Genomic DNA, 57,671 nt, shown 5'->3' with positions numbered 1-57,671 from the left:
CGCCCGACGAGCTGGGGACGGACGCCGAGCAGCCGCGACGCAAGCCGCGCGCGGCGGTCGAACGCGACTTCCCGACGGCGCTCGCCGAGGCCGTCGACGAGCTCATCGCCGAGGGGCCGGGCGACATCCTGGTCTTCTTCTCCGGCGAGCGGGAGATCCGGGACGCGGAGGACACGCTGCGCGGCTCGCTCGGCCCGCGCGTCACCGACTCCAGGCACCCCCAGCACGTCGAGCTGCTGCCGTTGTACAGCCGGCTGTCGGCGGCCGAGCAGCATCGCGTGTTCGAGAACCACCAGCACCGGCGCATCGTGCTGTCCACCAACGTCGCCGAGACGTCGCTGACCGTGCCGGGCATCCGCTACGTCATCGACCCCGGCACGGCGCGCATCAGCCGCTGGTCGAAGGCGACGAAGGTGCAGCGGCTGCCCATCGAGCCCATCAGCCAGGCGTCGGCGAACCAGCGTTCCGGCCGGTGTGGACGTGTCGCGGACGGCATCGCGATCCGGCTGTACTCGGAGGACGACTTCGAGTCCCGGCCCATGTACACCGAGCCGGAGATCCTTCGTACATCACTCGCGTCGGTGATCCTGCAGATGATCGCCGTGGGCGTCGCGACGACCCCGGAGGACGTCAACGACTTCCCCTTCGTCGACCCGCCCGACGTCCGCGCGGTCCGCGACGGCGTCCAGCTGCTCACCGAGCTGGGGGCGCTGGAGAATCGCGACGGCGCCACGCGCCTGACCGACACCGGCCGCGCCCTGGCCCAGCTCCCCATGGACCCGCGCCTGGCGCGCATGATCGTCGAGGGCGGCCGCCGCGGCGTTGCGCGCGAGGTCATGATCATCGCCGCCGCGCTGTCCATCCAGGACCCCCGCGAGCGCCCGGCCGACGAGCGCGAGAAGGCCGACCAGCTGCACGCGCGCTTCGCGGATCCGACCTCCGACCTGCTGTCCTACCTCAACCTGTGGCACTACCTGCGCGACCAGCAGCGCGACCTGTCGGGCTCGGCGTTCCGACGCACGGTCCGCGGCGAGTACCTCAACTACCTGCGCATCCGCGAGTGGCAGGACGTGGTCACGCAGCTCAAGGAGCTGGCCAAGCCGCTGGGCATCGAGGTCGGCGCGACGAAGCCGGTGGCGAAGCCGGACGCCGACGACGACACCCTGCGCGCCGGGCAGCACGCCCTCACCTGGGACGGCGACCGCATCCACGTCGCGATCCTGGCCGGCCTCCTGTCCCACATCGGGATGCAGGAGGCGACGGAGGTCGCAGCCCCCCGCAAGGGCCAGCGCCCCGACCGGCGCGCCCGCAACGAGTACCTGGGGGCCCGCGGCGCCCGCTTCGCGCTGTTCCCCGGCTCGGGCCTGTCCCGCAAGCCCCCGGCGTGGGTGATGGCGGCGGAGCTCGTCGAGACCTCCCGCCTGTGGGGCCGCGACGCCGCGCGCATCCAGCCCGAGTGGGCCGAGGAGGTGGGCGCGCACCTGGTGAAGCGCACCTACTCCGAGCCCGCGTGGTCCAAGCGGCAGGGCGCGGCGACGGCGTTCGAGAAGGTGCTGCTGTACGGCGTGCCGATCGTCGCGCAGCGCCGCGTGCTGTTCTCCAAGGTCGACCCGGCGCAGGCGCGCGAGCTCTTCATCCGGCACGCGCTCGTCGAGGGCGACTGGACCACTCCGCACCAGTTCTTCCACGAGAACCGCCGCCTGCTGGCAGAGGCAGAGGCCCTCGAGGCCCGCGCGCGACGCCGTGACCTGCTGGTCGACGACGACGTCCTGTACGACTTCTACGACGAGCGCATCCCCGAGGACGTCGTCAGCGCCCGCCACTTCGACCAGTGGTGGAAGACGGCCCGACGTCGCACGCCCGACCTCCTCTCGTTCAGCCGCGAGCTGCTGGTCGCCGAGGGCGCGGCCGCGATCGACGAGGCCGCGTTCCCGTCGCGCTGGCCCCAGGGCGACGTCTCGCTGCCGCTGACCTACCAGTTCCAGCCCGGCACCGAGGCGGACGGCGTCACCGTCCACGTCCCGCTCGGCCAGCTCGCACGCGTCCAGCCGGACGGCTTCGGGTGGATGGTGCCAGGCCTGGTCGACGAGCTCTGCACGGCCACGATCCGCGCGCTGCCCAAGCCCGTGCGCGTGCAGCTGGTGCCCGCACCGGACGTCGCCCGTGACGTCGCGGCGTGGATCCGCGAGAACATGGCGGGCTGGGAGGACACGGTGCGAGCAGGCGACGCGGCGCCGTCGTTCCACGACGCCTTCGCGTCCGCGGTGCGAGCCTGGCGCGACGTCGCGGTGGCCGACGACGACTTCGACGACGACCGCCTGCCGCCGCACCTCCGCATGACGTTCCGCGTCGTCGGCGACCGCGGCGGCGTGCTCGATGAGGGCAAGGACCTGGTCGTGCTCCAGCGCCGGCTCGCCGGACGTGCGCAGCAAGCCGTCGACGACGCCGTTCGCACCGCCGTCCAGGCGGCGATGGCCGAGGCCCGTGCCGCGGCCGGGTCGCCACCCGCCGAGAGCGCACCGAGCCCGCGCCCCCGTCCTGCCGTGGCCCCGGCCGAACCGGTCGTCGCGCCCGTCGACCTGCTGCGCAGCAACCTGACGACCTGGCCGGCCGACCTGCCGCCGCTGCCGGAGGTCATCGAGGCGACCGGCCCGCGAGGCATCGTCGTCCGTGCGTTCCCCACGCTCGTCGAGGAGCCGGACCTGACCGTCGCGGTGCGTGCGCTGGCCGACGCGTCGGCGGTCCCGTCCGCCGGCCGCGCGGGCCTGCGCCGGCTGCTGCTTCTCGACGTCGGTCTCGCAAGCGCCCGCATCACCAGCCGGTGGTCCGGCACGCAGGCCCTGACACTCGCCGCCAGCCCCTACCCGAGCACGAACGCGCTGGTCACCGACGTGCAGCTGGCGGCGATCGACGCACTGACCGGCCGCGCGACGGTCCGCGACGCCGACGAGTACGCGCGCCTGCGCGCCCGAGTCCGCGACGGCCTCGAGGACACCGTGCACGGCATCGTCGGGCACCTCGTCTCGGTGCTCACCGCGTGGCGCGAGCTGGACGTCGACCTGCGCGGCGCGACGAGCCTGTCCCTGCTCGCCACCGCTCAGGACGTGCGAGCCCAGTCCACCGCGCTGGTCCACGACGGCTTCGTCGGGCAGACCGGCGCCACGCGCCTGCCGCAGCTCACCCGCTACCTGCGCGCCGCCCAGCACCGCCTGGCCAAGGCCGCGGACAACCCGACCCGCGACGCGGACCTCGCCTGGCAGGTACGGGACGCGTCCGAGGCCCTGGCAGCCGCCCGCGACGCCGACCCGGCCAAGGTCGACGAGATCCGCTGGCTGATCGAGGAGCTGCGCGTGAGCCTGTTCGCCCAGCAGCTCGGCACCCCGGTCCCGGTCTCCCCGACCCGCATCCGCAAGGCCATCGCCGCGCTGTAGCTACCGGTCGGAGCGCGCAGGGCGCGCCGGTCGCGACCAGACGAGGCTCCCGAACGCCACGACGAGCGCGACGTTCACGGGGACCGCCACCGCCTGCGAGCCTGAGTCGCGTCCGCTACTGCTTCTCGACCGGGCCGTCCTTGCCCGCGACCAGCTCGCCGCAGCTGACCTCCTGGGCTGTCGTGACGACGGCGTTGCCCTTCGGCGCGCCCGTGGCGACCGTCGACTCGTCGCCGTTCGTCGCGTGCCGCCCGTCGGCGTCGAGGTCGACGAAGGTGCGCGTGACGTCGAAGGTCTTGGCGTCGTCCTTCGACACCGCGTTCAGTCCCGCGAGACGCAGGACGTCGCCGTCCTGCGAGCAGCCGACGCCCGTGCCCGCGCCCGCGAAACCGCGGTCGAACGTGTACGGGTCGCCCTGCGCGTTCTGCACCGGCGTCACCGCGCAGTCGGTGAGCGAGTAGAGGAGCGCCTCGCGGCCCAGGTCGACGAGCGCGATCGGGATCGCCTCCTGCTGGACCACGTTCACCACGGCCGCAGCGGGCTGCGGGCTGGCGCTGTCGATGGCGGCGGAGAACGTCGCGCCGGATGCCGTGGTGATGCCGAACCGGCGGTCGGAGCCCGACGAGATCCATGCCTTGTCCTTGCGCCCGTCACCGTCGACGTCGATCACGTCGACCGGGTCGGCCGACGACGGCGCACGCTCGTCGTTCGGGGCGCAGCCCGCGGCCGTCGTGGCCGTCGCGCTCGATGTCGGACTCGGCTCCGCAGCGGGAGGCGTCGCGGACGTCGTCGGGCTGGGCGTCGCGGTCGAGGGGACCGTCGACGGCGAGGCCGTCGACGTGTCGTCGTCGGGCCGTGTCAGCAGGATGACGGCGACGACGACGGCGACCACCAGGACGATCGCGGCGACCACCCACCCCCACGTGCGACGCGATCCGGACGGGGCTGCAGACGGGGTGCTCACCCATCCGTCCTATCAAGCCCCGCCCGGATCTGCCGCTCGGGAGGTCAGCGGCGGCGACGGAACAGCAGGCCCGAGGCCACGCGTGCGACCACCAGCAGCCCGACGCACCAAGCGAGGGCCGCCGCCACCGTCGAGCCGTCCACCGACGTGCCCAGCAGCAGCGCGCGCAGGGTGTCCGCGACCGGAGTCACGGGGTTCCACGCCGCGATCGCGCCCAGCACGGACGGCATCGTGTCGACCGGCACGAACGCGCTGGACACGTACGGGATGAACAGGATCGCGAAGCTGAACCCGCTGGCGGCCTCCGGCCCCGACGCGACGATGCCGATGGCGACCGCGATCCACGTCATCGCGGCGACGTACAGCGCGATCAGTCCGATCGCGCCCAGCCACTCGAGCGCGGAGGCGTGCGCGTCGAACCCGATGAGCAGGCCGACGCCGATGACGAGCGCCGTCGAGACCGCGTTGCGGGCCATGCTCGCCACGACGTGGCCCGTGACGACACCCGTCGCACGGATCGGCATGGACCGGAACCGGTCCATGAGACCGCCCTCGACGTCGGTCGCCACGTCGACGGCCGTCGTCGCGGCGCCGTAGCCGGCGGTCAGCAGGATGATGCCCGGCACGACGAAGTCCACGTAGTCCATGCCGGCGTCCAGCGCGCCGCCGAACACGTAGACGAACATCAGCAGCAGCATCACGGGAAGCATCACGGCCAGCAGCAGCGTGTCGAGCTGGCGGGTCGAGCGGCGCAGGCAGCGCCCGATGAGGGCGACGGTGTCGCCGGCGCGGCCGCGCGGGCTCGCGTCGATGCGCGGCGTGAGGTCGAGGGTGGTCATCGTGTCTCCTGGAGGGTCCGGGTGGGGGCTGCGTCGGGGACTGCGTCCGCCGGCTGGCCGGTCAGCGTGAGGAAGACGTCGTCGAGCGTGGGCGTGCGGACCTGCCAGCGCTCGACGACGAGTCCGCGGCGCTCGACGTCGGCGAGGATGCGCCGCACGTCGGGCACGGAACCGTCGGTCTCGACACGTTCGACGCCCGTCGGCGTGGTCAGCTCCACCTGTGCAGCGCCCACCTGCCTCTTGAGCTCGTCGGCCGTCCCGCTCGCGATGACACGGCCGTGGTCGACGACGGCCACGCGGTCGGCCAGGCGGTCGGCCTCCTCGAGGTACTGCGTGGTCAGGAGCACGGTGGTGCCGGCGGCGACCGCGTCCTCGATCACGGCCCACAGCGCGTTGCGGCTGCGCGGGTCGAGGCCGGTCGTCGGCTCGTCGAGCACCAGGACCTGCGGTCGCGACAGCAGGCTCACCGCCAGGTCGAGCCTGCGGCGCATGCCACCCGAGTACGTCTTGACCGGTCGTCGGGCGGCGTCCGTGAGGTCGAACAGCTCCAGCAGCGCCGCGGGGCGGGTGCGTCGCTCGGCCCGGCTCAGGTGCGCCAGACGAGCCATGAGGTGCAGGTTCTCCTCACCGGTCAGCAGGCTGTCCACGGCGGCGAACTGGCCGGTGAGGCTGATGGCCGCCCGCACGCGCGCCGGCTCGCGGACCACGTCGTGCCCGGCGACGGTCACCGTCCCCTCGTCGGGCGCCAGGAGCGTGGACAGGATGCGGACGGTCGTCGTCTTGCCCGCGCCGTTGGGCCCCAGCAGCGCGACGACCTCGCCCTGAGCGACGTCGAGGTCCAAACCGTCCAGCACGGCGTGGTCCCCGTAGGCCTTCCGCAGGCCTCGGATGGTGATCATGAGCGCTCCCCTTTTGTGTACGGCGTAAACTGTGTGTGTATGTCATACACACTTGTAGGATGGCGCGTCAAGGGATGGGAGGCGACGTGTCCGACGACGACGTGACCGACGAGCAGCAGGACCCGACCGCGCAGCGGGAGGCCGACGACGCTCGTCGGGAGGCCGAGGCCCTGCGCCGCGACCGGGAGAAGGCCGACCGTCAGGTGGCCAAGGAGACCGAGCGCGCCCGCCGGGACCAGGAGCGTGCCGACCGCGAGGCCGCCAAGGAGGTCGAACGCCTGCAGAAGGAGGCGCGCAACGCCGCGCGCGAGGCCGGGAAGGCTCTGCGCGAGGCGGAGCAGGCCGAGCGCCAGGCCGCGCTGGCCCGTCAGCGCGCCGCACGCGAGGCCGAGAAGGCCCGCCGCCAGGCCCAGCGGGCGGACCCCGACGGGGCCGCGAGCGCGCCCGCCGACCTGCCCGCCGACGTCGCCGTGCTGTGGCGCACCCCCGCGCCCGCACGCCGAGGACCCCGCCCAGGACTCTCGCTCGACCAGATCGCCGACGCCGCCATCACGCTCGCCGACGCCGAGGGCATCGACGCGGTGTCCATGGCCCGCCTCGCCGAGTCGCTCGGCTTCACCACCATGTCCCTCTACCGGTACGTCGCCTCCAAGGATGAGGTGCTGATGCTGATGTCGGACCGGGCGGCGGGTCGACCGCCCGTCGTCGGCCCCGAGGTGGGGGACTGGCGCGCGCGGCTCGAGGTGCTGCTGGGGCTCTCCGCGCCGGTGCTGCGCCAGCACCCGTGGATGAGCCGGACCAGCACGTTGCTGTTCGCGGTGGGGCCCAACCGCCTGGCGTGGATGGAGCAGATGCTGGCCGCGCTCGAGGGGACGGCGTTGTCCGAGGGGGCGAAGCTCGCCGCGGTCGGGGCGCTGAGCAGCCACCAGCTCGAGTGGGCGCGGCAGGTCGACGCACGGGCGTCGCGTGCGGCCTCGTCCGGCGGGACGGACGCCGTCATCGGGCGTCTCGTCGACCCGGTGGCGCACCCCGCGATGGCCCGCGTGGTCGCGGCCGGCGTGCTCGACGAGAGCGACGACGTGGGCGACGACGGGCTCGACTTCGGCACGCGCCTCATCCTCGACGGCATCGGGGCGCTGGTCGACGGCGCCCGCTGAGCCGACCACAGCCCACGGCCTCGGGCGGTCCGTCCACAGATCGAGCCGCTGCGCAGGCGTCGTGTCGGGGGTCGGGGGCAGACTCGCGGGCATGGATCTCGCCATCGACGCACCCGCGCTTCACGCCGTCCGCTGCTTCGGCGAGGGCAACGCGCTCTATGAGGAGTACCACGACCACGAGTGGGGCGTGCCGGTGCACGACGAGCACGCGCTGCTCGAGCGCGTCGCGCTCGAGGGGTTCCAGTCCGGGCTCGCGTGGATCACGGTGCTGCGCAAGCGACCGGCCTTCCGCACGGCGTTCGACGACTTCGACGCCGAGGTCGTGGCTGAGTACGGCGACGACGACGTCGAGCGACTCATGTCGGACGCCTCGATCGTCCGCAACCGGGCCAAGATCGAGGCCACCATCGCCAACGCCCGCGCGCTGCGCGCCCTGCACGCCGCCGGCGGGTCCCTGGACCAGGTGATGTGGTCGTTCGCGCCGGCGCGCGCCGAGCACGTCCGGCCCGCCACGTGGGCCGACGTCCCCGCGACGACCGCCGAGTCCAAGGCGCTCGCCAAGGAGCTCAAGGGGCTCGGCTTCCGGTTCATCGGGCCGACCACCGCCTACGCCGCGATGCAGGCCTGCGGGATCGTCGACGACCACCTCGCCACCTGCCCCGTGGTGACCGGCCACTGGTGACGGGCCCGTGGTGACCGGCTCGTGGGCGACGGCCTCGTGGGCGACGGGCCGACTACCTGCGGGTTCGCCGGCGATGGGCCGATCGGGTGTCCGCGGGAGCGATCAGGCCGGGCGGTGAGCGTGGACGAAGCATCCATTAGTCCGCTCGGGTGATGTTGCCCGTACGGGTTCTTTCCTCGCAGGTGCCGGGGTTAGCCTGCCGCGCATGACCGATCTGCCCCGCAACGACGCCGGCGACGACGCCGCGCGCGTACGCGAGGTGCTCGGCGGCGCGTCGGCCCCCGACGCCTCGATCCTCGCCGCCGTCCAGGACGGGCTGATGTCCGTTCCCGCCGGTTCGCCCAGCTCCTGGTTCGACGTCCCGTCGCAGCGCCAGCGCCCCCAGACGATCACCGCGCCCCGCCGCCAGATCTGACCAGCCGAGCGCGGCATCCGCGCCACGTGTGCTGCCTTCCTGCCGCTGTTCGAACGAAAAGCAGCACACGAGCGGGCTGCCGCGGCCCGGTCCGGCCCGACGCTTCGCCCCGGGACGCGCGGCGCCGCGGTGCGGACTCGTTCATCTCACGTACCGAGAAGTCTTGCCCAGCATGCGAGAGCGTGGTTACCCTTCACGCAACCATCCAGAGCGGCCGAGAGACCTGGCTCATTGACGCCGCAGCAACCCCCTTCGCGACGAGGGTGTGGGTGCTTCCGCCAGGACCGATGGAGTGATCATGTCGCAGACCTCGTGTCTGAGCGCCACCCGGCAGGCGTCGTGAGCGCCGCCACCGTGGAGACCCGCACGCCCGCCGCCCATGCCGCGACCGCGCGGTCGACGGCCTCGGTGGACCGCCCGACGGTGTCGTTCGAGCTGTTCCCCCCGCGCAACCCGGCTGCCGCACCCAAGCTCTGGGAGACGGTGCGCGCGCTGGAGCAGGCGCGGCCCGACTTCGTGTCCGTGACCTACGGGGCGTCCGGCAAGACGCGGGAGACGAGCCGCGCGATGGTGCGGCGCCTCCTGCAGGAGACGACGCTCAACCCGATCGCGCACCTGACCTGCGTGGGTACCAGCCGCGACGAGATCACGCAGATCGTGGGCGAGTTCCTGGACGAGGGCGTGCGCTCGTTCCTGGCCCTGCGCGGGGACCCGCCGTCGGACCAGGTGGACTGGCAGCCGCACGCGGACGGCGTCGACACCGCCGGCGCGCTGGTCGAGCTGCTGCGCGACATCGAGTCGCAGCGCTGCACCGCGAGCCCGTCGCAGGCGGTGCGCGCCCGGGTGCGCCCGCTGTCGATCGCCGTCGCCGCCTTCCCGCGCGGGAACGCGGCCACCGGTGGGACGCGTGCGCAGGACGTCGCGTCGCTGCTGGCCAAGCAGGAGGCCGGTGCCGACTTCGCGATCACGCAGGTCTTCTACGAGGCCGAGGCGTACCTGGGCCTGGTCGCCGAGGCGCGCGAGGCCGGCGTGGTCATCCCGATCATCCCGGGGATCATCCCGACGACGGACCCGGCGCGGCTCTCGCGCGTCGCCGAGCTCACCGGTGTCCCGGTCCCGCGCGACCTGCTGGACCTGCTGGGCAGCGCCGACGACGAGCTCGAGCAGCACCGGCGCGGCACGCGCGCGGGCGTCGACCTGATCAACGGCGTCCTGGACGGCGGGGCACCCGGCGTCCACCTCTACACGTTCAACAAGCACCACGCCGCCATCGACCTGCTCGAGGGCGCACAGCTGCTGGGCACGGCCCGCGGCACCGATGACACAGCACCGCACGCAACGACAACTCCCGAAGGCTGAACCCATGAGCAACGTCCCCCAGTTCCCGGCCGGCTCCGTCCTGGGCTACCCCCGCATCGGCCCCCGCCGCGAGCTCAAGAAGGCCATCGAGGCATTCTGGGCCGGCAGGTCGTCGGCCGACGAGGTCGAGGTGACCGCCGCCGAGCTGCGGCGCCACACCCGCACGCGCCTGGCCGAGCTGGGCCTGCCCACCGACGTCCCGGCGATCCCGAGCGCGTTCTCGTTCTACGACCACGTGCTCGACGCGACTGCCGTCGTCGGCGCGGTGCCGGCCCGCTTCGCGGACCTCGTCGGTGCCGACGGCGCGCTCGACCTGGCCGGCTACTCGACCGTGGCCCGCGGCCGCGGCGACGACCTGCCGCTCGAGATGACCAAGTGGTTCGACACCAACTACCACTACCTGGTCCCCGAGATCGGCCCGGAGACGACGTTCCGCTACTCGTCGGACCGCCCGGTCCGCGAGTTCGCCGAGGCGCTGGCCGACGGCGTGGTCACGCGTCCCGTCATCGTCGGCCCGGTCACGTACCTGGCGCTGGCGAAGGCGACCGAGGGCTCGCCCGAGGACTTCTCGCCGATCGACCGCCTGGCCGACCTGGTCCCCGTCTACGCGCAGCTCCTGTCCGAGCTCGCCGCCGCCGGGGCCACCTGGGTGCAGCTCGAGGAGCCGGCGCTCGTGTCCGACACGATCGACGTCCCGACCGAGCGTCTGCTCGCCGCCGTCGTCGAGGCGTACAACGCCCTGACTGCCGTGGAGAACCGCCCCGCGATCTTCATCGCCGCTCCCTACGGCGACCTGGGCGCCGCGCTGCCGGTGCTCGCGGCCACCGACGTCGAGGCCATCGGCATCGACCTGGTCCGCGGCGGCGTCCCCACCGAGGCGGTCCCCGGCCTGGGGAGCAAGACGCTCGTCGCCGGTGTCATCGACGGCCACAACATCTGGCGCGCGGACCTGGACGCCAAGCTCGCGATCCTCGAGAGCCTGGAGAACCTGGGCGCCGCGGCCGTCACCGTCGGCACGTCGACGTCGCTGTTCCACGTCCCGCACACCACGGCCGACGAGCCGAACCTCGACGCGACGCTGAAGACCTGGCTCGCCTTCGCCGACGAGAAGGTCCGCGAGGTCGTCGTGCTGGCCGAGGGTCTGACCGAGGGCCGCGAGGCCATCCACGAGCAGCTCCTCGAGGCGTCCGACGCCGTGAACAGCCGCAAGACGGCACCCGGCGTGGTCCGCCCCGAGGTGCGCGAGCGCGCCGCCGCGCTGACGTCGGACGCGTTCACGCGCGGCGACTTCGACGCCCGCAAGAAGGCTCAGGCTGCCCGCCTCGAGCTGCCCCCGCTGCCGACGACGACGATCGGCTCGTTCCCGCAGACCCCCGAGATCCGCAAGGCGCGCGCCGCGCACGGCAAGGGCGAGCTGACGGACGAGCAGTACACCGACGAGATGAAGGCGGAGGTGCGCCGCGTCGTCGAGCTGCAGGAGGGCATCGGCCTGGACGTGCTGGTGCACGGCGAGCCCGAGCGCAACGACATGGTGCAGTACTTCGCGGAGAACCTGGACGGGTTCGCCGTGACGACCAACGGCTGGGTGCAGTCGTACGGCTCGCGCTGCACGCGTCCGTCGATCCTGTGGGGCGATGTGTCGCGGCCCGCGCCGATCACGGTCGAGTGGGCGCAGTACGCGCAGTCGCTCACCGAGAAGTGGATGAAGGGCATGCTCACCGGCCCGGTGACGATCCTGGCCTGGTCGTTCGTGCGCGACGACCAGCCGCTGGGCGACACCGCCAACCAGGTGGCCCTGGCCCTGCGCGACGAGATCGCCGACCTGGAGGCCGCGGGCATCGCGATCATCCAGGTCGACGAGCCCGCCATCCGCGAGCTGCTCCCGCTGCGCCGTGAGGACCACAAGGCGTACCTGGACTGGTCGGTCGCGTCGTTCCGCCTGGCCACGGCCGGCGTGCGCGAGGACACCCAGATCCACACGCACCTGTGCTACTCCGAGTTCGGCCAGATCATGGACGCGATCGACGGCCTCGACGCCGACGTGACGTCGATCGAGGCGGCCCGCTCGAAGATGGAGATCCTGGCGGACATCGTCAAGGCCGGCTACCCGCGCGCCGTGGGCCCGGGTGTCTACGACATCCACTCGCCGCGCGTCCCGTCCGAGGCCGAGGTCACCGAGCTGCTCTCCGAGGCGGTCAACGTGATCGACGTCGACCAGCTCTGGGTCAACCCGGACTGCGGCCTCAAGACCCGCCGCTACGAGGAGGTCACCCCCTCGCTCGAGCGCATCCTGGCCGCGACGCGCACGGTCCGCGCCACGCTCTGACGTCGGCACCGGCCTGACCCGACGGCCCCGGCCCGCCCCACGGCGGACCGGGGCCGTCGGCGTTCCGCCCCGCCGCCCGGGACGCCCGGGTGTGCCACCGGGCGAGTGGGAGATAGCGTCGCAGGGTGACGATCTTCGACCAGGTCAGCCTCGACGACCTCCGCGCCCGGACCAGCATCAAGTGGCGCGCGTACCCCGACGACGTGCTGCCGTGCTTCGTGGCCGAGATGGACGTGCCGCAGGCCGAACCCGTGATCCGCGCCGTGACGGACGCGATACGGGTCGGCGACACGGGCTACGACACCCCCACGGCCTATGCGGAGGCGCTGGCACCCTTCGCGGAGCAGCGGTGGGGCTGGCAGATCGACGTCGCCGCGTGCCGCACGGTGCCCGACGTGATGAACGGGATCGTCGAGGTGCTGCGGCTGTGCACCGACCCCGGCGACGCCGTGGTCATCAACCCGCCGGTCTACCCGCCGTTCACGTCGTTCCCCGAGCACGCCGGACGCCGCCTCGTGCACGCGCCGCTGGCGGGCGGTCGGCTGGACCTGGGTGCGCTGGAGCGCGCGTTCGCGCTGGCCACGGCTGGTGGCCGCCGGGCGGCGTACGTCCTGTGCCACCCGCACAACCCGACCGGGACGGTGCACACGGCCGACGAGCTGCGCGCGGTCGGCGAGCTCGCCCGTTCCGCGGGCGTCACCGTGATCGCCGACGAGATCCACGCCCCGGTGGTACTGGACGGGACGTTCACCCCGACCACCACCGTGATCCCCGAGGCGATCGCCTTCCACTCCGCGTCGAAGGCGTTCAACCTGGCAGGCCTGCGTGCCGCGGTCGCCGTGCCCGGCGCGGCGACGGACCTGGAGCGGCTGCCGGAGGTCGTCGGGCACGGGGTCATGCACCTCGGCACGGTCGCGCACGCGGCCGCCTACCGCGAGGGCGGTGCGTGGCTCGACGACCTGCTCGACGACCTGCGCGCCAACCGCGACCTGCTGCAGGGCCTGCTGGCGGAGCAGGTCCCCGCGGCACGCTGGCAGCAGCGCGAGGGCACCTACTTCGCGTGGATCGACCTGAGCGGCGCCGCGACCGCGGAGGAGCCGGCCACGACTCTGCTGCACCGTGGCCGCCTCGCGGTGAACCCCGGACTGACGTTCGGCGCGGAGGGGACCGGGTTCGTGCGCCTCAACTTCGCGGCGTCGACGGCGACGCTCACCGAGGCCGTCCGGCGGATGGCGCACGCCCTGGCGGAGGGCTAGCGCGCGATCGCTTCGACGATGCGGACGTCGGCGTCCAGCCACGGCACGGTGAGCCACTCGCCGGGCGCGAGCCAGCGCAGCTCGTCGTGCTCCACCAACGGCTGCGGCTGCCCAGCCGCGAGCACGGCGAACCACAACCGCATCACGTAGGTGTCGGTGAGCCGCCAGAGCCCCTCGTCGGGCCCGACGACCTCGTCACCCAGCCTGACGCGCACCCCCAGCTCCTCGCGGAGCTCGCGGTGCAGCGCGTCGACCGGCGCCTCGCCTGCGTCGACCTTGCCGCCCGGGAACTCCCACCGCCCCGCCAGGGAGGCGGGGACGGTGCGCCGGGCGGCCAGCAGCTGCTGCGGTTCGTCGAGGTCGTCCACGATGGCGGCCGCGACGACGAGAACAGGTGCTGTCATGCAGGTGGTGATGGTCAGCGGATGCCGTGCTCGATCGCCCAGGCCACTGCCTCCGAGCGGGTCGACACGCCGATCTTGCGGTACACGCTGCGGACCTGCGACTTCACGGTGTTGCGGGTGACGAACAGCCGGGTCGCGATCTCCTCGAGGGTGACGTCCTCGCCGAGCTCGGCCAGCACGACACGCTCACGGCGGGTCAGCGATCCTGTGGCGGCCGACAGGTCGGCGCGAGTCTCCAGGATGGTCATCTTGTCCTCCGGTTCTGACGTGTTCCCGGCGGGCTGTGCCGGGACCACGGTGGGGCTGAGTACCGGATGAGAGCTGCTGCTCGAGCGGCTATGACGCCACTTTCCGCATCAATCTCGATCTGCCTCGTGCCCCCACCGCGGCGTGTGTTCTGCCGTCAACAATGAACCGCTGTCGCCCGCAGAGATACAGCCTGCGGAGGATTCACCCGATCGGACGGGCCCAATTACCCCGTACGAGGAGGCTTCGTGCTATGCGGTCTCAGCCCGCGGACTGATCCCGGTACTCGTCGGCCGTCAGGGTCGGACCCGTCTCCGTGACGTCGACACGCAGCAGCCAACCGGCACCGAACGGGTCCGTGTTCACCAGTGAAGGGTCGTCGATCGCCGCCTGGTTGACCTCGACAACCGTACCGCTCACGGGCGAGAAAAGCTCCGAGACGGACTTGGTGGACTCGATCTCCCCGATGACCGCTCCCGCGGCCAGGCTCTCGCCGGCGGCGGGCAGCTCGAGGTAGACGATGTCGCCGAGCGCGTCGGCGGCCACGGACGTGATGCCGACGGTGGCCGGCGTCGCGTCGTCGAGCCACTCGTGCTCGGCGGTGTAGTGGAGGTTGGCGGGCAGCTCGACGCTCATGGGTGCTTCTCTCTGGGCGAGTGGACTATCGAGGACGACGGTAGAAGGGAAGGGGCACGACGCGCACCTGTTCTCCCCGGCCGCGGACGTCGACGAGCAGCTCGGTGCCCTCGTCGGCCTGGTCCGGCGACACGTACGCCATGGCGACGGGGTGACCGAGCGTGGGAGACGGCGCCCCGGACGTGACCTCGCCGACGACCTCGCCGGCCGGGGTCGTGACCGGGTAGCCGTGCCGTGCCGCACGTCGGCCCAGGCCCTGCAGGCCGACGAGACGCCGCGTGGGCGTCACGTCCGTGAGGGCCTCGCGCCCGACGAAGGGCAGCGGATTGCCCTCGTCGTCGACCTTGTCGAGCTTGACGACCCGTCCCAGACCGGCGTCGTGCGGCGTGGTGGTGCGGTCCAGCTCGTTGCCGTACAGCGGCATGCCGGCCTCGAGACGCAGGCTGTCGCGGGCGGACAGCCCGGCGGGAACGAGGCCGAGCGGCGTGCCCGCCTCGAGGAGCGAGCGCCACAGCGCGGGGGCGGCGTCGGCCGCGACGAAGAGCTCGAACCCGTCCTCGCCCGTGTAGCCGGTCCGCGCGACGAGCGCCGGGATGCCGGCCACCGTCGCCTCCACCGCGGCGTAGTACTTGAGCGCTGCCACGGCCTCGGCGTCGGGGGTGAGCCCGGTGACGATCTCCTGCGCGCGCGGGCCCTGGACCGCGATCAGTGCGGTGGTGAGCGAACCGTCCGCCAGCAGCGCGTCGCCGTGCAGACGCTCGGCCAGCGCATCACGGACGGTGGCGACGTTGGAGGCGTTCGCGACGACGAGGTAGCGGTCGTCGGTCAGGCGGTAGACGACGAGGTCGTCGAGCACCCCGCCGTCCTCGGCGCAGATCATGGTGTAGCGCGCGCGGCCCGGGGCCAGCGCCGACAGGTTCCCGACGAGCGCGCGGTCGAGGGCCCGCCCGGCGTCCGCCCCCGCGACCTCCAGCTCGCCCATGTGCGACAGGTCGAACAGGCCTGCCGCCGTGCGCACGGCCTGGTGCTCGGCGATGTCGGACGAGTACCGCAGCGGCATCTGCCAGCCCGCGAAGCTCGTCAGCGCGGCGCCGAGCGCGACGTGCTCGTCGTGCAGGGGGGACAGAATGTCGGCGGCCGGGCTGTCGACGGGCTGGTCCTCGGTCACTTCGCTCTCCTTGGTGGCGTCCGGCGTGGTCATTCCGCGAACGCCTCGACCGGCGGGCACGAGCAGACGAGGTTGCGGTCGCCGCGCGCGCCGTCGATGCGACGCACGGGCGGCCAGTACTTCCCGGCCCGCAGGCTGGCCAGCGGGAACGCGGCCTTCTCGCGGCCGTACGCGTGCTCCCAGGAGTCCGACGATACCGACGCGGCCGTGTGCGGGGCACCCCTCAGCGGGGAATCCTCGACCGTCCACGTGCCGTCGCTGATCTGGTCGATCTCGCCACGGATGGCGATCAACGCGTCGACGAACCGGTCCAGCTCGCCCAGGTCCTCGGACTCGGTGGGCTCGACCATGAGCGTCCCGGCCACCGGGAAGCTGAGCGTCGGCGCGTGGAACCCGTAGTCCATGAGGCGCTTGGCGACGTCCTCGGCCGTGACGCCGGTCGCCTTGGTGATCTCGCGCAGGTCCAGGATGCACTCGTGCGCGACGAGCCCGCCGGGTCCGGTGTAGAGCACGGGGAAGTGCTCGTGCAGGCGCGTGGCCAGGTAGTTCGCGGCCAGCACGGCGGTCTCGGTGGCAGCCTTGAGCCCGTCGGGACCCATGAGCGCGACGTACGCCCAGGAGATCGGCAGGATCCCCGCGGACCCCCACGGCGCAGCGCTGACCGGCACAACCCGAGCGTCCGAGGAAGTGGCCGTTATGGCAACCACTTCCTCGGACGCTGCGTGAGCCGGGGTCGGGTCGCCCGGGAGGAAGGGCGCCAGGTGGGCCGCCACCGCGACCGGGCCCACACCGGGACCGCCGCCGCCGTGCGGGATGCAGAACGTCTTGTGCAGGTTGAGGTGGCTGACGTCGCCGCCGAACTGGCCGGGCTTGGCCAGCCCGACGAGCGCGTTGAGGTTGGCGCCGTCGATGTACACCTGGCCACCGGCATTGTGTACGAGGTCGCACACCTCGCGCACGTGCTCCTCGTAGACGCCGTGCGTAGACGGGTAGGTGATCATGATCGCCGCGACGCTCGGGCCGTGCTGGTCGAGCTTGGCGCGCAGGTCGTCGAGCAGGATCTCACCGTCGTCGGCCGTGGCGACCACCACGACGCGCATCCCCGCGAGCGCCGCCGACGCCGCGTTGGTGCCGTGCGCGCTGGCCGGGATGAGGCAGACGTCGCGGTGCTCGCCGTGGCTCTCGTGGTACGCCTTGATCGCCAGCAGACCGGCGAACTCGCCCTGCGAACCGCCGTTGGGCTGCACCGACACCGCGGCGTAGCCCGTGATCTCCGCGAGCCAGTCCTGCAGCTGCGTGACGAGCTCGGCGTAGCCCTGCGTCTGGTCGGCGGGGGCGTACGGGTGGATGCCCGCGAACTCCGGCCACGAGATGGGCTCCATCTCGACCGTCGCGTTGAGCTTCATGGTGCACGAGCCCAGCGGGATCATCGTGCGGTCGAGCGCCAGGTCCTTGTCGGAGAGCGTGCGCAGGTAGCGCAGCATCGCCGTCTCGCTGCGGTGCAGGTGGAAGACGGGGTGCGTCATGTACGCGTCGGTGCGCAGGGCCCACTCGGGCAGGTCGACGGCCTGGATGGCGCGCTGGACGAACGCGTAGTCGGTCGGGCCGTCGGGGGCGACCTCGACGCTCGTCACGCCCGCGTGGATGAACGCGCGCAGGACCGCGGTGATCGTCGCCTCGGTGGTCACCTCGTCGCACGCGATCTGCACGTGGTCGTCGTCGGGCGCCCAGACGTTGACGCCCTCGGCGACGGCTGCCGCCACGACCGCGCGCGCACGGCCGGGGACCGCGGTGCGGACGGTGTCGAAGTGGACGTCGTGCTCGACGACGACACCCAGGCTTTCCAGGGTGCTGGCGAGCGATCGCGCGAGGCCGTGGACGCGCTCGGCGATCTGACGCAGGCCGTCGGGGCCGTGGTAGACGGCGTACATCGACGCGACGATGGCAAGCAGCGCCTGCGCGGTGCAGATGTTGCTGGTCGCCTTCTCGCGGCGGATGTGCTGCTCACGGGTCTGCAGCGCGAGGCGGTAGGCGGGGGCGCCGTCGGCGTCGACGGACACGCCGACGAGCCGGCCGGGCAGCATCCGCTCGAGGCCGGAGCGAACCGCCATGAACGCGGCGTGCGGGCCGCCGCCGAACAGCGGGACGCCGAATCGCTGGGCGGAGCCGACGGAGACGTCGGCCCCCAGCGTTCCGGGGCTCGTCAGGAGCGTGAGGGCGAGCAGGTCGGCGGCGACGGTGACGAGCGCGCCGCGCTCCTTCGCGGCGGCGATCACCGGCGCGAGGTCGCGCACCTCGCCGGACGCGGCGACCTGCTGCACGACGACGCCGATCAGGTCGCCGTCCACGTCGGGCAGCCCCTTGCTCAGGTCCGCCACCACGACCGGCAGCCCGATGGCCTGCGCGCGGCCCAGCGTCACGGCGAGCGACTGGCCGAAGAGCTGGTCGTCGAGCACGACCGTGCCGGCCTTGTTGCGCTGGCCGCGCCACATGAGCGCGACGGCCTCGGCCACGGCGGTCGCCTCGTCGAGCAGGGAGGCGTTGGCGATGTCCAGGCCGGTCAGGTCCGTGACCATGGTCTGGAAGTTGAGCAGCGCCTCGAGCCGACCCTGGCTGATCTCCGGCTGGTAGGGCGTGTACGCGGTGTACCAGGCCGGGCTCTCGAGCACGTTGCGGCGGATGACGGCCGGCGTGATCGTGTCGGAGTAGCCCTGGCCGATCATCGGGCGCAGCACCTGGTTCCTGGCGGCGATCGCCCGCAGCGCGGCCAGGACCTCGACCTCGGAGCGGGCGGCGGGCAGGTCCAGCGGGGCGTCTGTGCGGATGCTCGCGGGGACGGCGGCATCGACGAGCGCATCGAGGGACTCGTACCCGACCGTGGCCAGCATGCGCGCCGTCTCCGTGCCACGCGGGCCGATGTGGCGGTCGGCGAACTCGGGAGCGGCGGGGGTGTGCTCGACCGCCGTGAGGGCGACGGACTCGGCGCTGATCGGCGGGATGAACTGGGGATTCGTCACGTGCTGCTCCGCTGGGGTCGTCCGGCAGACGCCGGGACGGACGATGGGGCTCCCCGCTCTGTCATCCGTGCGCGGGCGCACGACCTGAGAGTTTTGCCGGTCCGCCATTGCCGTGTCAGGGGCTCGGGGCGCGCCGGCTTGCACCGTCGGTGGGCCCGTCGCCGGGCCGCTTTCCAGAGTTGCCTCGCCGCGGCGGTACAGGGGCCTGAGAGATTCCCGGGGAGGGTTGCTCCTTCGGCGTCCCGCCACACGTGCGGGAGCTCTCCCGCCGCGGTTCGAGCAGCGTGTTCAGTTGTCGGGCTAGCGTACCCGCCGCCTGCCGACGGCGGACCGTCGGACCGTTGCGCGAGATGCTTGCCGGTCGCCGCGCGGTTCGACGACCCGTCGGTGAAACGTTTCGCGGCATCCCCGCGAGGGGGGATTGCGCTTACCGTGACGCCGGGCTCTCGGCGACGACGGCGTCGCCGCCCTCGACGGAAGAGGCACCTGATGCGCGCCCGGAGAACTGTTCCCTGCTTGCTCGCCGCCGCCCTGGCACTGGGCGGCGCAGCGGTCGCGACGTCCGCGTCGGCGGCGACCGGCTGCCGCGTCGACTACACCGTCACCAACCAGTGGGGCGGGGGTTTCGGAGCCGACGTGAAGATCACCAACCTCGGCGACGCACTGAGCTCCTGGGCGCTGACCTGGTCGTTCGGCGCCGGGCAGACCGTCACCCAGGCCTGGAACACGACCGCGACGCAGAGCGGTGCGGTGGTCACCGCCCGCAACGTGTCCTACAACGGCTCGATCGCGACCGGGGCGAGCACCTCGTTCGGCTTCAACGGCTCGTGGACGTCCAGCAACCCCGCGCCCACGTCGTTCTCGCTGAACGGCGTCACCTGCACGGGCGGGACGACGACGCCGACGTCGAGCCCCACGCCCACCAAGACCCCGACCACCACGCCGACGCCCACCCAGACCCCGACGCCCACGGCCTCGCCGACCACTCCGACGACGCCCGTCGCGGGTGCGTGGCAGGCGGAGAAGCTCGACCGCGGACTGATCAGCGTGCGGTCGGGCAGCGGCAACCTGGTCCAGTGGCGGCTGCTGGGGACCGAGGCTGCGAGCACGGGCTTCACCGTGTACCGCGACGGCACCAAGATCGCCGGGCCGATCACCACCGGCACCGACTACCTCGACCCCGGCGCGTCGGCGAGCGCGTCGTACACCGTGCGGGCCGTCGTCAGCGGTGCCGAGCAGGCCTCGTCCGCACCGTCGCTGACGTTCGCCAACGGGTATCTGGACGTGCCGATCTCCAAGCCCGGCACCGACTACACCGCCAACGACGCGAGCGTCGGCGACCTGGACGGCGACGGGCAGCTCGAGATCGTCCTCAAGTGGGACCCCACGAACTCCAAGGACAACTCGCAGTCCGGCGTGACCGGCAACGTGTTCGTCGACGCCTACGAGCTGAACGGCACGCGGTTGTGGCGCATCGACCTGGGCCGCAACATCCGGGCCGGCGCGCACTACACGCAGTTCCAGGTCTACGACTACGACGGGGACGGCAAGGCGGAGGTCGCGATGAAGACGGCCGACGCGACGAAGTCCGGCACCGGTCAGGTGATCGGGAACTCGTCGGCGGACTACCGCAACTCGTCGGGCTACGTCCTGTCCGGCCCCGAGTACCTGACCATGTTCAACGGGAAGACCGGCGCGATCCTCGACACTGTCGACTACGCACCGCTGCGCGGCACGGTCTCGAGCTGGGGTGACAGCTACGGCAACCGCGTCGACCGCTTCCTGGCGGGCACTGCCTACCTGGATGGCCAGCGACCGTCGCTCATCATGGCGCGCGGCTACTACACGCGGGCCGTGATCGTGGCGTGGGACTTCCGCAACGGCAAGCTCACCAAGCGGTGGACGTTCGACAGCAACGACTCCGGCAAGTCGTCGTACGCCGGTCAGGGCAACCACCAGCTCATCACGGCCGACGTGGACCAGGACGGCAAGCAGGAGATCGTCTACGGCGCCGCCGCGATCGACGACAACGGTGCGCCGCTGTGGAACACGAAGAACGGGCACGGCGACACCGCCCACCTGGGCGACCTGATCCCCAGCCGGCCGGGCCTCGAGTACTACAAGGTCGACGAGGACGGCAGCAAGCCCGCGTCCTGGATGGCCGACGCCAAGACCGGTCAGATCCTGTGGAGCACGCCGGCCGACGGCGACAACGGGCGCGGGGTGTCCGAGGACATCTACGCCGGCAGCGCCGGGGCCGAGTCCTGGTCGTCGACCGACTCGCAGCTGCTGAACACCGCCGGGGTCGGCATCGGCCGCAAGCCGTCGTCCACCAACTTCCTGTCCTGGTGGGACGCCGACACCTCCCGCGAGCTGCTGGACGGCACGCACATCGACAAGTACGGCACGGGCGGGGACACCCGCCTGCTGACCGGCGCGAGCGTGCACTCGAACAACTCGACCAAGGCCACCCCGTCGCTGTCCGGCGACATCCTGGGCGACTGGCGCGAGGAGGTCATCTGGCCCACGTCCGACGACTCCGCGCTGCGCATCTACGCGACGCCGATCGCGACCACCACGCGGGTGTGGACCCTGCTGCACGACCAGCAGTACCGCACGGCGATCGCCTGGCAGAACACGGCGTACAACCAGCCGCCGCACACCGGGTTCTTCCTCGGTTCGCCGTTCACCATGCCGGCGCAGCCGAAGATCTACACCCCCTGACGCGCGAGGTGCGGGCCCCGGCGGCACCTCAGCCGCCGGGGCGAGCGGCGCGTTCCGGACGTGCCGCGACTCCTAGCTCGTCAACGAGCTTCTGCACCTGGCGAAGGCTGGCTGGGAACACACCTCCGGCCCTCGCCCGCGCGGGGACGACGATCAGCATCGGGCCGCGGGCGATCGCGACAACGACTGCCGGGCGCGGTGGTGTCCCGGCGCATCCTTCACCCACCGAGATCGACTCGACCTTCTTCCAAAGCACACCCACGACACGTCGCGGTGTCCCGGAGCCGGAGCCGCGCCACACCTCGACCCCGAGGTCGTCCCAGGTCAGCACGACGTGCGTACCTCCGCTGCGGCGGAACATCTCCTTGATCCCCATCGACCTGAGGGCCGGTCCCAGCCCCGCGTCAGCCCATCCGGCGGTGATGGCGGCGTCCGGTCTCGCGGCACGCACACCTCTCCCAAGCCGAGTCGTGATCACCCACACCCAGGCATAGATCGGCACGACGATCACCACCGCGGTGGCACCGAGAACGAGGCACATCCCAGTTCTGGTGAAACCTTCGGGCGGCTCGGGCACGAGCAGCCCCGAGAGGTAGAGCGCGACTCCGGCCGTGGTGAGCACGGCGCGGGTTCTGGTCACCGTGTCATTCCTCGCTCGTTCGTCGTGGGTTCAGTCGTGGGTTCAGTCGTGGATCCGGTCGGGTGTTCGCTCGAGGAGCCGCTCGGCTCGTCGGGCCTGGCTGCGGCCGGGACGTCGACCGTGGCGACGATCACGTCGAAGAGCTCGACCATCACCTCCGCGGCGGCCGTCATCGGGGTGCTGAAGCTGAAGAGCAGCAGGTCGGTGGCTGCCGGGAGGTCGAGCCAGTAGTCGGCGCGCAGCATGGTGACGGAGCGCGCTCCGAGGCTGTCGGGGCCCGCTCGTCGCCAGACGCGACGCAGCAGCGCGCCGCGCTCTTCGACCACCAGCTCCACGCCGCCGTCCTGCTCCGCGAGCTCGGCCTGCAGATCGGCGAGCTCCCGCGCACGGGGCACGCGGTAGGCCGTGATGGAGGCCGGCAGCGGCACGTCCTGCCACTGCATGAGGGAGAACGCGAGCAGGAACGCGCCGGCGTCCGCCGCATCGCGCGCGATGCGACCGACCTCCGAGCGCAGGTCCGCGCGCAGCGTCGCCTTCCGGTCGCCGCGGCCCACCTGCCGGTCGACGAGGGCCGCGACCGACCTCTCGCGGCGGTCGGGCGACCGGACGTCGACGACCCACCACGAGTCCGGCAGCAGCACGTCGACGTGCGGGGACCGGTCCTGGCCGGCTTGCACGGGCCTCACCTCGGCGGCCCCGTTCATCGTCCCGCCCCGCTCAGGTTGAGCCGCTCCGTCGCGTGGCGATCGCCCTGGATCCCTCCCAGGCTCTCGACCGCGTGCCAGCCCCCGGTGGCGAGGGTGTCGTTGCCGAGGCGCCAGTCCGCGAAGTCCTGCGCGCCGACCACTGACTCGACGCCGATGTACCCCTGGACGCCCAGATCGGCGCGACGCCACCTCGCGGCCGACGTGAGCGCCGAAGCGAGGTCGGGAGAGGCGTGCAGCTTCTCCGGGTTCACCTGACGAAGTGCGGCGAGGTGCTCCGACAGCTCGCGGTCGCCGAGCACGCGGGTGGAGAGCCTGGTGCCCGGGGCCGCCTTCCAGAGCTCGCGCAGCGAGGTCCCGCGCAGAGCCTCCCGCCCCGCCGCCAACCCGCTGGTGTCGAAGATCCTGAGCCCGTCCTTGAGTGCCTGCTTGCCGGACGCACCCGCGATCCATCGGCCCGCCATCTGGAGGTCCAGGTCCGCGTTGGCCGGCCCGACGAGCTCCACGCGCTCCTCCTGACGGACCACCTTCCGCTTCTGCCGTACTCCGTTCCTGCCGGCGGGCCGACCAGCACGCGGCACCCCTGCCGTCCGCTCCTGTGCGACGCGCTCGGCCTCCTTGCGGGCCGTACCTCGCGCCGCGCGTGTGGTGGTGCGCGCCATCGTCCCGAGGCTGCGACCCACCCCGCCCGGCACGATCGCCGCGACGTCCCACGCGACGTCTCCCCAGGTCACCTCGCCGTCCATCACCAGCATCAGGTCGGCGAGCAGCTTGATCGCGGCGGCGACGACAGCGACCAGCGCGAGCAGCTCGCCCACGAACGGCACCCAGCAGAAGACGACGGCCAGGATTCCGGCGGCGTTGGAGATCACGTCGGCGACGGACGCGATCGCGCGGCACGCGTCTTTGCCCCAGTTCTGCCACCAGCCGTCGTCGAGGCCGTCGTCGAGAGCCTCGCGGATGGTGGCGGCGGCGGTCTGCGCGGCCGTCGCCACCCGCGTCCGGGCCACGTCCAGGTCGGCGACGGCACGGTCGAGCGCCTGCTGCGCCGCGTCCTGCTCGCAACGGGCGTCCTCGAGGTCACGGGTCCGGGCCGCGAGGTCGTCGGGCGTGGCGGCGTCCACGGCCGCCGCGGCGAGGCCGACCTTCTGCCGCGCGACCTGGAGGTCGTCGGATGCCGACCTGCCTCGGGGGATCACGTCGTCGGCCAGGTCCTGCGCGCTGCGCAAGCCGTCGGCGTAGACCCGCAAGGCTCCTGCGACCGCCGCGTACCGGCCGTACGCGCGGCTGACCTGGTGCGCGACGTCCCGCGCCTTGCTCCCGACGGCCGCCACGGCCTCGGAGCGGTCGGTCCGCTCGTCGGCGATCTGCCGCAACCGCCGGGCCGCCGTGCGGATGGCCTCCGCGACGGCCAGGTAGTCGTCGGCCGCACGACTGACAGCCACCGGGTCGCCGGGCAGCGACGCCAGCTCCACGCTCACTGCTCACCCCGCAGCGCCGCGGCGAACTGCGTGTCGAGGTCGGCGAACGCGTCGCTCACCACCCCGCAGGAGTCGGCGAGGGCGGCGATGTCCTGAACCATCTCGGAGCGACGGTCGTCCCACCCGTGGGCGAAGTCGCGCACGGCCGCCGCGAGCTCCTCATGGCCCACGTGCTCGGCCAGCGCGTCGCTGTGCGCGTCGGCCCCGTCGAACTCGGCCGCCACCGTCCGCAGCGAGCTGCCCGCCTCGCGCAGCGCGTCGGTGTCGATCGTCAACCGGTCGGACATCGTCCGTCCCCCTGCCTCGTCGGCGCCTCAGCCGCGCAGTGCGGTGGCGAGCTGCTTGTCCGTGTCCTCCAGGGCGTCCGACGCCTTGCGCAGGTAGTCGCCCAGGCTCGACAGGCCGCCCATCAGCTCCGTCGCGCCGTGCGTGAACTTGCGGTACGACTCACCGAACGTCACCGACGCCTGGTCGGTGACGAAGCCCGAGGAGATCAGGCCCTCGATGAAGCCCTTGAGCTCGCCGAGCTTGGTGGTGATGTCGTCCTGGCCGGTGGTGAGCCGGTTGGCGGCGTCGCGCATGTCCCCGTAGGAGACGTTCAGGTTGGTCATGGTTCCTCCAGGTGTTTCCGGCCGGCGGAGGTCTCCGCCTGACCTGAACGCTACGAAGGAACGTGTCCGTTTCGTCCGAGTTATCCACAGGTCTGGTCGGCGACCGGGACCTGCACGCGGCGGACCCTGCCGCCCTCGACGAAGACGCCGCGCCCAACCGGGAAGTCGGCCCGCGCCATGCGCGGGAATGGCGTGCGGAACAGGGCGTCGCCGTCCAGGTGGTCGGGCTGCAGGAGCAGGCCGCGGCGGCCGGCGCGCACCTCGGCGACGAGAGGCCATGACGATCCCCACCCCGTCGTCTCGCCTTCCGCGATCACCAGGTGGTCACCGCGTCTCGCGGCCCGGACCACCTCGGTGAGCACCTGCTCGGCGGGACCGCCCAGCAGGTCCGCAAGGCCCTCGACGACGAGCACGACGGGCCGGTCGGGATCGGCGGGGGCGGTGACGGCCGCCAGGACCTCGCGCGCCAGCTCGGCCGCCGCCGCCGGGTCGAGCGCCACGCCGGACCAGCGACCGCGGGAGTGGACGGGCGAGCGGCGGTTGCCCACGTAGTACAGCGGCGCGTCGGGCGACCAGCGCCGGACCGCGGCCGCGAGCGCCTCGAGCGCCGTCGTCCGGCCGCTTCCCGACGGACCGGCCAGCAAGAACGTCCCGCGGGCGTCGAAGCCCACGGGCTGCAGCGAGTCGTCCGCGACCCCGACCACCGGCCTGCCGTCGACGGCCGCCGGCAACCCGGACAGCGCGACGAAGGTCGGCAGGCGTTCGACGCCGGGCGCGACGACAGGCGACGCGGCGGCCAGCTGCCGCAAGGCCGCGGCCTGACCGGCAGGTGACGACGTGCCGCCGACGACCGCCACCTGCAGCTCGTCGACCTCGCCCGCGAAGACGCCGCGCCCCGGCGGCGACCCCGGACCGAGCACGTCCTTGGGCACGCCCAGCAGCCCGTACGCACCCTCGTCGGCCTGCCGCAGCACCAGCCGCCGCCCCACGCTCCCGGCCAGCGACGTGGGCAGCGCGTTCGGCCGCTCGGCGGCCATGACCACGTGGATGCCGAGCGGACGCCCCTCGGTCACGACCCGCTGGAACGCAGCCCACGAGCCGGTGCGCGCGGCATCGGCCTCGTGCGCGTCGCGGAAGGCGGCCAGCCCGTCGACGAGCAGCACGATCCGCGGCTCGTCCGGCCGCCCGGCGAGCTCCCGGTACTGCGTGATCGAACCGGCGTGGACGGCCGCGAAGCGCGTCGCCCGGTCGTCGAGCTCGTCGCGCAGGCTCCGCAGGAGACGGACCGTGCGCTCCGTGTCGGCGCCGTCGATCACGGCTCCGACGTGCGGCAACGCCTCGAGCATCGCGAGCCCGCCCGCTCCCAGGTCCAGGCCGTAGACGTGCGTCGGCGTCCCCGCGCAGGCCGCGGCGATCGTCCGCAGGACGGTCGACTTTCCCGATCCGCTCGTGCCCAGCACCACCAGGCCGCCGTCCTCGTCGGGCCGCAGGCACAGCTCACGCTGCTCCTGCTGCGCGGGCAGGTCCGCCAGGCCCACCGCGAACGCGCCCCCGAGCGACGCGAGGTCGACGACGTCCGGCAGCGTGGGCACCCAGGGCCGCCGCGGTGCAGAGATGTCGAGCGCCGCGGCCCGCACCGTGGCGACCACGCGCTCGATGTCGGTCGGGCCGTCGTCGTCGGGCCCGTCCGCGGTGTGCGTCGGCCGCAGCTCCCACGGCACGCCCGGCCCGAAGACGAGGTGCTCGACGCGCACGCCGGCCCGCCGCGGCCCGCTCGACGAGCAGCCGCCCGCGTAGCCGGCCTGGAACATCGCGACCCGGCCGGGCCCGGTCCGCACCGCGCCGCGTCCAGGTATCCCCGGGTCGAAGCTCGCCGCGAGCGCGCTGCCCAGGACGTCGGTGGAGTCGTGCTCGTCGGCCATCCGCAGCGCGATGCGCAGGTTGGTGTTGGCGCGCAGGTTGTCCTTGATGACGCCCGCCGGGCGCTGGGTCGCGAGGATCAGGTGCAGGCCCAGCGACCGGCCGCGCTGCGCGACGTCCACCACGCCGTCGACGAACTCCGGCACCTCGGTGACGAGCGCGGCGAACTCGTCGACCACGAGCACGAGTGCGGGCGGCGTGTCGGGATCGCCCGTGCGCTCCAGCTCCAGCAGGTCCTTGACGCCCTTGCGGTTGAACAGGTGCTCGCGGCGGCGCAGCTCGGCACGCAACGAGGTCAGCGCACGGCGGACGAGCGCCGGCGACAGGTCGGTGACGAGCCCGACGCAGTGCGGCAGGTCGGTGCAGTCCGCGAACGCGGCCCCGCCCTTGTAGTCGACGAACAGGAAGGTCACACGGTCGGGCCCGTACGCGGTCGCGAGCCCGAGCACCCACGACTGCAGGAACTCGCTCTTCCCCGCGCCGGTGGTCCCGCCGACGAGCGCGTGCGGCCCCTGAGCGCGCAGGTCGAGGACGAACTGGCCGCCCGCTCCCGCGCCGACGACGGCGCGCAGCCCCGTGTCGTGCCGTCGCCTCTGCGGCGGGCCGTGCCGGTCGAGCACGGATCCCGTCTCGTGCCAGCGTTCCAGCACGGCGGTCGCGCTGTCCGCCGTCTGCGCCCCGACGAGGTCGAGGAAGCCGATGCTGCGCGGCAGGTCGCTCTGGTCCAGCACCGGCGCGCCGGCGTCGACCACGGCGCTGAGCCGTCGGGCGAGCTGCTCGGCGGCGGGCGCGTCCAGCCGTTCAGGGGCCATGGGCGTCCACGTCCCGTCGAGGACCGCCCCGCGCGCGGCACCGTCACGGCCCGCGACGACGAACGCCCGGCATGCCGCGGGCAGCCGGTCCGCCCTCGTCGCGCACCACAGCACGTGCACGCCCGCCGACGGTCCCGTCTCCGCGAGCCGGACCAGGCGGGCCCGGTCGGCGACCGTGTCGTCCTCGACGACGAGCAGCACGGCCGGTCCGCCGGGGGCCGCGAGGCGCTCGGCGACCAGCTCCTCGAGGCGGGCGACCAGCGGGGCGGCCGCCGCCGGGTGAGCGGCGAGGTGCGGACCCGGCAGCGGGCTGTGCGGCGAGTCGACGTGCGGCAGCCAGGTGAGCCAGTCCCAACGGGCGTGGCTGAGCGGCGAGGCGAGCGCGGCCACGACCAGCTCGGCCGGCGAGTGCAGGCCCACGACCTGCGCGACGAGGGCACGCGCCACCTCGTCGGCCGCGTCGCCTGCCACGCCCACGGCACCGACCTCGGCCAGGTCCGCCGCGACGGGCACCCCGGTCACGTCGGCGAACCGCGCGCGCACGTCGTCGAGCGCCGCCCACAGCGCCGGCACCGCGGACCCCTTGGTGGGCATCGTCAGCACGGTCCGCGACGGCACGGTCCCCACCCCCAGACGGAGGTTGAGGAAGGTCGGGTGCTCCCGTCGACGTGACCACAGCAGGTCCCCGAGGTCGGCGACGGACGCCACGACGTCCGCGGTCGCCGCGAGCTCGGCGTGCCGCTCGGCCCGCTCGTGCGCCTGGGCGGACGTCAGCTCGTCGGCGAGCGCGTCGAGCGCCGCCCGGAACTCCTGCTGCTGCCGGCGGGTCTTGCGCCGGTCCCCGAGGCGCCGGTCCACGTACGTGCCGACGACGATCAACGGGCTGAGCGCCAGCAGCACGAGCGTGAGCGTGCTGCGCAGGAAGACGAACAGCATCAGCCCCATGACCAGCGGCGCTACCAGCGCGACGACCGGGAGGCGGCCGGGCGGCAGTGGCTCGGGGACGGTCGGCGCCTCGAGCTGACGGTCCGTGACGGGGGGCACCACGCGCGGCGGGCGGTTGAATGCGACGGCCGGCCCGGGGGCCGGCGCGTCGTGCTCCTCGTCGAGCGCCCGCACGCTCAGCACGGAGTCGCCCAGCAGCACGTAGTCGGACGGCCCGACGACCGCGCGGTCCACGCGCCCACCGCCGACGACGATGCCGTTCGACGAGCCCGCGTCCACGATCTCGACGTGCGCCCCGACGAGCACCCGCGCGTGCGTCCGCGACACCATCGGGTCGTCGATCACGACGTCGCAGTCGCTGCCCCGGCCCAGCGTCGCCACGCCGCCGCGCAGCTCCACGTCCAGCCCGGCCGCCGGACCCGTGACCACCTGCAGGCGCGCACGCCCGTCGCGCGGCCGGACGCGGTCGGGCCCGACGACGACCACCGACGACCCCGCACGCAGGGCGACGTCGGTCACTGCGGCGTCCCTCGCGAGGGTGGTCACCGCGCCGTCGGGGTGCTCGACGTGCAGCGTCCCGTCCGTGGTGTCGGGCGCCAGGGCGTCCGCGACGTCACCGACCGTCGCACCCACGTCCGTCGTAACGACGACGCGCACCTCGTCGCCGCTCGCGCGCCGCACCGTCAGACGTGTCCGCACCGCTACCTCCCCTCGTCGGCTCGACCGTAAGCGGGTCGCGGACGGTCTCGTCGAAGTTGTCCCCAGGTCGCGGCCGGGTGTGACGTCCGTGGATCGCGGGGGCAGATCGTGTCCGGCCGTGGTTACCCTGACGCCATGGCTGCCCGCTCTGCCGTCGTCGTGGTCGTCTCCGACCGCTCGGCCGCGGGCGTGCGCGAAGACCGCTCGGGTCCGGCGGCGCACGAACGGCTCGAGGCGGCGGGGTACGACGTCGACGTCCGCGTGGTTCCCGACGGCGCCGAGTCCGTGACGGCCGCGATCAGGTCGGCCGTCGAGCTCGGTGCGTCCGTCGTCGTGACGTCCGGCGGCACCGGCGTCTCGCCGCGCGACCAGACCCCGGAGGGCACGCGCCCGCTGCTGGCCCGCGAGCTGCCGGGCATCCCCGAGCTGCTGCGTCGCACAGGCTCGGTGGCGACGGCGGTCCTGTCCCGCGGCCTGGCGGGCATCACCGCCGAGGGCGTCGTCGTCGTCAACCTGCCCGGTTCACCGGGCGGCGTCGCCGAAGGGCTCGACGCCGTCGTCCCGCTGCTCGACCACCTCGTCGACCAGGCGCACGGCGGTGATCACGCGTGATCGCGCTCATCCAGGAAGCACCCCTCGACCTGCAGTTTCACGTGAAACATGTCAGCGACCCCGCAGCCGGCGCCGTCGCGACGTTCGTCGGGCTGGTCCGCGACCACGACCCGTCCGTCGAGGGGCAGGTCACGGGGCTCGACTACTCCGCCCACCCGGACGCGGCGGCCGTGCTGCGGCGGATCGCGGAGCAGCACGCGGCCGACGACGACGTCCTGGGACTCGCCGTCACCCACCGGATCGGGCACCTGGACGTCGGAGAGGCCGCGATCGTCGCGGCCGTCGCCACCGCGCACCGGGCAGCGGCTTTCGACGTGTGCCGCGCGCTCGTCGAGACGATCAAGGCCGAGGTGCCGATCTGGAAGAAGGAGCTGCTGGCCGGCGGCGAGCACGTCTGGGTGGGGATGACATGAGCGTGCTGACGGACCGGTTCGGACGCGAGCACCACGACCTGCGGATCTCGCTGACCGACCGCTGCTCGCTGCGCTGCACGTACTGCATGCCGGCAGACGGCGTCCCGTGGCTGGCGCGTTCCACGATGCTCAGCACCGAGGAGATCATCCGCGTCGCGCGCGTGGGCGTCGAGCACGGCATCACCGGCATCCGCCTGACGGGCGGCGAGCCCCTGCTGCGGGTCGACGTGGTGGACGTCGTCAGCCGCCTCACCGCGCTCGACGAGGCGCCCGAGGTCTCGCTGACGACGAATGCGCTGCGCCTGCCCGCGCTCGCCGCACCTCTGCGCGACGCGGGCCTGGCCAGGGTGAACATCAGCCTCGACACCTTGGACCGCGCGCGGTTCCAGCAGCTCACGCGCCGCGACCGCCTGGTGGAGACCATCGCCGGCATCGCCGCCGCGGAGGCCGCGGGGCTCTCGCCCATCAAGATCAACGCCGTCGCGATGCGCGGGGTCAACGACGACGAGGTCGTCGCCCTGACCCGCTTCGCCGTCGAGCGCGGCTACCAGATGCGCTTCATCGAGCAGATGCCGCTGGACGGCGGACACACGTGGGACCGCGTGCAGATGGTCACGCAGGCGGAGATCCTGGAGCGGCTGTCGGCGGAGTTCACGCTCACCGAGGTCGCGAGCCGTGGCCCCGCGCCGGCTGAGCTCTGGTACGTCGACGGCGGCCCGGCGACCGTCGGCATCATCGCCAGCGTGACCGCGCCGTTCTGCGGGTCGTGCGACCGCCTGCGCCTCACCGCCGACGGCCAGCTGCGCGCCTGCCTGTTCTCGGAGGCCGAGGTCGACACCCGCCAGATCCTGCGCGAGGGGGGCACCGATGACGACCTCGCCGACGCCTACCGCCGCTGCCTGGCCGGCAAGAAGGCCGGTCACGGCATCGGCGAACCCGGTTTCCACCAGCCCGACCGCCCCATGAGCGCGATCGGCGGCTGACGCGGCCTACCCCCCGGCGAAGGGCGGCAGCACGTCCAGGGTGGCTCCTGCCCGGATCGCGTCGTCGCCTTCCACCCGCACGCCGTCCGCGAGCAGGGCGCACCGCGGCAGGACGGGACCGAGGGCCGCGTGCCGCGCGACCAACAGCGTCCGCACGTCGTCGGCCGACCCTGCCGCCACCTGCTCGTCGTCCACGCCCGCCGCCTCGGCGGCCGCAGCGAAGTAGCGGACGGTGATCACACGCCCTCGGCCCACTGCGCGGCGTGCTGCTCGACGATCCGCAGCAGCCGCTCCACCTCGTCGGGCGTGGTCCCGGCCGCGGCGAGGCCCGCGACGAACATCGTCACGGGCACGGCGGGCCGCGCGACCTGGTGCGCGACGTCGCTGGCCAGGTCGAGCAACCGGTCGATGTCGACGAGCGAGCGGTCCACGCCCATCTCGGTGGTCACGCGGTCCACCCAGGCGGGCAGGTCCGCTCCGGGGGCGCGGGGGTCGTCGCTCATGGCTCGATCGTGCCACGCAGCCGCGCGTCGAGGGCGTCGACGTCCGCCCAGGTGTCCGCGTCGGCGGACAGGCCGCCCGGGTCGGGGACGTCGACGAGGCGCAGCTTCTCGACCAGGCGGCGGACCGCGGCCCCGTGCGGGTCATCCAGGCCGACGAGCGCCGTGTCGAGCGCGGCGCGCCGGTACGCCGCGAGCAGGTGCTGCGGCCTGCCGTCCTCGTCGACGACCCGAGCGCCGTCGGCCTCTCCCGCGGCGTCCAGCAGCGCCGGGACCAGCACGTTCGCCCCGGGCACGTCGCACGCGAGCACGACGACGACGTCGGCGCCCGGGCCCAGTGCTGCCAGCCCGGCAGCCAGGCCGGCGACGGGCCCGCCGCCCGGCGGATCCTCGAGCACGGTCGTCACGCCCGGTCGCGCCAGCGCCGGCGGGCCGACGACGACGACGCGCGCCGCACCCGCGACGGCCGCGAGCGCGTGGTCGAGCAGCGCCCGCCCACCGACGACCACCTCCGCCTTGTCCGCCCCGCCGAGCCGGGACGCGGCACCGCCCGCGAGCACGACGGCGTCGAACGCGGCGCCTCCGTCGGCGATGGTCACGCCCGGTGCCAGTCGCCCGACTTCCCGCCGGTCTTCGCCTCGAGCCTCACGTCGCTGATCTGCACGGACTTGTCGAGGCCCTTGACCATGTCGACCACCGCGAGCGCGGCGACGGAGACCGCGGTCAGCGCCTCCATCTCGACGCCGGTCCGGTCGGCGGTGCGGACGGTCGCGCTGACGTGCACCCCGTCGTCCCGGACGTCCAGGTCGACGACGGCCCCGTGGACACCGATGACGTGTGCGAGGGGCAGCAGCTCCGCGGTGCGCTTGGCGGCCGCGATTCCGGCGATGCGCGCCACGGCGAGCACGTCGCCCTTCGGGACGTCGCCGGAGCGCAGCGCGGCGACGACGTCCGGCCCGCACAGCACGCGGCCCGTCGCGGTCGCCGAGCGGACGGTCGGCTGCTTGAGGGTCACGTCGACCATGCGCGCGTGCCCGGCGGCGTCGAGGTGGGTGAAGTCGCTCATCAGATCACCTTCAGGACGTGGAGACGATGGCCGACGACGACCTCGTCGACCTCGGCGGGGACCACGGCCAGACCCTCGGCGAGGGCCAGCCGGGCGACGAGGTGCGAGCCCGAGCCGCGCGCGGTGGCCGGCACCACGCGGTCCGGGCCGACGAAGCGGACGGGCATGAGCTGCGCGCGCCCGGGTGGGGTCCGCCAGCCCTCGTCGGCCACGGCCTGCAGGGACGGACGCTCGACGTCCGCCGCCCCGAGCATCCGCCGGATCGCCGGGCGGACGAACATCTCGAACGACGCGAACGAGCTCACCGGGTTGCCCGGCAGGGTCCAGATCGGGGTCCCGCCCGGCAGCCGGCCGAGGCCCTGCGGCTTGCCCGGCTGGACCGCGACAGGGAGGAACTCGACCTCGGAGGCGAGCGCGGCCTTGACCACGTCGTACGCTCCCGCGCTGACGCCACCCGACGTGACGATGCCGTCGACCTCTTTGTCCAGCTCGAGCAGTCGGCGGTGCAGCGCGCCCGGGTCGTCGGCCAGCGGGCCGATGCGGACCGGTTCGCCCCCCGCCTCGCGCACGGCCGCGGCCAGCAGCCAGGAGTTGGAGTCGGGCAGCTGGCCCCGTCGCAGCGGCTGACCCGGCTCGACGAGCTCGTCGCCCGTCGACACGACCGCGATGCGCGGGCGCCGGTGCACCAGGACCCGCGCGCGCCCGACCGACGCGAGCGCCGCGACGTGCGCGGGCCGCAGCACCGAGCCGGCCGCGACGACCACGTCCCCGGCGGAGGCGTCCTCGCCCGCGCGCCGCAGGTGTGTCCCGGCCGGCGAGCCGGCGTGCACCGTCACGACGCCGCCGGGCGCCCAGCCGTCGGTCGCCTCGACGGGGACGATCGTGTCCGCGCCGGGCGGCAGCGGTGCCCCCGTCATGATGCGGGCCGCGGTGCCGGGCTCCACGACGGGCTCGTCGGGCGACCCCGCGGGCAGCTCCGCGACCACGCGCAACGACGCGGGCACGTCGGCGACGTCCGCGGCCCGCACGGCGTACCCGTCCATCGCGCTGTTGTCCCAGCGGGGCAACGCGTCGTCGGTGCGCGCGTCCGCGGCGAGGACGAGACCCAGGGCCTCGTCGAGACCCACCTCGACCACCGCCAGCGGCGCCGCGAGCGCGAGCGTGGCCGCGCGATGCTCGTCGAGCGTCCGCACGCGATCTCCCTCCGAGAGCCAGCCTTGCCGCCCCGATCCTGCCAGGTGACGGGCCGGTCAGGGACGCGCGAGCCAGGCCTGGATGCCGCCCGTCAGGTTGACGGCATCGACGCCGGCGGCGCGCAGGACCTCGACCGCCACCGCCGACCGCCCGCCGACGGCGCAGTGCACCACGACCTCCCGGTCCCGCGGCAGGTGCGCGGTGCCGGTCCCGTCCAGCACGCGCGCGAGCGGGATGAGCTCGGCCCCGGGGATCGACGCGACGGCGGCCTCGCCCGGCTCCCGCACGTCGACGAGCACGACGTCCCCCGCGGCCATCCGCGCCCCGAGCTCGTCGACGGTGATGTCGCGAGACAGACCCTTGCCGCCGAGATCGACCTCTCCAGGGGTCGATCTCGGCGCGAAGGGTCTGTCTCGGTCGGCCGCGCCCACCAGCGGGATCGTCGTCCAGCGCGCCCGCGCCGCGTCGACCACCAGCACGCGCCCCAGCAGCGGCTCGCCGACACCCGTCACGAGCTTGACCACCTCGGTCGCGATGACGGACCCGATCTGCCCGCACAGCGCCCCGACCACGCCGGCCTCGGCGCAGGACGGCACCTCGTCGGGCGCCGGCGGCTGCGGGAACAGGTCGCGCAAGGTCACGGCCGGCACCCCCTCCGGCGGCCGCCCCCAGAACACGGAGGCCTGCGCGTCGAACCGCAGCACCGACCCCCACACGACGGGCACGCCCAGCCGTTCGCACGCGTCGCTGACCAGGTAGCGCGTGGGGAAGTTGTCGGTCCCGTCGACGACCACGTCGTGGCCGGACAGGATCTGGTCGGCGTTCTCGCTGGTCAGACGCACGCGGTGCGTGACGACACGCACCGACGGGTCCAGCTCGACAACGGCGTCACGCGCACTGTCGACCTTCGCGCGGCCCACGTCGGACGTCCCGTGGATCACCTGCCGCTGCAGGTTGCTGACGTCCACGACGTCGTCGTCGACCACCGTCAGCGACCCCACGCCCGCGGCCGCGAGGTACTGCAGCACGGGCGCACCCAGCCCCCCGGCCCCGACAACGCACACACGCGCGGCCCGCAACCGGCGCTGCCCGTCCAGCCCGATCCCCGGCAGCAGCACGTGCCGCGACGCGCGCGCAGCCTGCTCGGGCGTCAGCGGGGGTCCGGGCTCGACGATCGGCGGGATCTGCACCCGCCCAACCTACGTCGGGTCGAGGGGACCTCGAAGCCCTCAGACACCGACCGACTCGACGCCCAGCCCGGCCTGCCACGCGACGATCCGGTCGACCGCCGCGCCGACCACCTCCGCCGACGACGCGAACGAGAGCCGCACCCACCGGTGCCCGTCGACGGGGTCGAAGTCGGTCCCGGGCGTGAGCGCGACGCCGGCCTCGTCGAGGAGACGCGCGCACCAGGTGACCGAGTCGAGGCCCGAGCCGGAGATGTCGGCGTAGAGGTAGAACGCGCCGTCCGCCGGTGCGACGCGGTCCCAGCCCAGCTCGGGCAGGCGTCCGAGCAGAAGGTCACGCGAGACCGCGTAGCGCGCCACGTCCGCCTCCGCCGCCGCCAGGCCGGCCGGGCTGAACGCCGCGACCGCCGCGTGCTGCGCCAGCGCAGGCGGGCACAGGGCCACGTTGCCGGCGAGCGCGTCGACGGGCGCGACGAGGTCGTCGGGCAGCACGAGCCAGCCCAGCCGCCAGCCGGTCATCGCCCAGTACTTGGAGAACGAGTTCACGACGACCGCCGTCGGGTACGCCGCCGCGGTGGGCGTCGCGCCGGGCGTGTACGTGATGCCGTGGTAGATCTCGTCGCTGATCAGACGCACGCCGCGCGCCTCGCACCAGGTCGCCAGCTCCTCGAGACCGGCTGCGTCGATCATGGTCCCCGTCGGGTTGGCCGGGCTCGCCACGACCAGCCCGTCGACGGGTTCGTCCAGCGCCTCGAGCTGCGCGACCGTCGGCTGGTAGCGCGTCTGGGGCCCGCACGGCAGCGACACGACCTCGCACCCCAGCGCCGCCAGGATGTTCGCGTACGCGGGGTAGCCCGGCCGCGCCAGGGCCACGCGGTCGCCCACGTCGAACGCCGCCAGGAACGCGAGCAGGAACCCGCCCGACGACCCCGTCGTCACCGCCACGCGCGCCGGGTCCACCGTGACGCCGTACGTGTCGTAGTGCGCCGCGATCGCCGCGCGCAACGCGGGCGCACCCAGCGCCTCCGTGTAACCCAGGCCGCCCGACGACAGCAGCTCCGCCGCCCGCAGACGCACCGCCTCCGACGCCCCCGACGCCGGCTCCCCCGCGCACAGGTTGAGCACGTCCTCACCCGCGGCCCGGCGCGCGTTCGCCGCCGCCAGGATCTCCATCACCGCGAACGGCGGCACCGCGGACCGCGTCGAGACCTTCACGCCGCGCCGCCCACCTGGTCGCGCACGTAGGCCACGACCCCGTCGGCGGCGGCCTCGATCTCCGCCAGGCACGTCTCGAAGTTCTCCGGCCCGCCGTACCAGGGGTCGTCGACGTCGAGCAGGTGCTCGGGGCCGTCGTCGGGCGCGTCCGGGTCGAACGACCGGTACATGACGACGTCCGCCGCCGGGTCCAGCCGCCGCAGCGCGCGGGCGTGCTGCGAGGTCATCGCCAGCACCAGGTCGCGCGACGACAGGTCCGACGCGCGTACCTGACGCGCCCGGTGGCTCCCGTCGGGCACGTAGCCGTGCGCGACCAGGACGTCACGCGCCCGCCGGTCGATGGGGTTCCCGTGCTCCTCGTCGCTGACGCCCGACGAGTCCACGTCCACGTCCAGCCCCGCCGCCTCGAACCGGTCCCGCAGGACGATCTCCGCCATCGGCGACCGGCAGATGTTCCCGGTGCACACGGTCATCACGCGATACGTCACAGGGTCAAGCATGCCGCCTGCCGGGTGCGCCGTCTCGACGCACCCGGCAGCGAGGCATCAGCGCACGCGGACCTTGTGGGTCACGCTCGTGCGCAGGTAGGACGACGAACCCTCGTAGGTCGCCGTCACGCTGGTCGACCGTGGCACCTTCGGCAGGCGCACGACGACGCGCCCGCCGTGAACCGTCCGCGTCGCGACCTTCTTCCCACCGATGCGCACGGTGACCTTGCCGGTCGGCGCCGTCGCACCCCGGACGGTGACCGTGACCGTGGGCCGCGCGTTCTTCTTCACGGTCCACGTCGCCGCGGAGATCGCGACGCGCGCCTTCGCCTTGGCGACGGTCAGCGCCGCCGTGCCCGACGATCCCGCGACGGTCGTCGTACCACCGAACACCGCGGTCAGCGTGTGCCGACCGACGGCGATCGTCGCGGGCAGCTTCACGGTGACCTTTCCCGTGCGGCCGGACACGGCCAGGCGACCGGTCGCCACGGTCTTGCCGCCCTCGCGGACGGCGACTGTCCCGCTCACCGGTGCCGTCGCCGCGGTCACCGTGACCGTCGCCTTCGCTGTCGTGCCGTACGTCACGCGCGGCGACGACAGGCGCACCGTCGTGCTGCTCGTCGAGCGCGTCACCTTCACGGTGACGGCCGGCGACGTCGAGCCGGCGACCCGGAGCGAGCCCGGGTACACCGCGGTGAGCACGTGCGTGCCGACGCCGAGCGTGGCGGGCAGCTCGTCCGTCCCCTTCCCTCCCACCAGCATGGCCTTGGCGATCACCTTGGTCCCCTCGCGGATCTCGACGATCCCCGTGGCGGCGTCGGCCGCATCGGTCACGGTGACCTTCACCGTCGATCCCGCCCCGTAAGGCGTCGTGGGTGCGAGCTGCAGCGACGTCGTGCTCGCCACCCGCGCGATCGTGACGGGCACGGCAGCCGACGACGAGCCGGACCAGTCCTCGCTCGACGGTGCGAACGTCGCCCGGACCGAGCGTGTGCCGACGGGCAGGGTGACGCTGATCGACGCGGTGCCGTTGCGCACGGCCGCCGACCCCAGCGCGGTGGTGCCGTCGTCGAACGTCACCGTCCCCTCGGCCGCCGGTGCGACGGTCGCGGTGAGGGTCTGCTTCGCGCCGGTCACCCGGGAGCCGGTGACAGCGAGCGTGGTCGTCGTCGCCGTCGCACCGAAGACGTGCGCCTTGCTGCCCAGGCGCAGCAGCACCGTCTCGCCGGTCGCGTCCACGACACCGTCGTTGTCGGTGATCGCATACACCTGCCCGTCGATACCGATGGTCAGGCCTTCCAGCTTCTCCTGCGTCCAGCCGGCGGTCGCCCGCAGGTCGGGGAGGACGTCGTACGTCAGCTTCTTGGTGAGCGTCGCTTCTTGGTGAGCGTCGCGCCCGACGGCGTGCCGAACGGGACGTCGACCGTGTAGATCCGCTTGACCGCGGCCGAGGGCCCGTTGAGCTTGTCGCGCTCGATGACGGCGAGGGTGTCGTCGTCGACCACGACGACCTCGGACAGGCCGAGCCAGTCGCCGCTGACCGACGTGGACTCGAGCGGGTACAGGAACCAGCGCCACGTCGAGGTCGCCACGTCGTAGCGGCCCAGGCGTGCCGTCCGGACGTCGGTGGTCAGACCACGCTGCAGAGCGACCCACACGTGCTCGCCCGAGCCGTCCGTCCTGGTCGCGACGCCCTCGATGCCCCACTTGTCCAGGGAGCCCGTCACCTCGGACGGGAGCGAGACGTGCTCCTGCACCACGCCGCCGTCCGACGTCCGGATCAGCTGGTTCCCCGCACCGGTGGCACCCTCGACGCCGAGCCAGAAGCCCCCGGCTGGGCGGGACGCGATGCCTTCGACGTCGAGCGTGATGCCCGCGCCGGCCTCCGTGACCCGCACGGCGCGGTCGACCACAGCCGGGGTACGGCTGACGTCCAGCGAGAGCAGGCGCGTGTCCGTGTAGGCCGCGTCGGTGGCCGACCACAGGTGCGTGGCGTCGCGCTGGTCGGGCGTCAGCGCGCCGAGCGCACCCCAGCCGATCGGGTCGCCTGCCGCGTCGTCGGCCGAGACCACGGACGGGAAGGTCGCCGGAGCGTCGGCGTAGGCGGCACCGCGGCCGAACACCGAGACGGACGATCGGACGTTCTTGGTGGCGTCGTCGGTCTCGCTGGACACCAGCAGCAGGTCGCGCGACGGGACGGGCAGAATGCCCTCCGGGCCGTTCGTCGTCGCCAGCACCTGCACGAACGCCGGGGACAGCGGATCGCTCACGTCGTAGACGGCCACGAAGTTCGACCGCTCCGAGCCGACGAACGCGTAGGGCGTACCACCGAGCGTCGCGACGGCCAGGCCCTCGATCTCGACGCCCTTCTTGGCGGCGCGGTCCTCGGTGTGCAGGCCCGTGCGCACGGCGAGCCGCTCGAGCGTGTTGCCGGCATCCCACACGGGCTCGCCGGTGGTCGTGTCGAACACCGACCAGCCGCGCGTGCCGCCCTTCCAGTCGCCCTCGTTGGCGGTGGCGACGTGGGTCTCGTCGAGCCACGCGATCGCGTCGGGCTCGCGCGGGGTCACGGGGATCGAACCCGTCTGGTCGATCACGCCGTCCTTGGCGACGTCGATCCCGCTCACCGACTCGGCGCCGGCACTGAAGACCGTGCTGACCGTGCCCGACGCGATGTCGATGAGCACGACGCCGTTGTTCTCCTGCAGCGTGAGGGCCACCGTCGATCCGCTCGGGTCGATGGCGACGTACTCCGGTTCCGGATCCTGCGGCGTGTCGAGGCCCGCGAGCGCGTCCGCCGTCAGGTCCACGCGGCGCACCTGCCAGTCGGCCGGCGAGTTCTTGCTCGGCAGGTCGAGGAGCTGGACGAACCCGCCCGGCAACTGCGGGAGGTCACCCTTCTTGCCTCCCGCGGGCGTGGCGTTCTCGTCGCGCTGGTTCTCGATCGCGATCGCGGCGTGCTTCTTGTCCGGCGACAGCGCGATCGAGTCGGGCTGACCGCCCAGGTCGAGCCGGCGGACCACGCCGTGGGTCGCGAGATCGACGACGACCAGGACACCGCTGGGCTGGGTGAACGTCTGCGAGGTGTCCACGACCACCAGCACGTACCCGCCGACGACAGCGACAGACGTGGGCTCCGCGTGCGCGCCCACCTGCAGGTCCGAGGCGAGGTCGAGCGTGCCCTTGCCGACGGGGTTGGCGGGGTCGCTGATGTCGACGAACCCGATGCGGCGCGCGAGGGCGTCCGTGTGGACGAACGTCCTGCCGTCCTCGCTGACCGCCGAGATCTCGGCCACCGTCGGCGCCGCGCCGTCCGCGCCCGCGGGTCGGTTCTGGAACACCGGGTACGTCGCGAGCCGGTGGAACGTGCGGTCGGCGGGCGGCGCCGTCCAGCCGGCGGCGGACCAGCCCGGGGCGGGGGCGGCAGCGTGCGCGTCGAGCTCGCCGCCCAGGGTCAGTCCGGCGACGACGGCGAAGGTCGCCGCCGACGCGGTCAGGGTGCGGCCGCGACGTCGCGGGGGCACAGGCAGCATCGTTGTCCTCCTGATGACGGGGGTGTCGGTCGACGCTCCCGGACGCCGGTGACGCACAGCGGGCCCACAGGTGAACGCGGACCGTCGGCCGGTCGACGGCTCGCGGATCGTCGCTCCGGCCGCTCACCTGAGACGATCGGTGGGTGCCGCACACCGAAGCCCTCGCCCACGTCGCCGATCTCGCCGCGTTCGTCACCGCGTCGCCGAGCTCGTTCCACGCCGCCGCGGAGGTCGCGCGGCGCGTGCGTGACGCGGGCTTCGAGCAGCTCGCGGAGGGGGACGCCTGGCCCACCGGGCCCGGCCGCCACGTCGTCGTGCGCGACGGTGCCGTCATCGCGTGGGTGGTGCCCGACGGCGCCGACGCGACCACCCCCGTCACGATCCTCGGCACGCACACGGACTCCCCGGGCTTCAAGCTCAAGCCGACTCCCGCGACCAGCCGGGCGGGCTGGCGCCAGGCGGCGGTCGAGGTCTACGGCGGGCCGCTGCTCAACTCGTGGCTTGACCGCGAGCTGGCGCTGGCCGGTCGTGTGGTGACGCGCGGCGGCGAGCACCTGGTCCGCACCGGGCCGTTGTTGCGCATCCCGCAACTCGCGATCCACTTGGACCGGCAGGTCAACGACGGGCTCACGCTCGACAAGCAGCGCCACACGCAGCCGGTCTGGGGGCTCGGCGACTCGACCGACCTGCTCGCGGCCGTCGTCGGCGACGTCTGCGACCCCGCGGACGTGCTGGGCTACGACTTGACGGTCGTCGACACGCAGGAGCCGCGCACGTTCGGGGCCGACGACGAGCTGTTCGCGTCCGCCCGCCTCGACAACCTGCTGTCGACGCACGCCGCGGTCACCGCGCTGCTCGCCCCTCTGGTGACGACGGCCGATCCGTCCGCGATCTCCGTCGTCGCCGCCTTCGATCACGAGGAGGTCGGCTCGGCGACGCGATCGGGCGCTGCCGGCCCGTTCCTCGCGGACGTCCTGGCCCGGGTCCGCGACGGCCTGGGCGCCGACCCCGAGCAGGCCCACCGAGCGCTGGCGGACTCGATCTGCATCTCCAGCGACGTCGGCCACTCGGTCCACCCCAACTACCCCGAGCGTCATGACCCGCTGACCGTGCCCGTGGCCGGCGGCGGCCCGATCCTCAAGATCAACGCCAACCAGCGCTACGCCACGGACGCCGTGGGCATCGCGCTGTGGAGCGACGCGTGCGAGCGCGCAGGCGTGCCCAGCCAGGCGTTCGTGTCCAACAACGCCGTGCCGTGCGGATCCACCATCGGCCCCATCACCGCGACGCGCCTGGGCATCCGGACCGTCGACGTCGGCGTCCCGATCCTGTCGATGCACTCGGCCCGCGAGCTCACCGCGACCGTGGACCCCTGGTACCTGACCCGCGCGATGACGTCGGCTCTGGCCTGACTCACCACCGAGCGTCCGAGCACGTGGCTGCAGTAGCGACCAGTTGCTCGGACGTCTCCGGTCAGTCGCGGGCGGTCAGGACCACCGGGCCGTCGCGCGTGATCGCGATGGTGTGCTCGGCGTGCGCGGCGATGGACCCGTCCGCGGTGCGGATGGTCCAGCCGTCGGGGTCGATGACGTAGCCGTCGCCGCCGGCCATGAACCACGGCTCGATGGCGATGACCAGACCGGCATTGAGCTTGAGGCCCGTCCGCGAGCGGCCCAGGTTCGCGACGTGCGGGTCCTCGTGCATCGTCCGCCCGACCCCGTGCCCGCCGAAGTCGCCGTTGATCCCGTACCCGCCGCGGCGACCGATCGAGCCGATCGCCTCGGAGATGTCGCCCATCCGCCCGCCCGGCCTGGCCGCGGCGATGCCCGCCGCGAGCGCACGCTCGGTCGTCTCGATCAGCCGCTGCGCCTCGGGCGTCTGCGTGCCGATCTGGATGGTCAGCGCCGAGTCCGCGACCCAGCCCTGCACCTGCGCGGCGATGTCCATGCTCAGGACGTCGCCGTCCTGCAGCACGTAGTCCGACGGCAGCCCGTGCAGCGCGGCGTCGTTGACCGACGTGCACAGCACCCCGGGGTACGGCATCGCGCCGAACGACGGGTGGTAGCCCAGATAGACGGACTTCGCGCCGGCCGCGTCGATCATGCGGTGCGCGTGGTCGTTCAGGTCGTTCAGCGTCATGCCCTCGCGCGCGACGTCGCGCAACGAGGACAGCACTCCGGCGATGAACTTCCCCGCAGGGCGCATCGCATCGACTTCGGCAGGTGTCTTGAGGGCCACGCCCCCACCTTGCCACGCCCGGATGATTTCCAGGCAGGGAACAGCCCGTGGGCCGGACCCCTCGCGAGGGGCCCTGCCGCGACGGACGAGGTCGCGGCTCCCACGGGCTGCGGTGACTGCCGGAGATTCGCTCGCCGCCGTGCCGGTACCGGCTCGACTGCGGGCGGATGGCAATCCGTCCGAGTGCTCGGGCGACTAGCGGACAGTCACCTCACGCGTCCAAGAAGAAATCATGTCGTGGACCACCTCCTTTCCCATGTGCCTCGACCGTACGTCCGGTGCGGCGGCGTGCCAAGGGTTTTTCGCGGTCCGGGAACAGCCGTCGCCCGACGAGGGTTGCGGCGCACATGACCACCATCGGACTCATCGGCGCCGGGCACATCGGCGGAACCCTCGCACGGCTGGCCGTCGACCACGGCTACGACGTCGTCGTCTCCAACTCCCGCGGCCCGGAGACGCTCGTCGACCTCGTCACCGAGCTGGGCGACCGCGCCCGCGCCGCGACCGCAGCCGAGGCGGCGGAGGCCGGCGACATCGTCGTCGTGACCGTCCCCTTCAACGCCGTCGACCAGGTCCCGGCCGCGCCGCTGGCCGGGAAGGTCGTGATCGACACGAACAACTACTACTGGGAGCGCGACGGGCACGTCTCCGCGCTGGACTCCGGCGAGACGACCAGCGCCGAGGTGCTCGCGGACCACCTGGGCTCGGCCCACGTCGTCAAGGCGTTCAACCACATCACGTCCACCGACCTGGGCTCGCGCGGGCTCCCGCCCGGTTCCGACGGCCGCCGCGCGCTCGCGATCGCCGGCGACTCGGCGGAAGCGAAGGCGCAGGTCACCGCGCTGATCGACCGGTTCGGCTTCGACGTCGTCGACGCCGGCCCGCTCGCCGAGGGCTGGCGCTACCAGCGCGACACCCCCGCGTACGGCCCGGACCTGGACAAGACCGGCCTCAGGGACGCCCTGGCGGCCGCGACCCGCTGACCGGCCGCCACGAACCACCTCACCGACCCGCCGCACGTGGGACGCGAACTGGCCTCGGACCCTCGTCACCGCCTCACCAGTCGACTCCTGTCACACGTGCGGCCGGTTGCGTCCGAGCAGCCGCGGAGCCGGGCGTTGAGCGAGCGGGCGAGGCCCGTCCCGGCCACGCTGGTCCCATGACCGACGTCCCGCCCCGCGCCGTTCCGCACCGTCACGCCGGCATCGACTTCAGCGTGTCCGCCACGGTGCTCGAGTCCCTCGACGCGAACAAGCTCGCCGACTTCTACGAGGCGCTGCTGGGCTGGACACGGATCTACGAGGAACCGGGCTGGGTGATGCTGCGTCCGCCGAACGGCGGCCCGGGCCTGTCGTTCAACACCGACGCGCTCTACCGACCACCGACATGGCCGGCCAGGGGCCCGCACCAGCAGATGCAGGCGCACATGGACTTCCTGGTCAGCGACCTCCCGATGGCCGTCGAGCACGCGCTCGCCACCGGTGCCCGCCTCGCCGACCACCAGCCCCAGGACGACGTCCGTGTGCTGCTCGACCCGGCCGGCCACCCGTTCTGCTTCTTCGTCGAGGCCGGCTGACTACCCCTCCTGGGAGCGGGCGACGAGCTTGTGGCCGAGGACGCCGGCTGCGGCGGCGCTGAGCAGGAAGGTGTGCGACTCGACGAGCCGCACGAGCGCGGGGTCCTCCCGGACGTCCTCCGACGACTGCAGCAGGACGGTCCCGGCGCCGGTGAAGTCGTACTGCCGCTCCTCCCCGGACTCGCGCCCGAACATGCTGTGCACGCCCGCGGCGAGCGACGCCGCCATCCAGTGGTAGTCGTAGTGCACGCTCGGCGACGGGCAGTCGGCCCAGCCCAGCAGGGCGTCGGGGTCGGCGCGGAAGGGCGGCTCGACGAAGATGACCGGCCCGTTCGACGAGGCGAGGAACTTGCCCGTGCCGAGCAGGGTGACGAACCCGGGGATGATCGACTGCTTGAGCTCGAGGCCGGTCTCGAACGCCAGCAGGTTCGTCTGCCGGATCGTGAGGTTGCCATCGTCGAGGTCGTAGGAGTTGATGTCGTTGCCGCGGTCGCCGATCACGAGCTTGCCGCGGCCTGCCGCCACCACCCACTCCATCGCGTACAGCGGCGAGGAGAACCGGGCGGCGACCCACGCCGCGCGGGACGCGAAGGACGCGACGCCGGAGAACTCGATCGAGCCGTAGTACGCGATCATCGCGCCCTTGGACGTGAACCACTCGCCGTCGAGGTCGATGCAGAAGGCGTAGGCGTTGACGTTGTCGTTGCTCGGCAGCGACTGGGGGTCGTAGACGGTCGCGTCGATCCCGCTGATCATCAGAACCTCTTCTCGGACGCCTGGACGTAGACCGTGCCGTGGCCGGACACGTGGAGCTGGAACGCCTCGCCGGCGCCGCGGCCCACGAGGTCGCGCATCCCGACGCTGGCCTTGAGGTCGATGTTCAACGCCCCGACGTGCCCGACGTACGCCTGGGGGTCGACACCCACGGTCTCGCCGGTGAGCTGCAGGGGGAACGTGCCGCCGTGCGAGAGGACAGCGACGGACCCGTGACCCGAGATGCGGGTGGTGTACATGCCCTGCCCGGTCGCAACCCCGCGGACCGCGGCCCGGACTCCACCCTGCACGATCATCTCGACGGACGTCTGCAGGTTCGCGTCGTAGGCGAGGAGGCGGTCGGCCTCGACGGTGAGCGAGTCGCCCGTGAGCTCGATGACGCTCACGTACAGGCCCTTGTGCCCGTACAGGACCGACCCGCTGCCCTCGGACGCCATCATCGACGCGGACTCGCCGGTGCCGTACGCCCCGCCGCCGCCCGCGCTGCGGGACAGGGGCCGGAACGTCACCTGACCCGTGTAGCCGAGCATGGCCCCGCGGCGCGCCAGCACCGGGGACTGCTGGCTGACCTGGGCCCGGACGACCTTCTTGTTCACGACCTCGAACGCCATGCCCGTCCCCTCAGCGCTCGGCCGGCTGGATGTAGACGATGCCCTGGCCCTCGAACCGCAGCGAGTAGGGCTCGCCGCCGTCCTCGCCGACCATCGACCGCCACGAGACGCCGGAGACGAGGGTCATCTGCGTCTGGCCGGTGCCCGCGACGTACGCGTCGGGGTCGACGACCAGCGGCTGGCCGGGCGTGACGGCGAGCGCGATCAGCGGTCCCTCGGAGATGATCGCGCACTGCCCGGTTCCCGTCACAGACGTCGTCGCGAGGCCCTGACCTGTGTGCATGCCGCGCAGACCGGCGAACTGCACGTCGAGCTGGAGCCCGTCGGTGACCGCCAGGATGTGCTCGGACTCGATCATCAGCCGGTCGTTCGTCAGCTCGACGACGGTGACGTCCATCGCGTCCTGCGCGAGGTAGACGCGCCCGACGCCTGCGCAGGTCATGAGCGAGAGAGACTCGCCGCCGACCCCGCGCTTGAGCGCCGCCCGGAAGCCGCCGGTGGCGCCCATGCCCGCGGACTTGAAGTCGACCTTGCCCGTGTAGGACACCATCGACCCGCTCGCGGCTCGGACCGAGTCGCCCTCCAGGTCAGCGTGCAGCACGCGCTTGCTCGCGGTGAGTACCGCCACCGATCTCCCCCGTCGTCGATCCGTCGAACCGGCGCGAGCCTAGCGGGGATCACCGACGCCCGGAGGGGTGAACCGGTGGATGCAGGGGCGGTTGAACGACACGCCGCGCGGTCAGGGTCGGGCGCGCGGCGTGTCGTTCAACCATGCCTTCACCGACCGCCGGCCACCAGGTGCTGCGTGTACGCCGGGACCGTCAGGAACGTCGGGAAGTCGTCCGCGAGCGCGACCTGCTCGAACAGGTCGGCGGCGTCGTCGAACCGGTCCCCGTCGAACCGCTCGACGGACGCCAGCAGCGCGGCGAGCTCGGACCGCACCAGCTCGGCCGTGATCGGCGTCCCGCTCGCTGTCGAGATCCCCTGGTGGACCCACTGCCACACCTGCGACCGGGAGATCTCGGCGGTGGCGGCGTCCTCCATGAGGTTGTCGATGGCCGCCGCCCCGACCCCCCGCAGCCACGACTCCAGGTACCGCACGGCGACGGAGACGTTTCCGCGCAGCCCCTCGTCCGTCACCGAACCGCCCGCCGACCGGAAGTCCAGCAGGTCGGCCGCCGACACGGAGACGTCGGACCGCAGCAGGTCCCGCTGGTCGATGCGGTCCCCGAGGAACGCGTCGAACGCCTCCAGCGCCACCGGGACCAGGTCCGGGTGCGCGACCCAGGTGCCGTCGAACCCCTGCCCCGCCTCACGCCGCTTGTCCGAGCGCACCGCCTCCAGCGCTCGCGCCGTGACCTCCGGGTCGCGCCGGTTGGGGATGAACGCGCTCATCCCGCCGATCGCCTGCGCCCCGCGCCGGTGGCACGTCGCCACCAGCAGGCCGGTGTAGGCGCGCATGAACGGGACGGTCATGGTGACCGCGGAGCGGTCCGGCAGCACGAACCGCGGACCCCGGTTCCGGAAGTTCTTGATGACGCTGAAGATGTAGTCCCAGCGGCCCGCGTTGAGGCCGGCGCAGTGGTCGCGCAGCTCGTAGAGGATCTCCTCCATCTCGAAGGCGGCGGTGATGGTCTCGATGAGGACCGTCGCGCGGATGGTGCCGTACCGCAGGCCCAGGTAGGTCTCGGTGAAGCGGAAGACCTCGTCCCACAGCCGCGCCTCCAGGTGCCCCTCCAGCTTGGGCAGGTAGAGGTACGGCCCGCGGCCGGAGTCGATGAGCGCCTGCGCGTTGTGGAACAGGTACAGACCCGCGTCGACCAGGCTCGCTGACGCCGGTCCGTGCTGTCCGGCCCGGTCGACGAACTCCAGGTGCTTCTCGGTCAGGTGCCAGCCTCGCGGCCGGAAGACGATGGTCGGCGTCTGCTCCCCGACGACGTACGACCGCCCCTCCGGCGTCGTGAAGTCCACCTGCCCGCGGACCGCGTCGAACAGGTTGAGCTGCCCGCCGATCACGTTCTCCCAGGTGGGGCTCATCGCGTCCTCGTGGTCGGCGAGCCAGACGCGCGCGCCGGAGTTCAACGCGTTGACCGTCATCTTGCGGTCGGTGGGGCCGGTGATCTCGACGCGACGGTCCTCCAGGCCGGGGCCCGGGCCGGCGACGCGCCACGTCGGGTCGGCGCGGATGCCCGCGGTCAGGGGCAGGAACTGCGGGTCGGCGCCGTTGGAGATCCGGTCGCGGCGGTGCTGGCGGCCCAGCAGCAGGTCGTGCCGGCGGCCGGCGAAGCGCGCGTGCAGGTCGGTGACGAAGTCGAGCGCCTCGGGCGTGAGGATCTCCTCCGCCCCGCGGACGTCGGGCCCGGTGATCTCGAGGCGGGGCCGCGCGAACGGGTCGGTCAGCCGGGACCGGCTGGGTGAGGGCGTGATGACGGTCATAGGGTGCTCCTGGGTTCTGCGGCACCGAGATCGACCTTCCGGGGTGAGACAGGCCCTTGCAAGGGTCTGTCTCACCCCGAGACGCCTGTCTCGGCGGGGATGGGTGAAGGGCCGGAGGTGCGGCCGACGACGAAAGCGCGGGCGGCTCAGTGGGTGAACTGGGCCGTCTCGGTGGAGCCCGCGAGCGCGAGGGTCGCGCTGTCGGGGCTGATCGCGGTGGCGACGCGGTCGAAGTAGCCGGTGCCGACCTCGCGCTGGTGGCGCGTGGCGGTGTACCCGGCGGCCTCGGAGGCGATCTCGGCCTCCTGGAGGGCGACGTAGGCGGACATGCCCGACGAGGCGTACCCGTTGGCCAGGGAGAACATCGAGTGGTTGAGCGCGTGGAAGCCGGCCAGGGTGATGAACTGGAACGCGTACCCGTGCCCGGCCAGGTCCCGCTGGAACGAGGCGATCTGCGCATCGGACAGCTGCGAGCGCCAGTGGAACGACGGCGAGCAGTTGTACGCCAGCAGCTTGCCGGGGAACCGGTCGTGGATCCGCTCGGCGAACTCGATCGCCAGCCCGAGGTCCGGCGTCGACGTCTCCACCCAGATGAGGTCGGAGTGCGGCGCGTAGGCCCCGGCCCGCTCGACGACGGGGTCCAGCCCCGGCCGCACCCGGAAGTACCCCTCGGCGGTTCGCTCCCCCGTGAGGAACGGCTCGTCGCGCGGGTCGACGTCGGACGTCAGCAGGTCGGCACCCAGCGCGTCGGTCCGCGCGACGACGACGGTCGGGACGCCGGCCACGTCGGCCGCCAACCGCGCCGCGGACAACGTCCGGACGTGCTGCGACGTCGGGACCAGCACCTTGCCGCCCAGGTGACCGCACTTCTTCTCCGCCGCCAGCTGGTCCTCCCAGTGCACGCCCGCGGCGCCGGCCGCGATCATCGCGTGCATGAGCTCGTAGGCGTTGAGCGGCCCACCGAACCCGGCCTCGGCGTCCGCGACGATCGGCGCGAGCCACTCACGGGTGCGGCGGCCGTTCTCCGCGACGTCGATCTGGTCCGCGCGCAGCAGCGCGTTGTTGATGCGCCGCACGACGGCCGGCACCGAGTTGGCCGGGTACAGCGACTGGTCCGGATACGTCTGGCCGGACAGGTTCGCGTCCGCGGCCACCTGCCACCCGGACAGGTAGATCGCCTCGAGCCCGGCGCGGACCTGCTGGACCGCCTGGTTGCCGGTCAGGGCGCCCAGCGCGGGGACGTGCGTGCGGGTGTGCAGCAGCTCCCACAGGCGCTCGGCCCCCCTGCGGGCGAGCGTCGGCTCCTCGCGCACGGATCCACGCAGCGCGACGACGTCCTCGGCGGTGTGGGTGCGGCGGATGCCGGCCCAGCGGGGGTCGATCTCCCAGCTCGCGGCGAGCTCGTCGGCCGTCTGCGTCTGGTCACCGGGCTTCGTCGTCGTGCCACCCGGCAGCGGTGCCGGGTGCGTCTGCGTGTTCATGGCTCCTCCTACAGTTCGTCGGTTCTTCTCGGCGCTGTCGCCTGACCACCACGTTCCCGCACCGCGACCGGTTCTTCCCCGGCTGGATCCGCAGAAGATCGACGTTCCTTCTCCTGGACGGAAGCGGTGCCGGGGTGCGACGGTGGGAGGAGAGGGCGAAGGCGCCTTCGGGGCGAGAGGAAGAGGGACGACGTGACGACGACGACACGTGGCCGGTCAGGCGCGGACGAGTCGGTCGCCGCCGCGCCGCGGGCGGCCGGTGGCATCGACACGCTCGTGCTGGGGCGTCGTATCCGGCACCTGCGCACGGCGCGGAACATGACGCTCGACGACCTGGGCAGCGCGATCGGCCGCGCGCCGTCGCAGGTCTCGATGCTGGAGAACGGGCACCGCGAACCGAAGCTGTCGCTGCTCGCGCTCGTCGCCGACGCCCTCGACGTCCCCCTCGCCGAGCTGCTCCGCTCCGACCCGCCCAGCCGTCGCGCCGCCCTGGAGATCGAGCTCGAGCGCGCCCAGCGCGGACCGCTGTTCGCCAACCTGCAGGTCCCGTCGGTGAAGGTGGGCCGCAGCCTGCCCGCCGACGCGCTCGAGGCGCTGGTCCGGCTGCAGCACGAGGTGCAGCGGCTGCTGACGGAGAACGCCGCCACCCCGGAGGAGGCGCGACGCGCCAACGCCGAGCTGCGGGTCCGGATGCGCGCGCAGGACAACTACTTCCCGGAGCTGGAGGCGCACGCCCGCGAGCTGCTCAAGGGCATCGACCACCCCGGCGGCCCCCTCTCCCAGCGCGCCACGGCCGACATCGCCGCGCACCTGGGCTTCGCGCTGCACTACGTCCCCGACCTGCCGCACTCGACCCGCTCCGTCACGGACCTGGCCAACGGCCGCATCTACCTCCCGCAGGGCAACCCGGGCACGAGCGACGCCCGCTCACCGCTCCTGCAGGCCCTGGCCAGCCACGTGCTCGGCCACGCAGAACCACGCGACTACGGCGACTTCCTGCGCCAGCGCGTCGAAGCCAACTACTTCGCGGCGGCGCTCATGCTCCCCGAGGACGGCGCCGTCCCGTTCCTGCAGGCCGCCAAGAACGAGCGCCGGTTGTCCGTCGAGGACTTCCGCGACGCGTTCGCCGTCCCCTACGAGACCGCCGCCCACCGGTTCACCAACCTCGCGACCCAGCACCTGGGCATCCCCGTGCACTTCATGAAGGTCCACGAGGGCGGCACGCTGCACAAGGCGTACGAGAACGACGGCGTCGTCTTCCCGTCCGACCCCCTCGGCGCGATCGAGGGGCAGCCCGTCTGCCGGCAGTGGACCGCGCGCGTCGTCTTCACGCTCGCCGACCGGTTCACGCCGTACTACCAGTACACCGACACCTCCTCGGGCACGTACTGGTGCACGTCCCGAGTCCAGCCCTCGTCGCAGGGCGCGTTCAGCGTCAGCGTGGGCGTGCCGTTCGGCCACGTGCGCTGGTTCCGCGGCCGCGAGACGACCGAGCGCTCCGCGTCCCGCTGCCCGGACCCGTCGTGCTGCCGCGAGGCCCCGGCCGAGCTCGCGTCACGCTGGGCGTCGCAGTCGTGGCCCTCGGCCCGCCCGCACGCGTCGATGCTGGCGGCCCTGCCCGTCGGCGTCTTCCCGGGCGTCGACACCACGGAGGTCTACCGCTTCCTGGACCGCCACGCCCCCGCAGACTGAAGCGCGCCTACCGCTTGACGGTGAGCGCCCGCGCGACGTCGACGTACGCGACCCGCTTGTCCCCGCGGTAGTACGCGCGCACCTCGTGCTTCCCCGTGTGCACGCCGGTGACGTGCACTGTCGCCACATACGTCTTACCGACGCGATGGAACGACGCGCGGTGCTTCGTCCCGTCGACGGAGACCTGCATCTTCCCGGACGGCTTGAACGCGACCTTGAGACTGAAGGTCACCGTTGAACGGTTCTTCGAGCCCGCGTGGCTCGCTGTGACCTTGACGCTGGTGCGGGCCTTCTGGAACGTCAGGACGTACGTCGACCTCGACGAACCATAGGTGCCGGTGCCGCCGTACACCATCGTGACGCGGTGGCGCCCCGGAACCAGCGCCTTCCGGGTCCGGACGGCCGCGACGCCATGGTGGACGACCGCCGTGCCAAGCACCGTCGACCCCTCCTTCAGCGTCACGGTCCCGCCGTCGGTGGCCTTGACCTTCTCGCTCACGTCCACGTGCACGACGACGACGCGGTTGCCGTACTTCCGCTCGGCCCCGCTCACGCGCGGCCAGGTGTAGAACCGCGGGTGAGCGACGACTCCGGACGTCCCGGCCCGGACACGCTCGAGCCCGCTGACGCGCTCGTCCCAGAGCGCTGGGTCGCCCGTGTAGAGCGAGTAGCAACGTCCTCGGATCGTCGGGAGGCTGAAGCTCCCGTCCGTAGCGACGGGCGACCACATCCCCGTGGTCGGCTTGGGAAAGGACCCCGTGCACGGCACCTCGACCGCGTCGACCTCGCCGCTGCGGAGCGGGTTCAGGGTGGCGTCGTAGGCGCGGCCGGTGATGGGGGGTCCCATTGAGACCACGGACGTCTTGAGGCGCACGCCCCGGTCGGACACCGTCACGGGCACGTCGAGCGCCACTCGATCCGCACCGCGATAGCGCTCCACGACGCGGACCCGGTACGAGCCGCCGATCACGGAGTCGAACTCGTACCCATCGGGCTTCCCGTACGAGTACGGCATCGCGGCCGTCTGGAGGGCGCCCCCGCTGACCTTGCCTCCCACGACCCGGTAGAGCTCCGCACGCCAGGATGACAGCGCGTCGCCCGGTCGCGTCTCACGCGCCAGCTGCACCCCGCCCGTGATGCCGTAGACGTGCCGCTGGACGAGAGTGCCGAGGTCCGCGCCCACTCCCGTGACCACCACCGACTTCACGACGGGGGCGAAACCGGCCAGAGCGAATCGAAGCTGTGCGGCCCCAGCCGGCAGGCCCGTCAGCCGGACCCGCCCGTCGGCGGCTGCGTCGGCGTGACGGGCAGGAGCCCCGGCCAACGTCGCGCTGACGGAAGCGTCGACAGGAGCGCCGTGCTCGTCGACGACGCGGGCGGTGAGCGTCGCTCCGGCATGCGCGACCAGCGGCCTGAGGGTCGTGGTGGTCCCGACGACGACGTCGAACGCCACCGGGTCCGGCTGCCACGTGTCCGCGAAATCGGCGACGTACGAGCCGGAGTACGCGACCGGCGTGACGTACTCGTACTCGCCGAGGGCGTTGGTCGTGAGGACGCGTGACACATAGTCACCCTGCGTGAGTGCGACGTGCGCCCCGGCGACCGGGACGCCGTCTGCATCCACCACGACCCCGCGCGCACCGACGTGCAGGTGGACGGCGACGTCCCGGCGCGAGATCGTGTCTGCCTCGACGTGGAACGTCTCGTGGACGGGGTCGATTCGTGGCCCAGACACGTCCACCGTGTACTCACCCGGAGCGGCATCTGCCGCGATCTTGGTCCCGTCCGGTGCCGCGAAGGTGCTTGTCGTGGCGCCGGTGGGTCCGTTCACGGCGACAGTCACGGGAGTGCCATAGCTCGGCCCACCCGTCACCGTGATCTCTTACCGACCGAGCTCCACCGCCTGCGCTGGGGCGAGGCCGCCGACGACGATACCCAGGACGACGGCCAGAACGAGCAGCGGGCGACTCCCCGAGCGCGGCATGGACAATTCTTTCTCGAGGTCACGCACATTCTGGACAGCCGGAACGTAGCAGCACGACTGGGCCCGCGTCTCAGGTTTCACACAGCCAGTTCCCTGGCAGACCGACCACGACGCGGCCCCGGACCGGTGGGGGTCCGGGGCCGCGCGACCTGGTCGCGGATTCGCGGTCTCAGCGCCAGGTGTCCGTGACGGTCAGGGTGCTGCCGGTCGCGGTGCCGGTGCGGTTGGCGCCGGACTCCCAGACGACGCTCCCGGAGCTGTCGCGCTTGACGTACTTGTACTGGAACGACGTGCCCGCGGGCAGGTTCAGCGTCGTGCGCCAGACCGGGTACGCGGCCGACGACAGCGCGACGCCCGATGCCGGGCTCCACGAGCCCAGCGCCGGCAGGTCACCGACGACGTACACGTTCTGACCCCACGTCGTCGTCGCGTTCACGCCGAACGTGACGGCCGTCGTGCCGGACGTCGGCGACGCGGTCGGCGTAGGCGTGGGCGTCGGGGACGGCGTCGACGACGCGCACGGGTCGGTGCTGCTGACGACGCCGTCCTTCACCGCCGCCACCGACCCGCGGAGCGCGTAGTTCTGCGACCCGTTGTTGTCCCAGGTGCCGTTGCCGTCGTTGAACGCGGCGGTGATCGTCGCGCCACCTGCGGCGATCTGTCGGCTGACCCAGCCGGTGCACGCGGCGGTCATCGTCTCGCCGGGCATGGTCGTCCATGCGCCGCTGCCCACCTGGTAGTGGACCTTGTACGCCGACCAGCTCTTGCCGGTCGAGTAGTAGACGGTCGTGGCGCCGGTCGAGCTCGTCGGAGACGACGTCGGTGAAGACGTCGTGCCCGACGTCCGCCCCACGTGGATCGCCAGCGCCCCGTAGGCCGGGACGGTGGCGGTGAACAACCCACCGCTCACGGTCACGGGACGCGAGCAGTCGGTCGCGACGACGTCGCAGTACGTCCCGTCGGGCAGCGACGTGGACCACGTCCGGGTCGACGACGACCCCTGGTTGTTCAGCACCACGAAGCCCTTGGCTCCGCGACCGAAGCCGACCACGTTGTTCCCGTCGTCGTACCAGTTCGTCACACCCGTGCCGGCGACCGCGTTGTGGAAGCCGACCATCCCGGTGATCTCCGTCTTGCGCTGCATGCACGTCCACGCGGCGTTCGAGCAGCTCGCGTCCGGGACGCTCGTGTCCGTGGCGCCGGGCGCGCCGGCGTCCTTGTCGGTGAACGTGTAGCCGGTGTAGACCGACGGCGAGCCGTACGGGTAGCCCAGCAGGAACGCGTTGGCGAGCAGGTACTTCGCGCCCCACGTCGCGTTCATGGTCTCGCCGTTGCGCTCGGTGTCGTGGTTGTCGACGAAGACCCCGGCCTGGTTCGACGGGAGCAGGCCGGTCGCGATGTTCTTGAGGCTCGCGATCTGCCCGTTGAACGCGTTCTTGAGCGTGCGGGCGTAGGTGAACTCGTGCACGTCGCCGACGCCGACGTACTCCGACGGCTGGACGGGCTCGCCCGATGCCCCGATGACCTCCTGCACCCAGTACGCGCTCTGGTTGGTCAGCTTGGCCTTGATCGCGGCCAGGTCGGCGGCGGGGATGTGCTTGGCGGCGTCGATGCGGAACCCGGCGACGCCGAGGGAGAGCAGGTCGTTGAGGTAGCCGGCGATCTTGCCGCGCACGTAGTCGGAGCCGGTGCGCAGGTCCTGCAGCGAGGACAGGCGGCAGTTCTGCACCTGGTAGCGGTCCCCGTAGTTGCTGATGTTGGTGCGGCAGTCGTTGAAGTCCGCCGCCGAGTACGGCACGGCCGGGAAGGAGTCGATGCCGTACGACGAGCCGGCGGTCCCGGTCCCCGAGCCGCGGTCGGCACCCGTGGTGTGGTTGATGACGGCGTCCGCGATGATGCCGACGCCCGCGTCCTTGCAGGTGGAGACCATCGTCGCGAACTGCGAGCGGTTCCCCAGCTTGGAGTCGATCTTGTAGGAGACGGGCTGGTAGGACGTCCACCACTGGCTTCCGGTGACGCTCTCCTGCGGCGGGGAGACCTGGACGTAGGCGAAGCCGGCGGCGCCGATGCGGCCGCACTCGGCCGCAACCGAGCTCCAGTTCCACTGGAACATGTTGAGGATGACGTCGCCCTTGGTGGTGACGGGTGCGGACGCCTCGCTGCTGCGGGCGGTCCCGACGACGGCCGCGGCGGTCCCCGCGACGAGGGTCAGCGCGAGCGCGGCGGCGGCCAGCCGGCGCGGGGGGCGTGGGCGGGCGGTGGTCTGGGAGGTCATGAGGCTCCGGCTCTCTGCCCGGCGACGGTGCCGGGTGTCGGGGTTGCCCGGGACCGCGACCCGGGTGCGTCGGTCGACGCCGGTACCGCGCGCGGCGGCAGTGCCCGCGCGGTCCATCCTGCAACTTCTCTGCAAGTTTCAGATTGCTTGCAGGACGTTACTGTCCGTCCGATGCGGGCGCAAGGGGACGATTCGCACGACGGACGCCAGGAGAAGCGACTCTGCGGACCTCAGGCAGCGCTCTCCCGTACGATCACGGCGTGCGGATCCGCCTCACCGACATCGCCGAGCATGCCGGGACCAGCATCTCGACCGTCTCCCGGGTCATGAACGGCAAGCCGGGAGTGGCCGACGACGTCCGGCAGCGCGTGCTCGCCGCCATGGACCTGCTGGGCTACGAGCGACCCAAGCAGACGCGCGGTCGCGCCGCGGGGCTCGTCGGGCTCGTCGTCCCCGAGCTCTCCAACCCGATCTTCCCGGCGTTCGCGCAGGCGGTCGAGAACGTCCTGGCGATGCACGGCTACACGCCGCTGCTGTGCACCCAGTCCCCCGGCGGCACCACCGAGGACGCGTACATCGACGCGCTCATCGACCACCAGGTCGACGGCATCGTCTTCGTCTCCGGCCTGCACGCCGACACGCGCGCGCACCACGGCCGCTACCACGACCTCGCGACCCGCGGCGTGCCGATGGTGCTGGTCAACGGCTACGCGCCCGACGTGCCGGCGCCCAGCATCTCCGCCGACGACGCCGCCGGCGTGGAGCTCGCGCTGCGGCACCTGGTCTCGCTCGGGCACCGGCGCATCGGCCTGGTCGTCGGCCAGGAGCGGTTCGTGCCCGCGCAGCGCAAGACCGCCGCGTTCGTGCGCTGCCTGGTGGCGATGGGCCTGGCGGGCGACGAGGCGGAGGCGCGCACCCACGTCGTCACGAGCTTCTACTCGCTCGAGGGCGGCCAGGCGTCGACCACCGAGCTGCTCGCGTCGGGCCACACCGCCGTCGTGTGCGCGTCGGACATGATGGCGCTCGGCGCCGTCCGCGCGGCGAGTGCCGCCGGGCACGACGTCCCGCGCGGCCTGTCCGTCGTCGGGTACGACGACTCGCTGCTGGCCGCTTATGCGCACCCGGCCCTGACCACGGTTCGGCAGCCCGTCGACGCGATGTCGCAGGCCGCGGTCAGCACCCTGCTCGCGCAGATCGGCGGCGAGCGGGTCTCCCGCACGGAGCTGCTCTTCGCGCCCGAGCTCGTCGCCCGCCACTCGACGGGCACCGCGCCCTGATCCAGCGTCCCCACGAGCGTCAGTCGCGGCCCTCGTGGTACCAGACGCCCACCCACTCGTCCCACGTGGGCCCGTCAGTGAGCTCGTCGCCCGCGGCGGCCCGCTCCGCGAGACCGAGGGCGACCAGGTCGAGGTAGCGGCGGTGCAGCGCGTCGGCCCGCTCACGCGGCAGCGGCAGGACCGGCCGCAGGTGCAGCAGGAGCTGCATGACGTCGGCAGCCGTGAACCCCCGCGGCACCCGGCCGGCGTCCAGGTCGAGCGCGACCAGCCGCTCGAGGCCCCCGTGCAGGTCCGCGGTGGCCTCCGCGAGCCCGTCGGGCGACGGGGCCGCGGCGCCCGTGGGCCGCAGCAGCGGGCCGGTGGCGGTCGCGATCTGGCGCCCGACGAACGCGACAACCGCTCCCTGCGGACCGGGCCCCTCCTCCGCCACGGTGTGCGCGAGCCGCGCGGCCTCCTGGACGCCGTGCGTGTGCAGTGCTCCGATCAGCGCCTCGCGGGTCGGGTAGCGCCGGTAGATGGAACCGACCCCGACGCCGGCCCGACGCGCGACGTCGGCCATCGACGCGTCGTGGTTGCCGCCCGCGAAGACGGCACGCGCCGCGTCCAGGATCGCGGTGTCGTTGGCACGCGCCTCCCGCTTGCGGCCGGGTAGCGCAGGTTCGGGCTGCTCGGGCATGCGAATCTCCTATGTCAAGCCGCGGCCGAGAGGGCGCCACTGTGGGCTGCTCGGCTGTGGTTGAGGGTGTTGTAGATGGTGCGGGCGAGTTGACGTCTTAGGCACCGGTAGGTCTCGGTGGAGGT

Annotated in this window: 49 protein-coding genes and 2 riboswitches (1 of these 51 running past the window's edge); of the genes, 16 read left to right on the top strand and 33 right to left on the bottom strand. The window is 72.9% G+C overall.

Annotated elements, in window-relative coordinates; translation table 11 throughout:
* Window positions 1–3,431, top strand: partial view of an ATP-dependent RNA helicase HrpA gene (hrpA, locus tag IC607_RS09325; protein ID WP_191787123.1) — the 3' portion only. It extends 778 nt beyond the left edge of the window; the window shows 3,431 of its 4,209 coding nt (coding positions 779–4,209); its start codon lies off the left edge, out of view; its stop codon occupies window positions 3,429–3,431.
* A gap of 115 nt (window positions 3,432–3,546) precedes the next feature.
* On the opposite strand, the gene IC607_RS09320 is transcribed toward hrpA, so the two are convergent.
* The 3 genes from IC607_RS09320 to IC607_RS09310 are packed head-to-tail and all read right to left on the bottom strand — an operon-like array spanning window position 3,547 to window position 6,133.
* Window positions 3,547–4,395 (bottom strand): hypothetical protein, encoded by an 849-nt coding sequence (locus IC607_RS09320; protein ID WP_191787122.1) that lies wholly within the window; start codon window positions 4,393–4,395, stop codon window positions 3,547–3,549.
* A 44-nt stretch (window positions 4,396–4,439) separates the two neighbouring features.
* Entirely contained in the window at window positions 4,440–5,234 is a 795-nt protein-coding gene (locus IC607_RS09315) for an ABC transporter permease (protein ID WP_191787121.1), read from the bottom strand.
* Window positions 5,231–6,133, bottom strand: coding sequence for an ATP-binding cassette domain-containing protein (locus IC607_RS09310; protein ID WP_191787120.1), 903 nt, complete (start codon window positions 6,131–6,133; stop codon window positions 5,231–5,233). The genes IC607_RS09315 and IC607_RS09310 overlap by 4 nt, the downstream gene beginning before the upstream one ends.
* Before the next feature lie 86 nt (window positions 6,134–6,219).
* On the opposite strand from IC607_RS09310, the gene IC607_RS09305 reads away from it, so the two are divergent.
* The 6 genes from IC607_RS09305 (at window position 6,220) to IC607_RS09280 (ending at window position 13,328) form a co-directional block, all read left to right on the top strand.
* Window positions 6,220–7,290, top strand: a complete 1,071-nt coding sequence (locus tag IC607_RS09305; protein WP_191787119.1) for a TetR family transcriptional regulator — start codon at window positions 6,220–6,222, stop codon at window positions 7,288–7,290.
* 91 nt (window positions 7,291–7,381) lie between these two features.
* Window positions 7,382–7,972, top strand: coding sequence for a DNA-3-methyladenine glycosylase I (locus IC607_RS09300; RefSeq protein ID WP_191787118.1), 591 nt, complete (start codon window positions 7,382–7,384; stop codon window positions 7,970–7,972).
* Window positions 7,973–8,177: 205 nt separating this feature from the next.
* Window positions 8,178–8,387, top strand: a complete 210-nt coding sequence (locus IC607_RS09295; protein ID WP_191787117.1) for a hypothetical protein — start codon at window positions 8,178–8,180, stop codon at window positions 8,385–8,387.
* Window positions 8,388–8,585: 198 nt separating this feature from the next.
* A riboswitch (SAM riboswitch) is annotated at window positions 8,586–8,681 on the top strand.
* 45 nt (window positions 8,682–8,726) lie between these two features.
* Window positions 8,727–9,746, top strand: coding sequence for a methylenetetrahydrofolate reductase (locus IC607_RS09290; protein WP_191787116.1), 1,020 nt, complete (start codon window positions 8,727–8,729; stop codon window positions 9,744–9,746).
* 4 nt (window positions 9,747–9,750) lie between these two features.
* Window positions 9,751–12,072: a 5-methyltetrahydropteroyltriglutamate--homocysteine S-methyltransferase gene (gene metE / locus IC607_RS09285; protein ID WP_191787115.1), complete on the top strand. Its 2,322-nt coding sequence runs from the start codon at window positions 9,751–9,753 to the stop codon at window positions 12,070–12,072.
* A gap of 125 nt (window positions 12,073–12,197) precedes the next feature.
* The gene (locus IC607_RS09280) at window positions 12,198–13,328 is read left to right on the top strand and encodes a MalY/PatB family protein (protein WP_370526110.1); all 1,131 of its coding nucleotides are present in this window, start codon (window positions 12,198–12,200) and stop codon (window positions 13,326–13,328) included.
* Here the strand turns inward: IC607_RS09280 and IC607_RS09275 are convergent.
* The 5 genes from IC607_RS09275 to gcvP form a co-directional block, all read right to left on the bottom strand.
* Window positions 13,325–13,732, bottom strand: a complete 408-nt coding sequence (locus tag IC607_RS09275) for a (deoxy)nucleoside triphosphate pyrophosphohydrolase (RefSeq protein WP_191787114.1) — start codon at window positions 13,730–13,732, stop codon at window positions 13,325–13,327. The genes IC607_RS09280 and IC607_RS09275 overlap by 4 nt on opposite strands.
* A gap of 14 nt (window positions 13,733–13,746) precedes the next feature.
* Window positions 13,747–13,980 carry a LuxR C-terminal-related transcriptional regulator gene (locus IC607_RS09270; protein WP_191787113.1) on the bottom strand — a complete coding sequence of 78 codons (234 nt, stop codon included), beginning with the start codon at window positions 13,978–13,980 and terminating at the stop codon, window positions 13,747–13,749.
* A gap of 259 nt (window positions 13,981–14,239) precedes the next feature.
* A complete protein-coding gene (gene gcvH, locus IC607_RS09265; protein ID WP_191787112.1) occupies window positions 14,240–14,614 on the bottom strand; it encodes a glycine cleavage system protein GcvH in 375 nt (124 codons plus the stop codon).
* 25 nt (window positions 14,615–14,639) lie between these two features.
* A complete protein-coding gene (gene gcvT / locus IC607_RS09260; RefSeq protein WP_370526109.1) occupies window positions 14,640–15,782 on the bottom strand; it encodes a glycine cleavage system aminomethyltransferase GcvT in 1,143 nt (380 codons plus the stop codon).
* A 29-nt stretch (window positions 15,783–15,811) separates the two neighbouring features.
* Window positions 15,812–18,799: an aminomethyl-transferring glycine dehydrogenase gene (gene gcvP, locus IC607_RS09255; protein WP_191787110.1), complete on the bottom strand. Its 2,988-nt coding sequence runs from the start codon at window positions 18,797–18,799 to the stop codon at window positions 15,812–15,814.
* A gap of 183 nt (window positions 18,800–18,982) precedes the next feature.
* Window positions 18,983–19,077: riboswitch (glycine riboswitch) on the bottom strand.
* 238 nt (window positions 19,078–19,315) lie between these two features.
* On the opposite strand from gcvP, the gene IC607_RS09250 reads away from it, so the two are divergent.
* Complete coding sequence (locus IC607_RS09250; RefSeq protein ID WP_304516311.1) at window positions 19,316–21,523, top strand: cellulose binding domain-containing protein; 2,208 nt, start codon at window positions 19,316–19,318, stop codon at window positions 21,521–21,523.
* 28 nt (window positions 21,524–21,551) lie between these two features.
* Here IC607_RS09250 and IC607_RS09245 read toward each other — a convergent pair whose 3' ends face one another.
* From IC607_RS09245 to IC607_RS09220, 6 genes are all read right to left on the bottom strand, one after another.
* Window positions 21,552–22,163: a hypothetical protein gene (locus tag IC607_RS09245; RefSeq protein WP_191787108.1), complete on the bottom strand. Its 612-nt coding sequence runs from the start codon at window positions 22,161–22,163 to the stop codon at window positions 21,552–21,554.
* Window positions 22,160–22,840, bottom strand: a complete 681-nt coding sequence (locus IC607_RS09240; RefSeq protein ID WP_191787107.1) for a hypothetical protein — start codon at window positions 22,838–22,840, stop codon at window positions 22,160–22,162. Before IC607_RS09240 ends, IC607_RS09245 begins: the two co-directional genes overlap by 4 nt.
* Before the next feature lie 23 nt (window positions 22,841–22,863).
* Window positions 22,864–24,348 carry a hypothetical protein gene (locus IC607_RS09235; protein WP_191787106.1) on the bottom strand — a complete coding sequence of 495 codons (1,485 nt, stop codon included), beginning with the start codon at window positions 24,346–24,348 and terminating at the stop codon, window positions 22,864–22,866.
* A complete protein-coding gene (locus IC607_RS09230) occupies window positions 24,345–24,635 on the bottom strand; it encodes a hypothetical protein (protein ID WP_191787105.1) in 291 nt (96 codons plus the stop codon). The genes IC607_RS09235 and IC607_RS09230 overlap by 4 nt, the downstream gene beginning before the upstream one ends.
* A gap of 27 nt (window positions 24,636–24,662) precedes the next feature.
* A complete protein-coding gene (locus IC607_RS09225) occupies window positions 24,663–24,959 on the bottom strand; it encodes a WXG100 family type VII secretion target (protein WP_191787104.1) in 297 nt (98 codons plus the stop codon).
* 80 nt (window positions 24,960–25,039) lie between these two features.
* Window positions 25,040–29,335 carry an FtsK/SpoIIIE domain-containing protein gene (locus tag IC607_RS09220; RefSeq protein ID WP_191787103.1) on the bottom strand — a complete coding sequence of 1,432 codons (4,296 nt, stop codon included), beginning with the start codon at window positions 29,333–29,335 and terminating at the stop codon, window positions 25,040–25,042.
* 135 nt (window positions 29,336–29,470) lie between these two features.
* Here IC607_RS09220 and IC607_RS09215 point away from each other — a divergent pair, with 135 nt between their 5' ends.
* From IC607_RS09215 to moaA, 3 genes are read left to right on the top strand one after another with little or no spacing between them, the layout of a single operon-like run.
* A complete protein-coding gene (locus IC607_RS09215) occupies window positions 29,471–29,947 on the top strand; it encodes a molybdenum cofactor biosynthesis protein B (protein WP_191787102.1) in 477 nt (158 codons plus the stop codon).
* Entirely contained in the window at window positions 29,944–30,360 is a 417-nt protein-coding gene (locus IC607_RS09210) for a molybdenum cofactor biosynthesis protein MoaE (RefSeq protein ID WP_191787101.1), read from the top strand. Before IC607_RS09215 ends, IC607_RS09210 begins: the two co-directional genes overlap by 4 nt.
* The gene (gene moaA, locus IC607_RS09205) at window positions 30,357–31,343 is read left to right on the top strand and encodes a GTP 3',8-cyclase MoaA (RefSeq protein ID WP_191787100.1); all 987 of its coding nucleotides are present in this window, start codon (window positions 30,357–30,359) and stop codon (window positions 31,341–31,343) included. Before IC607_RS09210 ends, moaA begins: the two co-directional genes overlap by 4 nt.
* Window positions 31,344–31,349: 6 nt before the next feature.
* Here moaA and IC607_RS09200 read toward each other — a convergent pair whose 3' ends face one another.
* From IC607_RS09200 to IC607_RS17405, 10 genes are all read right to left on the bottom strand, one after another.
* Window positions 31,350–31,583, bottom strand: coding sequence for a MoaD/ThiS family protein (locus IC607_RS09200; RefSeq protein ID WP_191787099.1), 234 nt, complete (start codon window positions 31,581–31,583; stop codon window positions 31,350–31,352).
* The gene (locus IC607_RS09195; RefSeq protein ID WP_191787098.1) at window positions 31,580–31,846 is read right to left on the bottom strand and encodes a DUF6457 domain-containing protein; all 267 of its coding nucleotides are present in this window, start codon (window positions 31,844–31,846) and stop codon (window positions 31,580–31,582) included. The genes IC607_RS09200 and IC607_RS09195 overlap by 4 nt, the downstream gene beginning before the upstream one ends.
* Window positions 31,843–32,442 (bottom strand): molybdenum cofactor guanylyltransferase, encoded by a 600-nt coding sequence (locus tag IC607_RS09190; protein ID WP_370526108.1) that lies wholly within the window; start codon window positions 32,440–32,442, stop codon window positions 31,843–31,845. Before IC607_RS09190 ends, IC607_RS09195 begins: the two co-directional genes overlap by 4 nt.
* On the bottom strand, window positions 32,439–32,909 hold the full coding sequence (gene moaC / locus IC607_RS09185; protein ID WP_191787097.1) for a cyclic pyranopterin monophosphate synthase MoaC: 471 nt from the start codon (window positions 32,907–32,909) through the stop codon (window positions 32,439–32,441). The genes IC607_RS09190 and moaC overlap by 4 nt, the downstream gene beginning before the upstream one ends.
* Window positions 32,909–34,102 carry a gephyrin-like molybdotransferase Glp gene (glp, locus tag IC607_RS09180; protein WP_191787096.1) on the bottom strand — a complete coding sequence of 398 codons (1,194 nt, stop codon included), beginning with the start codon at window positions 34,100–34,102 and terminating at the stop codon, window positions 32,909–32,911. The genes moaC and glp overlap by 1 nt, the downstream gene beginning before the upstream one ends.
* A gap of 57 nt (window positions 34,103–34,159) precedes the next feature.
* Window positions 34,160–35,293 (bottom strand): ThiF family adenylyltransferase, encoded by a 1,134-nt coding sequence (locus IC607_RS09175; RefSeq protein ID WP_191787095.1) that lies wholly within the window; start codon window positions 35,291–35,293, stop codon window positions 34,160–34,162.
* Window positions 35,294–35,332: 39 nt separating this feature from the next.
* Window positions 35,333–36,505: an aminotransferase class I/II-fold pyridoxal phosphate-dependent enzyme gene (locus IC607_RS09170; protein ID WP_191787094.1), complete on the bottom strand. Its 1,173-nt coding sequence runs from the start codon at window positions 36,503–36,505 to the stop codon at window positions 35,333–35,335.
* Window positions 36,502–37,005 (bottom strand): low molecular weight protein-tyrosine-phosphatase, encoded by a 504-nt coding sequence (locus IC607_RS09165; RefSeq protein WP_191787093.1) that lies wholly within the window; start codon window positions 37,003–37,005, stop codon window positions 36,502–36,504. Before IC607_RS09165 ends, IC607_RS09170 begins: the two co-directional genes overlap by 4 nt.
* Before the next feature lie 45 nt (window positions 37,006–37,050).
* On the bottom strand, window positions 37,051–38,262 hold the full coding sequence (locus IC607_RS17415) for an Ig-like domain-containing protein (RefSeq protein WP_370526107.1): 1,212 nt from the start codon (window positions 38,260–38,262) through the stop codon (window positions 37,051–37,053).
* Between the two features lie 86 nt (window positions 38,263–38,348).
* The gene (locus IC607_RS17405; RefSeq protein ID WP_225224810.1) at window positions 38,349–40,526 is read right to left on the bottom strand and encodes an esterase-like activity of phytase family protein; all 2,178 of its coding nucleotides are present in this window, start codon (window positions 40,524–40,526) and stop codon (window positions 38,349–38,351) included.
* Between the two features lie 143 nt (window positions 40,527–40,669).
* Here IC607_RS17405 and IC607_RS09155 point away from each other — a divergent pair, with 143 nt between their 5' ends.
* Complete coding sequence (locus tag IC607_RS09155) at window positions 40,670–41,938, top strand: M18 family aminopeptidase (RefSeq protein ID WP_191787092.1); 1,269 nt, start codon at window positions 40,670–40,672, stop codon at window positions 41,936–41,938.
* Between the two features lie 61 nt (window positions 41,939–41,999).
* On the opposite strand, the gene map is transcribed toward IC607_RS09155, so the two are convergent.
* Entirely contained in the window at window positions 42,000–42,764 is a 765-nt protein-coding gene (gene map, locus IC607_RS09150; protein ID WP_191787091.1) for a type I methionyl aminopeptidase, read from the bottom strand.
* A 167-nt stretch (window positions 42,765–42,931) separates the two neighbouring features.
* Between map and IC607_RS09145 the strand changes: the two genes are divergently transcribed.
* Window positions 42,932–43,747, top strand: coding sequence for an NADPH-dependent F420 reductase (locus tag IC607_RS09145; RefSeq protein WP_191787090.1), 816 nt, complete (start codon window positions 42,932–42,934; stop codon window positions 43,745–43,747).
* A gap of 176 nt (window positions 43,748–43,923) precedes the next feature.
* Window positions 43,924–44,340 carry a VOC family protein gene (locus IC607_RS09140; protein WP_191787089.1) on the top strand — a complete coding sequence of 139 codons (417 nt, stop codon included), beginning with the start codon at window positions 43,924–43,926 and terminating at the stop codon, window positions 44,338–44,340.
* On the opposite strand, the gene IC607_RS09135 is transcribed toward IC607_RS09140, so the two are convergent.
* From IC607_RS09135 to aceA, 5 genes are all read right to left on the bottom strand, one after another.
* The gene (locus IC607_RS09135) at window positions 44,341–45,096 is read right to left on the bottom strand and encodes an AIM24 family protein (protein ID WP_191787088.1); all 756 of its coding nucleotides are present in this window, start codon (window positions 45,094–45,096) and stop codon (window positions 44,341–44,343) included.
* The gene (locus tag IC607_RS09130) at window positions 45,096–45,725 is read right to left on the bottom strand and encodes an AIM24 family protein (protein WP_191787087.1); all 630 of its coding nucleotides are present in this window, start codon (window positions 45,723–45,725) and stop codon (window positions 45,096–45,098) included. Before IC607_RS09130 ends, IC607_RS09135 begins: the two co-directional genes overlap by 1 nt.
* A 10-nt stretch (window positions 45,726–45,735) precedes the next feature.
* On the bottom strand, window positions 45,736–46,353 hold the full coding sequence (locus IC607_RS09125) for an AIM24 family protein (protein ID WP_191787086.1): 618 nt from the start codon (window positions 46,351–46,353) through the stop codon (window positions 45,736–45,738).
* A gap of 149 nt (window positions 46,354–46,502) precedes the next feature.
* Window positions 46,503–48,161 (bottom strand): malate synthase A, encoded by a 1,659-nt coding sequence (gene aceB, locus IC607_RS09120; RefSeq protein ID WP_191787085.1) that lies wholly within the window; start codon window positions 48,159–48,161, stop codon window positions 46,503–46,505.
* A 146-nt stretch (window positions 48,162–48,307) separates the two neighbouring features.
* The gene (gene aceA, locus IC607_RS09115; protein WP_191787084.1) at window positions 48,308–49,642 is read right to left on the bottom strand and encodes an isocitrate lyase; all 1,335 of its coding nucleotides are present in this window, start codon (window positions 49,640–49,642) and stop codon (window positions 48,308–48,310) included.
* A gap of 192 nt (window positions 49,643–49,834) precedes the next feature.
* Here aceA and IC607_RS09110 point away from each other — a divergent pair, with 192 nt between their 5' ends.
* Window positions 49,835–51,334, top strand: coding sequence for an XRE family transcriptional regulator (locus IC607_RS09110; protein ID WP_191787083.1), 1,500 nt, complete (start codon window positions 49,835–49,837; stop codon window positions 51,332–51,334).
* Window positions 51,335–51,341: 7 nt separating this feature from the next.
* On the opposite strand, the gene IC607_RS17840 is transcribed toward IC607_RS09110, so the two are convergent.
* Window positions 51,342–53,177: an Ig-like domain repeat protein gene (locus IC607_RS17840; RefSeq protein ID WP_191787082.1), complete on the bottom strand. Its 1,836-nt coding sequence runs from the start codon at window positions 53,175–53,177 to the stop codon at window positions 51,342–51,344.
* A 310-nt stretch (window positions 53,178–53,487) separates the two neighbouring features.
* Window positions 53,488–55,593: a carbohydrate-binding module family 20 domain-containing protein gene (locus tag IC607_RS09100; protein WP_191787081.1), complete on the bottom strand. Its 2,106-nt coding sequence runs from the start codon at window positions 55,591–55,593 to the stop codon at window positions 53,488–53,490.
* A 260-nt stretch (window positions 55,594–55,853) separates the two neighbouring features.
* Between IC607_RS09100 and IC607_RS09095 the strand changes: the two genes are divergently transcribed.
* The gene (locus IC607_RS09095; protein WP_191787080.1) at window positions 55,854–56,870 is read left to right on the top strand and encodes a LacI family DNA-binding transcriptional regulator; all 1,017 of its coding nucleotides are present in this window, start codon (window positions 55,854–55,856) and stop codon (window positions 56,868–56,870) included.
* Between the two features lie 19 nt (window positions 56,871–56,889).
* Here IC607_RS09095 and IC607_RS17395 read toward each other — a convergent pair whose 3' ends face one another.
* The gene (locus IC607_RS17395) at window positions 56,890–57,546 is read right to left on the bottom strand and encodes a TetR/AcrR family transcriptional regulator (RefSeq protein WP_225224808.1); all 657 of its coding nucleotides are present in this window, start codon (window positions 57,544–57,546) and stop codon (window positions 56,890–56,892) included.
* Between the last annotated feature and the right edge of the window lie 125 nt (window positions 57,547–57,671).

This window comes from Cellulomonas sp. JH27-2, assembly GCF_014837175.1.
Classification (GTDB): domain Bacteria; phylum Actinomycetota; class Actinomycetes; order Actinomycetales; family Cellulomonadaceae; genus Cellulomonas.
This window is presented reverse-complemented; position numbering and strand designations above follow the sequence as displayed.

Excerpts from the sequence above, each read along its gene's own strand:
- IC607_RS09315 (WP_191787121.1), bottom strand. The coding sequence starts at position 5,234 with ATGACCACCCTCGACCTCACGCCGCGCATCGACGCGAGCCCGCGCGGC.
- IC607_RS09310 (WP_191787120.1), bottom strand. The coding sequence starts at position 6,133 with ATGATCACCATCCGAGGCCTGCGGAAGGCCTACGGGGACCACGCCGTG.
- IC607_RS09300 (WP_191787118.1), top strand. The coding sequence starts at position 7,382 with ATGGATCTCGCCATCGACGCACCCGCGCTTCACGCCGTCCGCTGCTTC.
- IC607_RS09295 (WP_191787117.1), top strand. The coding sequence starts at position 8,178 with ATGACCGATCTGCCCCGCAACGACGCCGGCGACGACGCCGCGCGCGTA.
- metE (WP_191787115.1), top strand. The coding sequence starts at position 9,751 with ATGAGCAACGTCCCCCAGTTCCCGGCCGGCTCCGTCCTGGGCTACCCC.
- IC607_RS09275 (WP_191787114.1), bottom strand. The coding sequence starts at position 13,732 with ATGACAGCACCTGTTCTCGTCGTCGCGGCCGCCATCGTGGACGACCTC.
- IC607_RS09270 (WP_191787113.1), bottom strand. The coding sequence starts at position 13,980 with ATGACCATCCTGGAGACTCGCGCCGACCTGTCGGCCGCCACAGGATCG.
- gcvH (WP_191787112.1), bottom strand. The coding sequence starts at position 14,614 with ATGAGCGTCGAGCTGCCCGCCAACCTCCACTACACCGCCGAGCACGAG.
- IC607_RS09230 (WP_191787105.1), bottom strand. The coding sequence starts at position 24,635 with ATGTCCGACCGGTTGACGATCGACACCGACGCGCTGCGCGAGGCGGGC.
- IC607_RS09225 (WP_191787104.1), bottom strand. The coding sequence starts at position 24,959 with ATGACCAACCTGAACGTCTCCTACGGGGACATGCGCGACGCCGCCAAC.
- IC607_RS09215 (WP_191787102.1), top strand. The coding sequence starts at position 29,471 with ATGGCTGCCCGCTCTGCCGTCGTCGTGGTCGTCTCCGACCGCTCGGCC.
- moaA (WP_191787100.1), top strand. The coding sequence starts at position 30,357 with ATGAGCGTGCTGACGGACCGGTTCGGACGCGAGCACCACGACCTGCGG.
- IC607_RS09195 (WP_191787098.1), bottom strand. The coding sequence starts at position 31,846 with ATGAGCGACGACCCCCGCGCCCCCGGAGCGGACCTGCCCGCCTGGGTG.
- moaC (WP_191787097.1), bottom strand. The coding sequence starts at position 32,909 with ATGAGCGACTTCACCCACCTCGACGCCGCCGGGCACGCGCGCATGGTC.
- IC607_RS09165 (WP_191787093.1), bottom strand. The coding sequence starts at position 37,005 with ATGCTTGACCCTGTGACGTATCGCGTGATGACCGTGTGCACCGGGAAC.
- IC607_RS17405 (WP_225224810.1), bottom strand. The coding sequence starts at position 40,526 with ATGCTGCCTGTGCCCCCGCGACGTCGCGGCCGCACCCTGACCGCGTCG.
- IC607_RS09145 (WP_191787090.1), top strand. The coding sequence starts at position 42,932 with ATGGCAATCCGTCCGAGTGCTCGGGCGACTAGCGGACAGTCACCTCAC.
- IC607_RS09140 (WP_191787089.1), top strand. The coding sequence starts at position 43,924 with ATGACCGACGTCCCGCCCCGCGCCGTTCCGCACCGTCACGCCGGCATC.
- IC607_RS09135 (WP_191787088.1), bottom strand. The coding sequence starts at position 45,096 with ATGATCAGCGGGATCGACGCGACCGTCTACGACCCCCAGTCGCTGCCG.
- IC607_RS09130 (WP_191787087.1), bottom strand. The coding sequence starts at position 45,725 with ATGGCGTTCGAGGTCGTGAACAAGAAGGTCGTCCGGGCCCAGGTCAGC.
- aceB (WP_191787085.1), bottom strand. The coding sequence starts at position 48,161 with ATGACCGTCATCACGCCCTCACCCAGCCGGTCCCGGCTGACCGACCCG.
- aceA (WP_191787084.1), bottom strand. The coding sequence starts at position 49,642 with ATGAACACGCAGACGCACCCGGCACCGCTGCCGGGTGGCACGACGACG.
- IC607_RS09100 (WP_191787081.1), bottom strand. The coding sequence starts at position 55,593 with ATGACCTCCCAGACCACCGCCCGCCCACGCCCCCCGCGCCGGCTGGCC.
- IC607_RS17395 (WP_225224808.1), bottom strand. The coding sequence starts at position 57,546 with ATGCCCGAGCAGCCCGAACCTGCGCTACCCGGCCGCAAGCGGGAGGCG.